Source organism: Rhodococcus sp. P4_E4 (genome assembly GCF_056401575.1).
Window position 1 is genome coordinate 114,544 of the sequence record NZ_JBFUJB010000020.1, and the last position, 56,865, is coordinate 171,408.

Here is a 56,865-nt window from a genome sequence, read left to right on the forward strand (position 1 = left end):
GCTCTTCTTCGGGCGTCATCTCGTCGAGAGCCGTCATGCCGGCGATGTCGCAGAATCCACCGAGCGGCAGCGCCTTGAGGCCGTACTCGGTCTCACCTCGACGGAACGAGAAGATCTTCGGTCCGAAGCCGATGTAGTAGCGGCGAACCTTCATTCCCAAAGCCTTGGCCGTCCACATGTGGCCGGCTTCGTGCAGGGCGATGGACACGCCGATGCCGAGGGCAAACAGCACTACGCCCAGTGCAAAAACCATGAAAGCTCTAGCCCTCCTGCTTCACGAGCTGACGCGCTCGTGTGCGTGCCCAGCCGTCTGCGGCCAGAACGTCGTCCACGGTAACCGGTTCCGCGGACCATTGACCTGCATCGTCGAGAACAGCGGCCACCGTGCGGACGATCGCCGGGAAGGAAATGACACCGTCGAGGAATGCCTGAGCCGCCACTTCGTTGGCCGCGTTGTAGATCGCGGTGAAGCAACCGCCGGATTTGCCCGCGCTTCGCGCCAGATCGACGGCGGGGAACACCGACGAATCGAGCGGCTCGAATTCCCAGGTGGAGGCGGTGGTGAAGTCGCATGCCGACGCAGCACCTTCGATGCGGTCCGGCCAGCCGAGAGCGAGAGCGATCGGGAGCTTCATGTCCGGCGGGCTTGCCTGTGCCAGCGTCGACCCGTCGAAGAAGGTCACCATGGAATGCACGATCGACTGCGGGTGCACGGTGACGTCGATGCGGTCGTAGTCGATCCCGAACAGCAGGTTCGTCTCGATCAGCTCGAGGCCCTTGTTGACCAGAGTTGCCGAATTGAGGGTGTTCATGGGCCCCATCGACCAGGTGGGGTGCGCTTTTGCCTGAGCTGGATTCACACTTTCGAGATCCTCGGCGCTCCAGCCACGGAACGGCCCACCCGAAGCGGTGAGAACCAACCGAGCCACTTCGTCGCCTGTTCCACCACGTAGACACTGGGCAAGCGCCGAATGCTCCGAGTCGACCGGCACGATCTGACCGGGTGCAGCGGCTTTGGTCACCAGCGCTCCGCCGGCGACAAGCGATTCCTTGTTCGCCAGCGCAAGGCGCGCTCCCGAGTTCAGCGCCGCCAGAGTCGGTTCGAGTCCCAACGAACCGACGAGTGCATTGAGGACAACGTCGGCACCGCTGTCCCGAACCAGTTCCGTCACGGCGCTCGGTCCCGAACGGGCGGTTACCGATTCCAGCGCCGATGCCGCTGCAGGATCGGCGACGGCGACGTCCGTGACGCCGGTTGCACGAATCTGTTCGCCCAACAACTCGACGTTGTTGCCGCCCGCTGCGAGACCGACTACTTCGAAACGATCGGGGTTGGCTGCAATGACCTCCAGCGCTTGGGTACCGATCGAACCGGTACTGCCGAGGAGGAGGACGCGGGTACGTGTGGTTTCCTGCACTCGCCCATTGTTCCTGATAACACCTGAGAACAACCTTATCGACGCCCAACTACGTACGACAGGCAGTCGTATGTCACCATATTGGGCAGTAGTGCAACCGAATGAGCAGGAGGATCGACCGTGGCCGATACCCAGTTGGACGTCAAGTCCAGCGCCCCCGTCGTGGTCTCGCACGTCGATGAGGCCGAGGTTCCCTCTGCCGCATGGGGGTGGAGTGGTGAAGGACTCAAGTTTTTCCGTTTCCTCGGATGGTTCTTCGCAATATTCCTGCTTCTGATGATGATCGGAAACCATCACGGCAAGGTCGAGGATCTGTGGCTCATCGGCACTGCCGGATTGATGATCTTCGTTCTGGTCCGCGACATCGTCATCCGTCGCCGCCCGCGCTAGAGACCTGACAAAGAGAAGGGGGCGCCGCACTGGCCACAGGCTGCGGCGATTTCCTGACCGCGCGTATCGCGCACGGTGCACGAGACGCCCTGGGCGATGACCCGACGCACGAACTCACGCTCGACGTCCTTGGGGCTCGCGTCCCACTCGCTACCCGGAGTCGGGTTGAGCGGAATCAGGTTGACGTGCACCAACCCGCCGAGTGCTTTCTTCAGCTTCTTGCCCAGCATGTCCGCGCGCCACGGCTGATCGTTGACGTTCTTGATCATCGCGTACTCGATGGACACACGCCGACCGGTCTTGTCTGCGTAGTACCGGGCAGCCTGAAGTACCTCCGACACTGACCAGCGATTGTTGACCGGCACAAGTGTGTCGCGCAGTTCGTCGTCCGGTGTGTGTAGCGATACCGCCAGCGTGACGCTCAGGCCTTCGTCAGCGAGCTTGCGGATAGCGGGAGCGAGGCCGACGGTCGAGACCGTCACGGACCGCTGAGACAGGCCGAGCCCGTCGGGTGCGGGCGAAGTGATGCGTCGTACCGCTGCCACCACGCGCTTGTAGTTCGCCAAAGGCTCGCCCATACCCATGAACACGACGTTCGAGAGGCGTCCGGGTCCGCCGGCAACATCACCGTCGCGCATTGCGGCCGCTGCCTCGCGAACCTGATCGACGATCTCGGCGGTCGAAAGGTTGCGGTCGAGGCCGCCCTGACCCGTCGCACAGAACGGGCAGGCCATTCCGCAGCCTGCCTGACTCGAGATACAGAGCGTCGCCCGATCGGGATAGCGCATCAGGACGCTTTCGAGCAGCGTTCCGTCATGCGCCTTCCACAGGGTCTTGCGAGTGTCGCCCGAATCGCACGCGAGGTGCTTGATCGGGGTCAGCAAGGTCGGGAACAGCGACTCCCCCACCTTCTCGCGCACCGATGCGGGGAGATCGGTCATCTTCTCCGGATCGGCTTCGAGACGCGCGTAGTACTGACGCGCGAGCTGATCGGCCCGGAAAGCCGGAAGGCCGAGCTCTTTCACCGCTTCTTTGCGCTCGGCGGAATCGAGATCGGCGAGGTGCCGTGGAGGCATTCCGCGCTTGGGTGCAGTGAAAACGAGGGGAAGAGAGGCAGCCATAGTTACACCATTGTCCCATTGTTTTGGGGTGCTACCCCACTGCCACCCGATTGTGGCCGGATTACCCGTGCAACTTTGCGCAGGTTGCGTGATGATCATGTCATGTCAACCACACCAGAGGATCCGTCGAACTCCCCCGTGTACGGCCCTGCCGACGGTTTCGGTCCCGACCCGGAACTTCCGAAGGTGGGCGAGGACAAGGCAGTCGAAAAACACGATCCCGAACCGAACCCGACGCCTGAACCGGTGCCGACCGGAACCGCGGTAACCGACCGAACCAGGGCTGCGACGACGTGGGTTGGCCTGGTCATCGGCGCAATCGTGCTGATCATGCTGCTGGTGTTCATCCTGCAGAACCTCGAGAGCGTCTCCGTCAAGATCCTGGCCTGGCAAATCGACTTTCCGCTCGGAATCACGATCCTGCTCTCCGCGATCGCGGGCGCATTGATCATGGCGTTGGCAGGCGGGGTTCGCATCATTCAGATCCGGCGCGCAGCGAAGCGGCAGATGTGACTGAAATCTAGTTACGCAATTGGGTCTACCCGCGAGTAAGCAGGCATCATTGTTGTCGTGGAAATCACCCGAAAGGCCCCGATGTGACTACTCACATGGAGAGACCTGTGACCTCGCGTATTGCCCCGCAACAGGCAAGATCCTGGCTCCTCGTCCCCGCGTCCAAACCGGACACCTTCGACGCCGCACTCGCGAGTGCGGCCGACGCCGTCATTCTCGACCTCGAGGATGCCGTCACCGCACCCAACAAACCGGCGGCCCGCCGCGATGTCGCCGCATTCCTGAGCGAACACAATCACGCCTGGGTTCGGATCAACGACGCCACGACACCGTTCTGGGAAGAGGATCTGGCCGCACTCGCGGGCCTCCCCGGACTCGAGGGTGTCATGCTCGCAAAGACCGAAAGCGGTCAGCAGGCCGACGCCACGGCCGAGCGACTTCCCGAAGGCACCAAGATTCTTGCTCTCGTCGAATCCGCGGTAGGACTCGAGGCTGCGCCCGAGATCGCACGCACTGACGGCATCTTCCGTCTCGCATTCGGCAGCGGCGACTTCCGGCGCGACACTGGGATGGACGACTCCCCCACGTCGATGTCGTACCCGCGTTCGCGGCTCACCATCGCCAGCCGCGCGGCACGCATCGCTCCGCCGATCGACGGTCCCACGCTCGGCCCCGATCTGGATCTGCTCGCCCGAGACTGTGCGATCACCTTGTCACTCGGTATGGCCGGCAAACTCTGCATGACCACCGCGCAGACTGCCCCCGTCAACGCGGGACTGAGTCCCTCCGTGGCCGACGCGATCTGGGCTCAGAATGTCATCGACGATCTCGGCGAAGACGGCTCACGCGTGCGCGATGGCAGCGACCTGCCCAAGCTCGCCAAGGCGAAGAAGATTCACAAGCTCGCCACCCTGTTCCACATCCCCACCGATCACTGATTTTTTTACTACTGAATCGGTGCAGAAAACGTCAGGCGCTCAAGTCGGAGCGCCTGACGTTCGTCTTTCGAGCCCGCTTTCACGCAAGTTCGAGTGATCGTGGTTTGGACCGAACATGGATCCGGTATCGCACCGTGAAGCCCAATCCCGTTACTTGCGAGAACGCACGCTCGGCAGTCTTCTCGGTGAACTCGATTCCGAGTACCCGCCGCAAGTCGTCTCGATTCTCGAACTCCCACCGGGCGTCGACACGCGTGAGCGAGAACCCTTGAGCCTCGAAGAATCCTTCGACCGCCGCGGGATCGTATTTGGGCAGATCCGCCCTCATCCACTCTCCGTACGGGCCGGCGCTCACATCGAGATCCACGATCAGCAGGGCTCCCCCGGGCCTCAGGATGCGCATGGCTTCACGAATTCCCGGGCCGCAGCCTTTGCCGAAAAAGTACGCCGTACGGGCATGAACGAGATCGACTGAAGCATCCACCAGACCCGTGGACTCTGCTGAACCCTGGACTACGTCGATCGACGCCGAATCGCGGGTTCGTTCCCGCGCGGCCTTCACCAGCGGTGCGTGCGGCTCCACTCCGACAACACGACGGGCAGCACGAGCGAACTCCGGTAGATGGAACCCCGCCCCACAGCCGACGTCGACGACGTCGCGTCCAGACCAGTCGACCTGGGCTCGCATCGCGGCCCAGATGGAACCGTCGACGTCCTGCGCGCGGTTCTCGATTTCGTACACGCCCGGCCAGTGCCAGATGTTCGGGCTGGGGATCGGCTTGGAACGGCCGGAGAAGAAATCACGCACGCGAAATCAGACGAGTGCGTACAGAATCAGCCAGGTGACAAATGCCGACGGCAGGAGTGAATCCAGGCGATCCATGATTCCGCCGTGGCCGGGAAGCAGGGTTCCCATGTCCTTGATGCCGAGTTCACGCTTGATCTGCGATTCGATCAGGTCTCCGACCGTCGCGACGACTACCAGGACGACACCGAGCAGGACGCCGATCATCGAGTTCGCGTCGAGGATCAACGTCACCGAAAGCAGGCTGCCGATGACGCAGAAAATGAGGGAGCCGACAAATCCTTCCCAGGACTTCTTCGGGCTCACAGCCGGCACCATCGGGTGCTTCCCGAACAGCACTCCGGCCGCGTAACCGCCGATGTCGGAGCACACGACACCGATCATCAGGACGAAGACGCGACCCGGGCCGTCGTCTTCGAGCACCATCAATGCACCGAATGACGCCAACAGCGGGATCCACGCCAGAACGAACACCGTGATGGAGGTGTCTCTCAGGAAGTTCTTCGGGGTCGCCTTGAGCCCGTGGTCGAACAACCGCCACACCATGCACACCAGGACGGTTGCGGTGAATCCGCTGAGCACCCCGACCGGTCCCCACGGCCAGCCGAGCCAGATCGTGGCTTGCCCTCCGACGAGAAGGGGAATTCGCGGCACCTCGATGTCGGCTTCACGAAGCCGCGTTGTGACCTCCCACGTCGCGATGAACATCGCGATCGCGACGACAGCGATCCATCCCGGGGGCAGGAAGATCAAAGTGCCGATGACCAAGGCTCCGAGACCAGCTCCGACGCCGATGGCGGCAGGTAGGTTCCTGCCCGCCTTCGACTTCGGCGGTTGCGCGCCCTCAGCGCCGCCCGTAGGCCCGTCCGTGACGGGACCACCGGCGGTTCCCTCTTGTGCGTGCACCCAAACTCCCTGATCTACTCCCGACGACAAACACTGCAAATGAGGAGGCTATACCTCCATCAACTCTGCTTCCTTGTGCTTGACGAGTTCCTCGACCGTGTGCACGTACTTCGCCGTGGTCTTGTCGAGTTCTTTCTCTGCGCGACCGACCTCGTCCTCGCCGGCTTCACCGTCCTTCTGGATCCGGCCGAGTTCGTCCATCGCCTTGCGGCGGATGTTGCGCAGCGTGACCTTCGAATCCTCGCCCTTGGACTTGGCCTGCTTCACCAGTTCACGACGACGCTCTTCAGTGAGCTGCGGAACCGAGATGCGGATGATGCTGCCGTCGTTGGACGGGTTCACACCGAGATCCGAGTTGCGGATCGCCGTCTCGATCGCGTTGAGCTGCGAAGCCTCGTACGGCTTGACGATGACCATGCGGGCCTCGGGGACGTTGATGCTCGCGAGCTGCGTGATCGGCGTGATCGAACCGTAGTAGTCGATCACGATGCGCGAGAACATACCGGGGTTCGCGCGTCCGGTGCGAACCGAGCCGAGATCGTCCTTGGCTACCGTGACAGCCTTTTCCATCTTCTCTTCTGCCTCGAAGAGCGCTTCATCGATCACGGCTGTTCCTCCATGTTGTTCTGCATCATTTTTTGGGTGTCACTCACGACTTGATCAGGGTGCCGATCTTCTCACCGGACACCGCGCGAGCGATGTTTCCTTCGGTGAGGAGGTTGAACACCATCATCGGCATCGAGTTGTCCATGCACAGGCTGAACGCCGTCGCGTCCGCGACCTTGAGCTCACGTTCGATGACCTCGCGGTGCGTGATCTGTTCGTACATCGTCGCGTCCGGGTCGATACGCGGGTCGGCCGAGTAGACGCCGTCGACGGCCTTGGCCATCAGCACTACCTCGGCACCGATCTCCAGCGCGCGCTGCGCAGCAGTGGTGTCGGTGGAGAAGTAGGGCATACCCATCCCGGCACCGAAGATGACTACGCGCCCCTTCTCGAGGTGCCTACGTGCGCGAAGCGGAAGGTACGGCTCGGCGACCTGTCCCATGGTGATTGCCGTCTGCACTCGAGAATCGACGCCGGCCTTCTCCAGGAAATCCTGCAGAGCGAGGCAGTTCATGACGGTGCCGAGCATGCCCATGTAGTCGGAGCGCGCGCGATCGAGGCCACGCTGCTGCAGTTCCGCTCCGCGGAAGAAGTTTCCGCCGCCGATGACCACTGCAACCTGTACGCCCGATCGAACGACCTCTGCGATCTGCTCAGCCACCTTGGTGACCACGTCGGGATCGAGACCGACTTTGCCGCCTCCGAACATTTCGCCGCCGAGTTTGAGCAGGACCCGCTTGAATCCTGGACGTTCGTTGGCTGGTTCGGACATTGTTCTCCTCAGTTCGATACAAGACCTTGTAGGTCCTTCATTCTTCTTCTGCCGCCGAATCGGACACCGCGACATAGGAAAGCCCCCGGGACTCGTCCCGAAGCACTCTTATCCTGCCTCATCGGAGGCCCCAGGTACACGTAGACCCCGCCGGTAGAGCAAATGCTCTTCAGGCGGGGTCCATGTGTACGGGCTCCGAATTAAGCGGAGGCGCCGACCTCGAAACGCACGAAGCGCTTGATGGTCACGCCTGCCTCGTCGAGGATCGCCTTGACGGTCTTCTTGGAGTCCGTGACCGAAGACTGCTCGGTCAGAACGACGTCCTTGAAGAAACCGTTGACGCGGCCTTCGATGATCTTCGGCAGAGCCTGCTCGGGCTTGCCTTCTGCGCGGGCGGTCTCCTCGGCGATGTGACGCTCGGAAGCGACGATTTCAGCGGGAACCTCGTCACGCGTGACGTACTTTGCCTTGAGTGCTGCGACCTGCATTGCAGCGCCGCGAGCGGCCTCAGCAGCAGCATCGCCTTCGCCGGTGTACTCGATGAGAACGCCGACAGCGGGCGGCAAGTCGGAGCTGCGCTTGTGCAGGTAAACGGCAACGGGGCCGTCGAAGGAAGCGACGCGGCTCAGTTCGAGCTTCTCGCCGATCTTCGCGGACTGCTCCGCAATGACGGTGTCGATGGTCTTGCCGTCGAGCTCGAGCGCCTTGAGAGCGTCGAGGTCCGCAGGCTTGCCAGCAGCAGCGACGGTCACGATCTCGTCGGCCAGCTTGATGAACTCGTCGTTCTTGGCGACGAAGTCGGTCTCGCAGTTGATCTCGATCATGACGCCGTCCTTGGCGACGACGAGACCCTCAGCGGTGGTGCGCTCTGCGCGCTTTCCGACATCCTTCGCGCCCTTGATGCGCAGCTGCTCGACGGCCTTGTCGAAATCGCCGTCTGCATCTGCGAGTGCGTTCTTACATGCCATCATTCCGGAGCCGGTGAGCTCACGGAGCCGCTTGACGTCAGCGGCGGTGTAGTTCGCCATGATTAGCGAGCCTCCTCATGTGTCTGTTTCGGACCTAGGACTAACGGTGAAGCACGGCCTAGCGGTGAAGCACGGCCTGACGGTGGTGCTCGGGCCTAACGGTGAAACGGCCCTGACCAAAAGAACTCTTGGTCAGGGCCGGTTTCAACGAATCAGGCCTCGGTGGCCGGTGCCTCTGCGGCGGGGGCTGCCTCAGCCTCTGCAGCCGGAGCTGCCTCAGCCTCTGCAGCCGGAGCTGCCTGCGAGAGCAGTTCCTGCTCCCACTCGGCGAGGGGCTCGCCTGCGCCGGCTTCGGGCTTCGCGTCCTTGTCGGCGCTCAGTCCTGCACGTGCCTGCACACCTTCGGCAACCGCGGAAGCGACAACCTTGGTCAGCAGTGCTGCGGAACGGATGGCGTCGTCGTTGCCCGGGATCGGGTAGTCGACGAGGTCGGGGTCGCAGTTGGTGTCCAGGATCGCGATGACCGGGATGTTCAGCTTGCGAGCCTCGGCAACTGCCAGGTGCTCCTTGTTGGTGTCGACGATCCACACCGCGGAAGGAACCTTGGCCATGTCGCGGATACCACCGAGGGTGCGATCCAGCTTGGTCATCTCACGCGTGAGCATGAGGATTTCCTTCTTGGTGCGACCTTCGAATCCACCGGTCTGCTCCATTGCCTCGAGCTCCTTGAGGCGAAGCAGACGCTTGTGAACGGTGGTGAAGTTGGTGAGCATGCCGCCGAGCCAACGCTGGTTGACGTAGGGCATTCCGACGCGAGTCGCTTCGGAAGCGATGGACTCCTGCGCCTGCTTCTTGGTGCCGACGAAGAGGACGGTGCCGCCGTGGGCAACGGTCTCCTTGACGAACTCGTACGCCTTGTCGATGTACGTCAGCGTCTGCTGGAGGTCGATGATGTAGATGCCGTTGCGGTCGGTCAAGATGAATCGCTTCATCTTCGGGTTCCAGCGACGGGTCTGATGTCCGAAGTGGGTTCCACTATCGAGCATCTGCTTCATGGTTACGACAGCCATGGCTGTGTACCTCAAACTTTCAATCCGGTTGATGCAGGCGATCGGGTGATCCCTGCCCTGGCACCCGCACGGCCGTCGGACCTGTTTCGTGAGAACCAGGACCAGCCGAGGCCGGAAAACGTGCGCGGGCGCGCGAAGTCGGACTGTGCGAGCACAGACCGCTCGACAAGTGTACGTCCTCGTCCGCCGATGCCATAACCACCCCGGAAGCAACAGACCGAACCGGCGGTTGTGGATCGGCGATCATCTTGTGGATTACCCGTCTGATCTGCATTGAAGCGCGTGCGACTCCACGCAAGATCAAGGAATGACGATGTTTCGCGGAGCTCGACGAGGAGTGGTCGTTGCCGTGATCTCCTGCTGTGTCGCCGTAGGCACGGCGTCGGCAGACACGCGTTTCGACTGGCCGCTCGCTCCCCGGCCGCACGTGGAACGCGCTTTCGACAAACCGGCCAAGAATTGGCTGCCGGGTCATCGCGGGGTCGATCTCGGCGGCAGTGCCGGCCAATCCGTCCTCGCGGCCGGCGACGGCATTGTGGTGTTCGCGGGAGTGGTCGCCGGAAAGCCGACGGTGTCGATAGATCACTCCGGCGGCCTACGCACGACCTACGAACCCGTCGTAGCAGTCGTTCGCGCAGGTGAACGCGTCGCCGCCAGGTCCGTGATCGGAACCCTCGAAACCGGGCACGAAGGGTGTGCTGTCGAAGCATGTCTGCACTGGGGCTTGCGCCGTGGACGCGAGTATCTCGATCCACTCGGACTCGTTCGGACGCAACCGCTCAGGCTCAAGCCATTGAAAGGAGGCTGATCGGTCGCAGAAATCGGTCGCAGAATCAGTGCCACTCGGAAACGGCGTGCCGACCCACAGCGTCCGCGAAGTCGTCGGCCACCATCGCTGCCAGTTCCATGAACGCTCGTCTGGTGGCCGGTCGCATCAACTCGAGGTCCATCACCGACCCCTCCGCGAGATGCTCGTCGAAAGGAATGACCTCGACGGCGCGGCATCGACGCATGAAATAGTCCACCAAAGCGTCCATGTCGATCACGCTCGACCCTGGTCGGGCGGCGCTGATGACGACGACGGTCCGTTCGACCAGATGGCCGTATCCGTGCAACTGAAGCCAATCGAGCGTTGCCGCTGCGCTGCGCGCTCCGTCGATTGCCGGCGAACTGACGAGAACCAACGAATTGGCAAGATCGAGAACGCCGTTCATCGCCGAGTGCATGATCCCGGTACCGCAATCGGTGAGGATGATGTTGTAGTAGACCTGCAAGATGTCGATGACCTGGCGATAGTCCGCCTCGCTGAATGCCTCCGAAATCGCCGGATCCTGCTCACTCGCCAGGACCTCGAGACGACTCGACGACTGGGATGTGTGCACTCGAACGTCCGAATAGCTTTTTATGTCCGGTCTAGCAGCAATCAGATCGCGCACCGTCGAATTGGTCTGCAGCGGAACACGTTGCGCCAAAGTTCCGAAATCGGGATTGGCGTCAACCGCCACGACGCAGTCACCACGAAGCGAAGCAAATGTCGCACCGAGTCCGACCGTGACCGTCGTCTTGCCCACGCCCCCTTTGAGCGAGAGCAAAGCGACTCGATAGTCGTTACGGATCGGCTGCTCGATTCGGGCGGCCAGTGCACGGTTGCGCTGTTCGTTGGTCGAATCCCCCAGATTGACCACACCTCCGGTCGCACGATGCAATCCCCTACGCCATCCGCCACGCGGCGTCCGTTTAGGGCGTTTCAGTAAAGCTTCGGCAACCAGATCCTGGTTTGTCACCTGCTGTTGGCTCGACGGTGGCGGTGGCGTGGTCCAGACCTCTTGCAGTCGTGCCACAGGCTCCGGCGTCGGCGCCGGCTCGGGAGCCGGTTGTGGCGCTTCGGACAGCCAGGCCGGTTGGCCGCTGTTCGGCAGGTGCTTCACATCTTGGCGGTTCACGAATCCCCCGGATTTCGCATGTCATCGAGTGTCTCGACACGACGATCGAACTTGCCGATTGTTCACTCTTCTGAGCTGCGACGCTACCAAATACCGGCCGAGAACTCGCGTCGCTTCACAATCTAGGCGCGTGGATGGGCCTGATCGTGGACGGATCGAAGGCGTTCGACCGACACGTGCGTGTACAGCTGAGTGGTCGCCAAACTCGCATGCCCGAGGAGTTCTTGGACCACACGAAGGTCTGCACCACCCTCCAGCAAATGCGTCGCAGCCGAGTGCCGAAGCCCGTGCGGACCCATGTCGGGAGCCCCTGGAATTGCAGCCATGGTTTCGTGGACCACCGAACGCGCCTGACGCTGATCGAGCCGGCCGCCTCGAACTCCGAGGAGCAATGCTCGCCCGGACCTATCCGAACTCAGCGCGGGTCGCCCGTGCTCCAGCCACCCGTTCAGTGCCGATTCTGCAGGCAGGCCGTATGGCACCGATCGCTCCTTGTTCCCCTTGCCGAGGACACGAAGCAAACGTCGATCAGCATCGACGGACTCGACGTCCAGTCCACACAACTCGCCGACGCGAATTCCGGTGGAGTACAACAATTCCACGATGAGTCGGTCTCGCAGGGCGAGCGGCTCTTGTTGCTGCGCACCGCTTTCCGCTGCATCCATTGCGTCGAGGGCCTGGCTCTGACGCAGCACCGTCGGCAGCGTGCGACGAGCAGGTGGAGCCGCCAGACGTGTGCCCGGGTCGACGGAAATACGTCCGGTCTGCGCGAGCCACGCAGTGAAACCACGCGCCGAAGAAGCCCGTCGAGCTACCGTCGTACGGGCTGTTCCTACGGCATTCTGGGCGGCCAACCACGAACGCATGACACCTAGGTCGAGGCGGTCGAGATCTGCATTCTCCGAACCCGCGGAGAAATGGGTCAGCAATGCCCGCGCGTCACCGACGTAGGCGCGGATCGTGTGTTCCGACCGGCCTCGGCTCAGTCGGAGTTGCTCGGCATACGCATCGAGGTGAACGCTCAAGCTCGCCGGCAATGCGTCAGTCATGAACACACGCTCGCTCGCCGCGATTGAAACTGCAAGCTCCCTCGCCGATAGGGTTGATCGGTGAATCGAGCAATTCCTCTGAAGATGTTGTGTGTACTGGCACTGATTTCCGCAATCGCTCCACTGTCCATCGACATGTACCTGCCCGGCCTACCTTTGATGGCGGATGCACTCGACACTACTGCGGCCAGCGTTCAACTCACGCTGACCACCTTCATGGCAGGCCTCGGAATCGGCCAGCTGATCATCGGTCCCATCTCCGACGGACTTGGCAGGCGACGAATACTGCTGGCCGCGACAATCGTCACGGCACTGAGCGGCGCGGCATGCGCGGTGGCGCCGAACATCGAGTTTCTCATCGGTGCACGACTCGTCCAGGGCTTGAGTGGAGGCGCTGCCATCGTTCTCGCCCGCGCTTGTATTGCCGACCGAGCGCGTGGCGACGACGCAGCGAAGCTCTTCAGCATCATGATGATCATCGGCGGTATCGCTCCCGTGGTCGCGCCACTGATCGGCGGCGCACTTCTCGGCCCCGTCGGATGGCGCGGGATCTTCTGGGTCCTGGCTGTCGCGGGCGCTGTGATGGTGGCTGGTGTCGTTTTGCTCGTTCCCGAGACACTTCCACCCGAGCGACGCCATGGCGGTGGTTTGAAGGCCCTGATCTCGAATCTGCAGTACGTGGTCCGGAACCGGCACTACCTCGGATATGCGCTCGCATTCGTCTTCGGATTCGGCGCCTTGTTCGCGTACATCTCCGCGTCACCGTTCGTCGTTCAGAATGTTCTCGGGCTGAGTCCGTCACAATTCTCGATCGTGTTCGCAGTGAACGCCACCGGAATGGTCACGGCAGCGATGATCACCACTCGCCTGCTCGGTCTCGTCGGAGCTCGCACGCTGCTGCGTTTCGGGGTTTGCCTGCTCCTCATTGGTGGCGCCGTATTGTTCTGTACCAGCGTGGTTTTCAGTTCCACGAATACATGGCTGATCTTGGTCCCGCTGTTCGTGGCGATTTCGAGCATCGGGTTCATCATGGGCAATGCAACCGCTCTCGCCCAAGGAGAGGTCACCAACGCGGCCGGAACTGGTTCAGCCCTGATGGGAGCGGGCCAGTTCGGCTTGGCAGCGCTGGTTTCGCCGTTGGTGGGAATTGCGGGAGAAGACACTGCCGTGCCGATGGCAATCGCAATTCCCACCTTCGGAGTTCTCGCGGCCGTTGCGCTCGTGTTGCTGACTCGCGGCAAGGCCGCCGCGAGTTAGTTTTCGGCCGCGGCGAGTTCGGACTTCCAGACCCGGAAGCCTTCTTCGGTGCGACCACGACGCCAATAGCCGGAAATAGAAGCAGCCGCCGCCGGGACATTTCGTTCCTTGCGAATGTACGGCCGGAGGTTGTGCATGACGGCTTGTGCTTCACCGTGAATGAACACGTGCGGTTCGCCCGGCAACCATTCGAGTGCCTTGACCGCGGCGACAACCGGAGCGTTGTCGCCAGCTAATTCTTCGCCGACAGCATCGGACGATGCTCCGCGATGCAGCCAGGTCACGGCAATACCTTCTGGGGCATCGAGCGCGATTTCGTCTTCCGGCCCCCCGACTTCGACGACGGCGTAGCCGACCGCATCCGGCGCCAATCTCGCTATCGAAGCAGTAATAGCAGGTATTGCGGTCTCGTCTCCGACGAAGAGATACCAATCAGCGGATGGTGACGGCGAAAACGCGCCACCCGGTCCACGCAGGGTAATCTCAGCGCCCGGCTGAACGGACGCGGCCCACGGACCTGCGACTCCCATGTCGCCGTGGACGACAAAATCGATTGCAATCTCTTTGGCATCAAGATCGTACGAACGAATCGTGTAGGTGCGCAGTATCGGCTGATCAGGAGTGCCGAATTCGATCTTTACATAGGAATCGCTGTATTCGCTGGGAGTGAAGGACTCGAAGCCCGGTCCCCCGAGAAACACTCGCACCATATGGGGAGTCAATTGTTCGGTCCGCAGAACCGTCAATGCAGTTGTCGGCTTGGCCACAGAAAGATCCTTCCAAAAGTTAGTGTTACCTAACTAAGGTACACGACAATTGCAGCGCATGGACAAAATGCCTCCCCCGGCACATCCGCCCCGCGCGCGACAGACCACGGTGCGCAACGAAATAAACCGACCACTCTGCCGGGTAAATTCGTCGGTGGCAGCCAAATTTCCGAATCAGGACTCGTGCATGATCAGGCAGCACATCGCTATCGGAGAAATTCAGCAAAGCAATAGTAAAATACGCCTCTGGCCCCCGGCGAGGTTCGCCAGGGGCCAGAGGAGATATTAATTCAACCTAGTGTGCAGCGTCGAAAGCGTCGATGATTTCCGCTTTGATACGCCCGCGCGGAGCAACTTCGTAACCGTTCTTACCCGCCCAATCACGAATGGCCTGGAGCGTCTCCTTGGAGCGGCCAGAACCCGACGTGGCCTGCGGAGATGCAGCCTGCGCCTTCTTGCCACGCTTCCCGCTCACCTTCGCCGCCGCCTCGACGAACGGCTTCACCGCAGCGTCGAACTTCTCTGCATTGGTGGCGCGCAGATCGATCACGTAATCCGTTCCCTGGTAAGAGAACTCAATTCGATCACCGAATCCATCGTCAATCGGCTTGCCGTCAAGGTCGTCGATGAGTTGCCGAATCAGCTTCTCAGCCATTGCACTCCTCTTTCAATGATCGATTCAATTCTCCTTCACAATACACAGATAGAGCGTTGATGAACAAAAGAAGTCCGGAAACCTGTGCCATTTCCGAACAGACTCAATGGTCCGAATTAGCAGCGGGTTAACGACGCACCAATCAATACCCGCACTCAGGGGATCCAGACTAATCAGACTTCAAAGCACATTGACCTGAGACTTTCCTGAGGCCCGTTAAATTCACGGCCAGGTCTGCAAAGCTGGGTCGAGAATAACGCTGCACACAGGCCGATCGAGTTCACGAAAAGCAGTCCTGACGTGCAATTACCAGCATCGCGAGGGTATTCGAGTTTCGTTCTCGCCGAAACGGTTAGTGGGCATCGCCACCCGCCCACCGGACGAGCACAATCAAGTTCACGCGCTACCGTGTCCGAAACCATCCACTCGAATCCGAACTCGCAAACCCCTCGAGTTCGAGCAGAGGAAGAGTTGCACGAACCTGCGTTATGAGCAATCCCGATTCCTCGGACAGCTCACGCGTACTACGTGAACCTGTTCCCGGCAATGCTTCGTATACCAACCGAGAATTGCCCCGCAATGCGTCGATGTCACGTGTAGCGGCTGCATCCTCCGCGGAATCCCCGACACCAAATGGACCTGACGCTTCGACTACATCCACGGCATTGGAAACGAGTTGCGCTTCACCTTCGCGGATCATCCGGTGACATCCGGTCGACGATGCCGAAGTAACCGGCCCGGGCACCGCCATTACCGGGCGGCCCAATTTCCGGGCCCAATTGGCGGTATTGCGTGCACCACTGCGCCAACCCGCCTCGACCACCACTACTCCGTCCGACAACGCAGCTACCAGTCGATTCCTTGCCAGAAACCGGAACTTTGCAGGTGTTGTGCCCGGTGGATACTCACTTATCACTGCACCCGAACTCGCTATCTGTTTGAGTAGTCGCGCATGCCCTGACGGATACGCTCGATCGACCCCACAGGCCAAGACAGCCAGTGTGTTTCCACCTACGCCCAATGCAGCGCGGTGCGCGGCCCCGTCGATACCGAAGGCCGCCCCGGAAATCACGGTCCATCCGTCGACAGCGAGGTCACCGGCAATCTCTGCCGTCACGTGTTCGCCGTACGCAGTAGATGCTCGCGTGCCGACAATCCCAACCGATCTCTCGGTCAGATCAACCAAATCCCCGGACCCCAACACCCACAGCACAAATGGCGCCGTCTCACCCCCGGAGGCATCGAGTCCGTCGAAGGAAAGCATTCGCCACGCCGGCCAATCGGCGCAGTTCGGTGTTACAAGTCTGCCACCCATCGCCTCCATCAGGTCGAGGTCTCGTTGGGCTGTGTCGATGTGAGCGCGGGCTCGCGTCTTCTCCTCGATCGCGGGTGGCAGATCGCCGTTGCGGACCGCCCTCGCAGTTTCTTCGACCCCGAGCTCGTCGATCAACATGGACATATACGCGCTTGGGCCCTGCACGACGCGGGACAGATATGCCCAAGCGAGTAGTCGCGGATCGTGTGCAGTCATTGGAATCCCCTGTCTCGGAAGTCGAGTGCGGTGACAACTTGGTCTGGTCCGGGCATCGCCTCACCTGCCAGATCGGCGACACTCCAGGCAACCCGCAACGCTCGGTCCGCACCACGAGCAGTGATCACACCTTTGCGCAGCGCCCGTTCCACCGGCGCCAGCGCCGCACGCGAGAGTCTGAACTTCTGTCTCAACGCCGGCCCTGGTACTTCCGCGTTGGTCCGCCACCCGTACTCACTCCACCGCTGGGCTGCAGTGTCTCGAGCCGCCGCCACGCGCGCACGGACATCGCCGGTACTTTCCCCTACTTCGTCGATCAGCGCTCCGGTTGCAACGGCCTGCATCCGAACCCTGATGTCGACTCGGTCCAAGAGTGGACCGGACAATTTCCCCAGGTAACGGCGACGCGCCGCGGGTGCGCAGACGCAGTCCGCGTCTCGCGGCGGCGCGCATGGGCAGGGATTGGCGGCCAGGATCAGCTGGAACCGCGCCGGGTACCGCGCAACTCCGTCCCGCCGGGCGATTCGCACTTCCCCGTCTTCGAGTGGCGTGCGTAGCGCTTCGAGCACCTTCACCCCGATCTCGGCACATTCGTCGAGAAACAGCACGCCGCGATGGGCGCGGCTGACCGCACCAGGACGAGCCATCCCACTACCACCACCCACCAGCGAACTGACCGACGAACTATGATGCGGCGCAATGAAAGGCGGCATATCGATCAACGGCCGATCCTCCGGCAACACCCCCGCCACCGAATGAATCGCCGTCACCTCCAACGACTCCCCCTCCGTCAACGGCGGAAGAATCCCCGGAAGCCTCTGCGCCAACATCGTTTTCCCGATCCCCGGCGGACCCGTCAACATCAAATGATGCGCACCCGCCGCAGCAACCTCGATCGCCCACCGAGCATCCGTCTGCCCGACAACCTCACTCAGATCCCGCACCGTCACCACATCCGCACGCTCGAAAACATCAGGAACAGCCAGCGCCAACTCACCACGCAACCACCCGATCACCGCAGACAGATCGTCAGCGCCCAGCACTTCGATCCCCTTCACCAGGCCCGCCTCAGCCAACGCCCGAGCTGGAACCACCACAGTCCCCCATCCCGCCCGCTTCGCCGCAAGCACCGCAGGCAACACACCACGCACCGTCCGCAGTCGACCGTCGAGTGCCAACTCCCCCAAAAAGACAGTCTCCCGCAACAACTTCCGCGGCAACTTCTTCGCCGCATCGAGAACCGACAACGACAGAGCCAAATCGTAAACGCTGCCCACCTTCGGCAACGTCGCCGGCGACAACGCCAAAATCACCTTGCTGTCCGGCCACTCCTCACCAGAATTGGTCACCGCGGCGCGAATCCGATCACGCGACTCGTGCAACGCCGTATCAGGCAGCCCCACCAAATGCACCGCAGGCAACCCGCGCCCGATATCCGCCTCGATCTCCACGATCTGCCCGTCCACGCCACTGACCGCAACAGAATGCGCCCGCCCCAACGCCATCAGAACGCATCCACAAAATGCTCGACCGAAGGCACACCGTCGCGGCCGATCAACACCGCCACCACATCGAAACGCACCCTCGACCACGACCGACCCGAATCAGTGAGCCACTGCATCGCCAACACCCGAATCCGACGCTGCTTCGCGAACGTCACCGACTCCGCCGGACTCCCGTACCCGACACCCGACCGAGTCTTCACCTCCACGAACACAATCCGATCACCGGACGTCGCAACAACATCCAACTCGCCGTACCGACAACGCCAATTACGCTCGACAATCTCCAAACCAGAATCGATCAGGAACTCGACAGCCACATCCTCGCCCCGAGCACCCAACGCCATATTCCTCGCCATCGCAGCCCCCACCACTCACACGACCCCGCGCCCGCCCTATACGAACCGCGTCCCAACCACCACCCTCGACCCGCCACCACAAAACCAAGCCATCCGAAAACAACCTGTTGACAACTCAGAACCTGTGGAATTCGGCAGCGCAACACACCAACGGCGACCCGAACCGTGACAATTTTCTGAAATCCCCACAATTTGGACGAAAGTCCAGTAGAACTAGTTACAGTTTTGCTCAAACCGTCACGCACCCCGCTGAATGGAGTTCTACATGGCCCGCCGCTCACTTCGCCACGCAGTAGCAACCACTACATCCCTCGTTCTCATCGCCGCCGGCGTCACTGTTGGACTTGGAGCCTCGGTGGCGCAAGCAGCACCGGCATGCGCGCTCAACCAGTCGGTCACCGACAGTTGGGCCGGTTCCCTCGGGACGCCGTACACCGTCAGCAAGGAGGTTGTCGGCGATGGCAAGGTCGCCGCGGGTCAGACGGTCACCTACATCACCAAGGTTTCCGGTTCCGGAGCCCTCGTCAATCAGATCCGCGATTTCCACCCGGCAGGATTCCAGCTGGTCAAGGCTCGCCTGAACGTCAAATGGCTTATCGGCGACCAGAAGTGGGACGACGTCACCAAGACCGTCGTTGTCGGCAACAACTCCGTGGTGGCAAAGGGCGGCGGATGGACCACTGCGGGCGGCGGCGTCATCGCTTTGGAAACCACCTACAAAGTTCCCGATAACGCAGTTGTAGGCACGCAGCTCGACAGCGGCGCCGGCACCAACATTGTGCTGGCGGCGGGCGACTGGAACATCAATCCGATGGGCGTCTGCGTCACCATCCGGCAGCCGAACCCCGTCGAGGCGGGCGCCGGAAGCCTCGAGGACATGGGCTTCGGCTCACTCAACTCCGGATCAGGCCAGGTATTCGGCTCCCTGACCGACCCGCAGGGGTCGATGACCAATGTCATCAGCGGTGTCTTGGGCAATGTGCTCGGCAACATGAGCTGACTCAGTTCAGATTAGTAAATCGGCCGAGCTACCAGCAGATGCTGGTAGCTCGGCCCATTTCTACGTTGCCGAACAAAGCTTTGCCGTCAACCGAGTTCAAGAAATCATCAGCAAATCACCGCATCAGCTTTCCGCCATACCGGGCCGGCGTCGTACCGAAGGTTTCCCGAAATGCGGCTATGAACCCACTGCTGGTGCGGTAACCAACCTGCGGGGCAACGTCATTGACACCCTCACCCCGCGCGAGCATCTCGAGTGATGCGTACATGCGTGCTCGAGTTCTCCACTGCCCGAAGGTAATCCCGGTATCGGCGACAAAGGCACGCATCAAGGTCTTGGAACTGACCCCGAGTTCGCCCGCCCACTCCCCCAGCGTCCGTGAGTCTGCCGGATCGGCAAGGATGCGGGCAGAAACCGAACTCGCCGCAGCATTGCGAGGAACCGCGAGGACGTCGTGCCGTTCGGGCGCGGCAGCAAGAATGTCGTAGAGCAACTCCTGACTCATCAACCGCCGAGCGTCGTCGATGGTCCGATCTACGAGATGACGCAGCAATTGAGCGGACAGAGCATCGACTTCGAGAACAAGTGGCTGAGTCCACCGCGGCCCGGCAGGGCGTAGATCCGGACGCGCATAGGCCGCAATCATGCACCCCTCCGTCAGAAGTGTCATGTCGTGGAGAACGGTGCCCGGCAACCAGACCAAGTGCTCGCTGTGCAGGTGCCACACATTGCCTCCGGCAGCGATCTGCATCGTCCCTTCACTCATCCAGGCGATCTGATGCTCGGGGTGTCGATGAGCTCCGTACGCAGTCACTCCGTCGACGACGTTGGTGTAGACCTGAAAATCTTTGAATGTCCGTCCGCGACTATCGGGTAGCGCTAGCAAGGACTTTGGACGAGTCGAGTACTCGATAGTGGACATTTTGCGTCTTTCTGGGCGTATCCGAGTCCATCCTGAAGGATGGACCGACGATCTTGCAAAGGTTAGCCTCACTTTATTGCTGACGCGACCAGTTCAGCACTTCACGCGGAACTCAGATCACTTCGCCCACCACTTCGAAGGAGCATGCACGTGCCCTCACGTAGCACCCGAATCCTCGCCGCCCTACTCACTGCGGCCGCGATCATCGGGTTCTCGACCGCCTGTGGAACCTCACAAGGCGTCGACACCGCATCAGCGACCCAGAGCAACGACGCATTCCCCGTGACGATCGAGCACGCACAGGGTTCGACGACCATCGATGCCGAACCGCAGCGGGTAGTGACACTCGGATACACCGATCACGAACCACTGCTCGCCTTGGGAGTCGAACCCGTAGGCATGGCCGAATGGTGGGGGTCCGGCATGGATGAAAGCTGGCCGTGGACGAAGAATTACTGGAAGGGGAAAACTCCGACCTACATCAACAGCGGCGGAGACTTCAACTTCGAGCAAATCGCCTCCCTCGCACCAGATCTGATCCTAGCGCTGTACGCCGACATCGACACGGAGACCTACGAGAAGCTGACCTCGATTGCGCCGACTGTCGCGCAGAGCAAGGACTACGACGCATACACAACGCCGTGGACCGACATGACGCTCACCGCCGGGCGCGCCCTCGGCAAAGAACCACAAGCTCAGCAACTGATCACGGATACCGAAAACGCGTTTGCCACCGCTCGCGCTGCACACCCGGAGTTTTCCGGGCAAACCGCAACGATCGTCAACCTCGACACTCCCGAGGGATACGTGTTCTCGTCGCACGACCCACGCGGCATCTTCCTCTCGTCACTCGGATTCACCCTCCCCCCGACGGTCGACGCATTCGTCGGCGACCAGTTCGGCGACTGGCTGCCGAACGAGCGATACGACATCCTCGAACCCGTTGATCGTTTGATCGTGATGGCCGATCCGGAGGGAGAGAAGGCCCTCCCCGGCAACACTCTCTACCAGCGGCTACCCGCTGTGAATAACGGAAATGCGATAGTCGTGCGATACACCGCAGATCCACCCGTCGGCGCGGCGATGTCCGGCAATACCGTCCTGAGCATTCCGTACGCCATAGACCAACTGTCCGCCACATTGTCGAAGTAACCAACAATTCCAGGTATCGAAAATATGTTCGAATGATGCTAGCCTCAAACTCAGGAAGCACTCACGGACATCGAGGATCACCATGGACGAGGTACCGGAGACAGCGCTAGATCTTGCACGACTCGATCTGGCTCGGCTGGTCGACGAGTTGACGGTTCTCGACCAGCGACGCGTCGACATCGGCGAAAGCTTGGTTCAACTCGAGTACCTCTACGCCAGGATGGGCGCACGGCAACAGGCAGATGCTGCCCGAAAAGCCTTCCAGGAGAAGTACGTCGGACGAATCTACGAACTCGCAGACGGTCTGCGCACCTGAAAAGAGGTTGCACACAACCACTGACGGAGCGCATGGTCATTCCTGCACGACACACCGGACCGATCGGTTCGGCTGTGAACTATGTGGGAGAAATCTGATGGAGAAGATCACCAAGAGGCTGTGGAACTGGGCATCGATACTCGACGAGAACACTCGCGAGCAAGCGCTGCGTACGTCCCAGATGCCTTTTGTCCGTCCACATCTGGCACTTATGCCGGATGCGCACCTCGGTGCGGGAGCGACGGTGGGTTCGGTCATTCCGACGGAAGGCGCAATCATGCCCGCCGCCGTCGGAGTCGATATCGGCTGCGGAATGATCGCGGTCAAAACCCAGTTCAGTGCACGCGACCTTCAAGGCCGCGACCTGAGCGTTCTTCGCCACAGCATCGAACGCTCCGTTCCGCTCTCGGCAGGTGTCTACAACAAGACGCTGAGCGACACGGCGCAAATCCGCATCGCAGAACTCGAGGCAATTGCGGGCGATCGCCTGGCCTTCTACGACAAGTTCAAGAACAACTGGAGGTTTCAGCTCGGAACGCTGGGTTCTGGCAACCACTTCATCGAGGTGACGCTCGACGAGAGCGACGGCGTCTGGCTGTTCCTGCACTCGGGCAGCCGCGGTATCGGAAACAAGCTCGCACAGCATCACATCAAGATCGCCAAGGACTTGTGCGAGCGGTGGTACATCAACCTTCCCGATCCGGATCTTGCCTACCTGGTCGAGAGGACGCCCGAATTCGACTCGTACATCACCGATCTCAACTGGGCTCAGCACTTCGCTCTGCTCAACCGCGAAGAGATGATGGACCGCGTGGTGAAGGACTTCGCGCACTTCATGGGTGACGGCAAGCCCGCGATCATCGACGAGGTCGAGCGGATCAACTGCCACCACAACTTCACCCAGAAGGAGTTCCATATGGGCCGGGGTGTGTGGCTGAGCCGTAAGGGTGCGATCAAGGCAGACGAGGGCACGCCCGGGCTCATCCCCGGTTCGATGGGGACGGCGAGTTACGTCGTCGTCGGGAAGGGAAACGTGCCGTCGTTCAAGTCCAGCCCCCACGGCGCGGGTCGGGTGTACGGACGTAACCAGGCACGCAAGACCTTTACGATCGAAGATCTCGACAAGGCGATGGTCGGCATCGAATACAAGCGTTCCGCGGCGTTCCTCGACGAGATCCCGGGCGCGTACAAGGACATCGACGTCGTGATGGACGACGCGAAGGACTTGGTCGAGATTCGACACACGCTGCGTCAGATCGTGAATGTCAAGGGCAACTGACCCCGCGCAACTCCGCGAAATGCGAAGTGCCCCACCGATATCGGCGGGGCACTTCGTTGTCAAGATCAGTCAGGAAGGCGCAGATCCGGCTTGTCCAGCTCTTCGATGTTGACGTCCTTGAACGTCACGACGCGCACGTACTTCACGAATCGCGCCGGGCGGTACATGTCCCACACCCAGGCGTCGGACATCCGCAGTTCGAAGTAGATCTCCCCGTCTGAATTGTGGGGCAGCAACTCGACCGTGTTGGCCAGGTAGAAACGTCGTTCGGTCTCCACGACGTAGGAGAACTGTCCGACGATGTCCCGGTATTCACGGTAGAGCGACAGCTCCATCTCGGTTTCGTACTTCTCGAGATCCTCGGCACTCATCGGTTTAGCCAGTCCTCCCAGTTCGTCTGAACGTCCATCATCCCGTACGGCCCGCGCGTTGTTCCAACCGGACTCCCGCAGCCACCACGTTTGCGTACGTCATGCGATGCTCGGGGCACGGCCCCAGCTCGTCGAGAGCGTCCATGTGCAGTGGCGTGCTGTATCCCTTGTGAATCGCGAAGCCGTATCCGGGATGAGTGTCGTCCATCTCGGTCATCACACGATCTCGGGTCACCTTCGCGAGAACGCTCGCCGCGGCGATGCATGCAGCGGCGCCGTCACCGCCGATAACTGGTAGCGACGGAGCCGTCAGACCCGGAACCCGGAACCCGTCGGTGAGGACGTAGCCCGGTTCGAGATCGAGGCCCGCAACTGCTCGTCGCATCCCCTCGATGTTGGCAACGTGGATACCGATCTGATCGACTTCCGCAGCGGGTACCGAAATAACACTCCACGCCAACGCCAAACGCTTGATGGCCGGGAAAAGCTCCTCGCGCGCGCGTTCGGTCAACTTCTTCGAATCGTCGAGCCGCGCCAGTGCCGCTTGCGGTTTCGGCGCCAGGACACACGCGGCAATGACGAGTGGACCAGCGCACGCTCCGCGCCCGGCTTCGTCGACGCCGGCGACCGGACCGAGTCCGGTTCGCGCCAACGCAGACTCCATCGTCCGCAGACCTGCCGATCTGCGAATGACAACGCGAGGGGGCCAACTACTCACTGTCTCTGCCTACTCGGAACTACGCGAATCCATGTGTGCGGTCCGACAACTCAATTGCCCTGAATATCAGGCGCATCGATGCCGCCCATTCGCGACGGGGGAAGAACGATGAATCGAGCTTGACCGATGATGTTGTCGATCGGGACGGTTCCCTGGAACTCGTCGTCGATGTGGTAGCGCGAGTCGGCGGAATTGCTGCGGTTGTCACCCATGACCCACACGTGGCCCTCGGGAACGGTGATCGGTCCGAAGCAGCGGCCCGACTTCAATTCGGTGTCACACGTTTGCGTTCCCGGAGTGAACGGGAAATCCATCTTGATGTACGGCTCGTCGAGTGGTTTGCCGTCGACCAGGACTCGGCCCTGATCGTCGCAGCATTCGACGGTTTGGCCGCCGGTGGCGATCACTCGCTTGACCAAGTCGTTCTCGTCCGGCGGAACGAGGCCGACCCACGAACCGACCTCTTGAATGCCGCGGACGACAACGTTGTCGGACCGATTGGACACATATTTCGTGTTCCACGAATCGGGCCCCTTGAAGACGACGACGTCGCCGGGTTCCGGATCGCCGAAGCGGTATCCGATCTTCTCCACCACGATGCGGTCACCGGTACATCCTGCACAGCCGTGCAGTGTCGGTTCCATCGACTCGGATGGGATGAGAAAAACTCTGAAGACAAATGCCTGAAGGACGATGCTGAGTACCAGCGCTACGCCGATCAGAACAGGGAGTTCTCGCAGGAACGATCGCTGTTTCTTCTGCGGCCGATGTGAGGTCGGTTCCGCGGAACCGCTTGATCCCTCGTGATTCTCGGGTCCGGACGACAATGCCTGCTCCTTCGAAGAATCTGCCACAGAAACCAGATTAGCCCGACACCGCGCGTACGCGGTGCCGGGCTCATCGGAAAGATCAGCGCTTTTCCTTGATCTTCGCCTTCTTGCCACGAAGCTCACGGAGGTAGTACAGCTTGGCGCGACGGACGTCACCGCGGGTCAGAACCTCGATGGAGGCCAGCGTGGGGCTGTGAACCGGGAAGGTGCGCTCGACGCCGACGCCGAAGGAGACCTTACGGACGGTGAAGGTCTCGCGAACGCCGCCGCCCTGGCGACGAATAACGACGCCCTTGAAGACCTGCACGCGCTCCTTGGAGCCTTCGATAACCTTGACGTTCACGTTGAGCGTGTCGCCGGGACGGAACTCGGGGATGTCGTCGCGGAGCGACTTTTTGTCCAGGAAGTCCAGGGTGTTCATATGTCATCCTTGTATTTCGCAGGAGCAGAGGAACCGAGCGGCACGCGTTTCGGTCTCCCGAAACGGCGCTCGTCTGGTTCGTGCCCAGATCAAGTGCTGCTGCCTGGTCCAGGCAACCCGTCCATTGTGCCAGACGCGGACACCAGCGGGGAAATCGGTGGTGGCGGGGCCGCGTGGATGGTGTGGTCCAATTCCTGCTCGGCCGCGGTCATCGCATGCTCGACGCTCGGTGATCCGGCAATCAGATCCTGGACGTAGATCTTGGCCCTGATGACCGGTCGCCGCCACTTCCGCTCACGCTCGAGCGCGCGGTTCATCCGTTTCGGCTTACGCGTGTACCGCCAACGTGCCCACGGCGCACCCGGCCGGCTCAGGCGAACCGCACCGATTACCAGCAACGGGAAAACGAACAGGCCGACGAGCCCCGTCCAGATCTTCCCTTTGAGAATCACGATGGCTGCCAAGGCGAAGTTGATCAACGCGACAAAAACGAACACCAACTTGATCCACGGATCCCGTTCTTCACGGAACCCGGCGACGTCGAGAAGTTCGAGCGGGCGGAAACCCAACAGCACCAGACCGGTCACGGCGATCGCGACGAAGACCGCATCCACCGAGGTCCGACCTTGCTCGGACCAGTACACATCCTTCAGATAGAAGATCAGTGCGAACTCGTCGAGCACCAACGCCGCACCCATACCGAAGATCGCCGCCAGGACGGCACCGGTGGTCTGCGAACCATCGACGTAGACCGCGATCAGCGCACCACCGGAGATCATCATGGCGATCACACCGAACACGACGTGATGCACGTGCTGACCTCCGGGCGCGATGTTGCCCGGCCACCATTTCACCTGCGCACGGATCATCCGGACGCTGAGACGGATGAAGAGGAAGGCAGAGAGGAATCCGAGCAGGAAGAACAGCAATGGCAATCGGCCATGGGCGATGATCTCGCGCTCGAGCCACTCCCGCATCACTGTCCTCCCTTCACCGAATTTCAGATCCGATCATTCTTCCGATTGATACCGCCAACCGACTCGAATGAGACGATACGGACTCCGAAAACCCGGCGGACGGAATTACTTGCCGAAGCCCGCCTTGCGCAGAGCCTCAGCCATCGACCCGGCAGCAGGCGCGCGGTTGTCCGGACGCGACTCGCGTCCACCCTGACGTCCGCCACTACCTCGTTGCTGCCCCTGACGCTGACCCTGTGGCTGGCCCTGACGCTGTGGTTGCCCACCTCGCGGGCCTTCGGACTTGCGGGGTGCGCCCACCTCGTCGTCGAGACGAAGCGTCAGCCCGATGCGTTGGCGTGCCTCGTCCACTTCGAGGACCTTCACCTTGACGACGTCACCTGACTTGACGACCTCGCGTGGGTCCTTGACGAAGTTGTGTGACATCGCCGAGACGTGAACCAGACCGTCCTGATGAACTCCGATGTCGACGAAGGCACCGAAGGCTGCGACGTTGGTGACCACACCTTCGAGAGTCATACCGGGCTTGAGATGCGCGACTTTCTCGATGCCTGCGGCAAAGGTCGCGGTCTTGAATTCGGGTCGTGGATCTCGTCCCGGCTTCTCCAACTCGGAGATGATGTCGGTGACGGTCGGTAGACCGAATCGCTCGTCGACGTAGTCGGACGCCGTGACCGATCGAAGTGCCTGCGAGTTTCCGATCACGGTGCGCACGTCCCCGCCGGCACTGGCAACGATCTTGCGAACCACCGGATATGCCTCCGGGTGGACGCTCGACGCGKCGAGCGGGTCGTCGCCGTCGGTGATCCGCAAGAAGCCTGCGCACTGCTCGAAAGCCTTGGGTCCCAGTCGGGAGACGTCCTTGAGTCCCTTGCGGGACTTGAACGGACCGTTCTGGTCCCGATGGGCGACGATGCTCTCCGCTAGGGAACCTGCGATTCCGGACACCCGAGCGAGCAGCGGCACGGACGCGGTGTTGACGTCGACGCCGACCGAGTTGACGGCATCCTCGACGACGGCGTCGAGGGAACGTGAGAGCAGCGATTCGGTGATGTCGTGCTGGTACTGACCGACACCGATGGACTTGGGATCGATCTTGACCAACTCCGCCAACGGATCCTGCAGGCGACGCGCAATGGACACCGCACCGCGAATCGAGACGTCGAGGTCGGGAAGTTCCTGCGACGCGTAGGCCGAAGCCGAGTACACCGATGCGCCTGCCTCGGAGACGACGATCTTGGTCAGGTTGGGCGCGCCGGTCTTCTTGATCAGTTCGGTAGCGAGCGTGTCGGTCTCGCGTGAGGCCGTGCCGTTGCCGATGGCGATCAGTTCGACGCCGTGCTTGGCGACCAGCCCGGCAAGCGTCGCAAGAGCCGCATCCCACTTGTTCTGCGGCTGGTGCGGGTAAATCGTCTCGTATGCAACAACTTTGCCGGTTCCGTCGACGATGGCAACCTTAGTTCCGGTACGGAATCCGGGGTCGAGTCCCATGGTGGGTCGGGCGCCGGCGGGAGCCGCGAGGAGTAGATCCTTGAGGTTGGTGGCGAAGACGTCGACGGCGTCCTTTTCGGCCGACTGCCGCAGACGCATTCGAGTGTCGATACCGAGCGTGACGGCGAACTTCGTCTTCCACGCCCACTTGACGGTGTCGAGAAGCCACCCGTCGGCGGCCCGACCACGGTCGGCGATCTCGAACCGCGACGCGATGCGGCCTTCGTAGACCGTGCGCTCCCCCGGCGCGAGTTCTTCGGTGTCGGCCGCCATGTTGAGCGACAGCACCTCTTCCTTCTCTCCGCGCAAGACGGCGAGGATGCGGTGCGAGGGCAATTTGGAGAACGGTTCCGAGAACTCGAAGTAGTCAGCAAACTTCGAGCCATCGGTTTCCTTGCCCTTGCGGACCGATGAGACGATCTGGCCGCGACTCCACATCAGCTCGCGCAATTCACCGACCAGATCGGCGTCCTCGGCGAAGCGCTCCACGAGGATCGACCGGGCACCGTCGAGTTGCTCGTCCGAATACTGCGCGGGATCGGTGGTGGGATCTCCGATGAGAGCGTCCGCGACGGGCTCGTGGCCGGCCTCGCGGGCGATCTGCGCCTTGGTGCGCCGCTTCGGCTTGAAGGGGAGGTAGATGTCCTCCAGCCGCGCTTTTGTCTCGGCCAGCATGATCTGACCGCGCAGTTGATCGTCGAGTTTGCCCTGAGAGTCGATCTCCGTGAGCACGGCGTCACGACGGTCGTCGAGCTCGCGGAGATACCGCAGCCGCTCGTCCAGGAGTCGCAACTGGGCGTCGTCGAGCGTGCCGGTGACTTCCTTGCGGTACCGGGCGATGAAGGGCACCGTGGCTCCGCCGTCGAGAAGGTCGACTGCTGCTGCAACCTGGCCTTCGCGGACGTCGAGTTCCTCGGCAATGCGCTGGTTCACGGTCTTGAGAATCACGAGATCCGACCCTACCGCTATCCTGAGACAAGAAGATCGGCAACAGTGCCGTGTCAGGGCTACCGGGGGAAACAGATGAGTACGCGGTACGTCCGGATTGCCGCAATGGCGGCCGCAGTTACTTTTGCGGCTTCGTGCAGCGGTGGACAGAACCCGGATGATTCGATGCAGACCCCCGCCTTCCCCGACACCAATGTTCCGGTCGCGGAGACTCTCGACGGCCGACTGGCTCAAGCTCAGGTGGCGGCGCTCGGGCGTGGTGCGGACGTCTCCATCGCCGTCCTCGATCGATCCTCGGACAAGTACCTCGATGTCGCCGGCGACCAGCAAATCGAAACTGCCTCGGTGGCAAAACTTTTCATCGCCGAGGATCTCCTCCATCAGGACGCTCGCGGCGAGCGGCCCATCACGGACGACGATCGCACCCTCATGGCGGCAATGCTCGAATCCTCCGACGACACCGCAGCCAACCTTCTGTGGGACGAGGTCGGCGGACAAGAGGTGATCACCCGGGTTGCCGAGCGTTACGCACTGACCGCGACGACGCCGCCGTGGGACGGAATGTGGTGGAACACCGAGACCACGACGCACGACCTGGTCACTTTCTACAACGGCGTCCTCGACGACTCCGACCAGCTCGGACCTGAGCGGGTCGAGCAATTCGTCGAGTACCTGCGACAATCCACTCCCGAAGGAACCGACGGCTACGACCAGAGGTTCGGATTGCCCGAGGCCTTGTTCGGCGAGTCGGTCATCGGAGTCAAGCAAGGCTGGATGTGCTGTGTCGAGGACAAGTGGATCCATCTGTCCACCGGCATCGTCGGTGACGACAACCGATACATCATCGCAATCGGTTCGCGAGAAGACGTCCAGTACACGGACGAGGACAGCTTCTATCCCGACACCTCGTTCACCGACGCCGTCGACGACGAAAGCGCACTGCACGCACGTGACACGGTCACCGGCGTCACACAGATTCTCTTCCCGAGCGGAAGCATCGACGACTGGGCGGCGGCATCCACGACCGCGGATTCGGTGATGCCCGAAGCTTCCGGGCCCTGATTCGATCCACGCGGTCGTGTTCGTCCTCAAGCCTGCTTGTACTCGAGGACCGAACCGATGACCCGTTCCTGTTGTTCGGACGTGAGCATGGGCCACAGCGGCAGTCGAAGGATCGACGCGGAGAACTCGGCGCTACGCACACACGGCTCCGGTGTTCGTCCGTAGCGCACACCGGCCGCACTCGTATCGAGCGGAATGTAGTGGAACGGCGCCACGATTCCGTCGGCGGCAAGATGCCTAATCAAGCCGTCGCGGCTCTCTTCGGTAGGCATCTTGAGATAGAACAGGTGCGCGGTGTGCTCGCGATCATCGGGAACCGCCATGGGAACGACACCGTTCTCGGACGCCCACTCGCCCAGACTCACGCTGTAGGCATCCCAGACGCGATGCCTGGCCGCCTGAATCGCGTCGAACTCCGAGAGTTGTGCGTCGAGGACAGCGGCATTGAGTTCACTGGGCAGATAACTCGACCCGATGTCCTGCCACGAATACTTGTCGACCTGGCCGCGCAGGAAACGCGCACGGTCGGTCCCCTTCTCACGGATGATTTCGGCGCGGGTCATCAACTGATCGTCGGAGAGCAACAGCGCGCCACCCTCACCGCAGTGAACGTTCTTGGTGTCGTGAAAACTCTGCGTACCGATAGTTCCGATGGTGCCGAGCGCCCGCCCGCGCCACTTTCCGCCGAGCCCGTGAGCGTTGTCTTCGATCAACGCGACGCCGTGGAGTTCTGCGAGGTCGAGGAGAGGTTCCATGTCGGCGGCGACTCCGCCGTAATGCATGACCAGTACAGCTTTCGTGCGTTCCGTGATCGCCGCTGCGACGCAGTCGGGATCGATATTGCCGGTACTCGGATCGATGTCGACGAAAACAACAGTGGCACCGCGCAACGCGACGGCGGTTGCCGCCGAACTGAACGCGAAGCTCGGGACGATCACCTCGTCACCTGGGCCCAATTCGAGTAGCAGCGCACCCAATTCGAGTGCGTGCGTGCACGAGGTCGTCAGCAGAGCATGCGTGGATCCGGTGATCGCCTTGAGCGCTGCAGTCGCGGACTTGGTGAAACGTCCGTCACCGTGAATGTGATCGGACTCCAGAACCGTTGCCAGATTCGACAATTCGTTCGATGCCCGATAGGGGCGGGAGAAGATGATGCGATCAGTGCTCACGACTGCGCCGATCGATCGAGGTTCCGGGCCGCGGTGAATCGACAGTCAGATACAGAGGCTTTCCGACAAGGACGTGCAGTGCCACGCCAAGGTATTCGGCGATGAGACCGAGCGAGAACAGGATCGCACCCGAACAGACCAGCAGCGCCATGATGATCGACGCCCATCCTTCCGGGTCGTTGTTGTCACCGGTCATGGCTTGGACGAAGATCACCGCAGCCATGATCACACCGGCCGACGCCAGGGTGACCCCGAGCAGACTCACCAGTCGCAGACCGCGTGTTCCGCTACACAACACCATCTTCCAGAACAACGAGAACAAACGGCGATAGTTGTACCCCGATTCCTCGCGGCCTTCCGCTCGAAGTGTCACCGGCGCCGTGGCGGTATTGCCGACAACCCACGTCAGCGCGACGTCCAGATACACACCGTTGGCGGCGACGCCGGCCAACTGTCGGCCGATGTCACCTCGGATCAGGCGGTAACTTTCGAATCTCGTCGAATCAGGGAACGCGAATACCGTCGCCAAGACGATCTTTGCACCGCGCGAGGTCAGGTTCCGCAAGAATCCATGCGGGCGGGTGTTCGTGGGTTTGGAATACACGAGATCGGATCGCTCCGTCAGCGCGGTGTCGAGGAAAGCCCCGATGTGCACCGGGTCGTGCTGGCCGTCTTCGTCCATCGTCACGATCCACTGGCCACGTGCAACGGCCATACCGGCGATAGTCGCCGCGTCCTGGCCGTAGTTGCGACTGAGCCACACGACACGCACCTGATCGAAACGGCGCTCCAATTCGAGTAACACGACGTCGGAACGGTCCGGACCGTTGTCGTGAACCAGCACGATCTCGTCGACGGTGAACTGCGCTCCACCGGGCGTCGAACTCGGTACGCACAGGCCGTCCAACTCCTCGACGAGCGCCGTGATCGTCTTTTCGCCCTGATAAACGGGCACTACGACGGAAATCGAGTGCACTCGCTTCCACTCCCTTCAGGGGGCTCGACTGGCGCCGAGAGACAGGCACGATCGGGCCCACACCGTCGCGAACTTTAACACGCAGAGATGTCCGGACTTCGGATGCCGACGGCGCGTGATGCGCTCGCGTCTCCGCGCGCCCCACCTGCCCTGTTAAGGTCTGGAACTCGTGGTGGAAACTCGCACTCTCGCCCGGGCAGACGTGTACAAGTGGGGCGCCGTCACGGCGGTCGGTGTCATCGCCGGCTACCTGGCCGTGGTGCTCGCGAACGCTCGTCACTTCTACACCGACGACACCGAGTCCCAGTACGCGCCGCTGTGGGTCATGCTCGGCCGTAGCCTGCGAGAAGGACACCTGCCGGTACTCGTCCCCGAGAACTGGATGGCGGGCAACTACGCGATCGAGGAAGCGGGCCTTCTGAATCCGCCACAACTTCTGATCGACCTGATCGCACCGTCCTTCGACAACCTGGCGCTGTACGCGACGATCGTGAAGTTGATCTTCGCGATCATCCTTGCGCTGGGCGTCTATCGGATCTGCCTGGAGTACGGCTCGAAGCCCACGTGGGCTGCGGTCGCCGGAGTCTCGATTCCGTTCACCGGTTTCCTCCTCTTCTTCGACTCGGCCAGTTGGATGACAGCCTTCACCGGCACTGCCTGGATGGTTCAGGCGTGGGCCTCGGCAATCCGCTACGCCCGCGGTAAGAGCGGTCCGATCCCGACCTTCGTGTTCTTGTATCTCGCGATGTCGGTCCAATATGTTTTCCCCGCAGTCGAATCCGGCTTGATGATCGTCGCAGTCGCGATCGGCGAAGTTGTCTATCAGCGGCGTTGGCTACCGTCGCTGCGGCTATTGGCGGTGTCCGCGTGTGCCGCCCTCGCCGGTCTCGCGACGTATCTACCGAGCCTGCTCACCGCCGACGTCACCTGGCGCGGTGCATCCGAAGTCAAGAACGACGCTTTCCTCGCCGTTCCCTGGTCGGAATCGCTGAACGCGAGCCTGCCGAGCACGATGCCCGCGTTCTCCTCGTGGTGGGGATACATCCAGACCATGCCCATGGTCTACGTCGCGTGGTTCCTCATTCCGGCTCTGGCATTCATCGACTGGGGCAAGGCACGCGCCGCGGCACGTGAATTGACCGCCGTCGGGATCTTCACGGTCGCCGTCCTCATGTGGACTGCCGGGCCGAGCACGATCGGCCCACTGCGGTGGCCCGCGCGCGTGCTTCCGATGGTGGCCATCGGACTCCTGCTTCTGGTGTGCATCCTGCTCGGGCGTTACGCCACGACCGACAAGTTGCGCGGACGCTGCGTTGCAGCGGGAATCCTCGTGGGCCTGCTTTTGATCAGGTCCGCCTCGGCAGCTCCCGGGCTCGCGAAATGGCATGTGATCTCAGCCCTGGTCGTTGCCGCACTCGGCGCTGCGATGGTGTGGCTGGGCCGTACCAAGGGCACCGCGCTCGCATGCCTGTTGGCAATCGCCGCGGTCTCCCCCATCGCCTACGCCCAGGTTCGGGCCGCGCAACCAACCCCGATGAGCTGGGACCTGCCCGAATCCCGCTCGGAGATGAAAGAGGCCTTCCCCGACTTTGAAGGCACGACACTGCAACTGGGCGACCGTGCACTCATCGCACCCGGGGACAAAACCCTCGACGGAGCGTACGGTTCCCTGGCTTTCGGCAACTACCCCAAAGACCTCGAACTGACCTACACCAGCGGCTACACCCCCAACGGGCACTTCTACTTCGGCGATCTGCTCTGCATGCGCTGGGACATGAGCGTCTGCCCCGACGCCTTCCGACGGGCATTCACCGTCGAACCCACCACCGGCCGCACCATCGTCGACCTGATGAAGGTGGACCGCGTCGTACTGCAGAACGCCCTCTACCCCGATGCACGTAAGAGCCCGGCCCCCGACGGGTGGACATGGGTGGACTACCCCGGTCACGAGAACTACATCTCCGTGCTCGAACGCGTCGACGGCCCCGTCTCGACACGAAACGGCCGCATCGCCGATACCCGTGGCGTCGAAGCTGTTTCGACCGCGGAATCGAACATGTCGAGCACCCTTCGTGTCAGTTCGGAGACCGGCGGCAAGGTTGTGTTCGCACGGCTCGGCTGGCCCGGGTATCGAGCTAGCCTCGACGGTCAGCCTGTCCCGATCGACGTCGTCGCGAAGTCCTTTGTCACCGTGGACATCCCAGCCGGGACGAAGGACGCTGAACTTGTCCTCACGTGGCGACCCCCGGGATGGAAGGTCGGCGGCGCTTCGATGGTCGCCGGAATCCTCGGCCTCGGTGTGCTCGAGTGGATGTATCTGCGGACACGACGCAAGGACCGGATCAACATCGTGAAAACCGAGTCTTCATGACCGAAGACATCGCATCACCCGAGAACCCCGGCCCGCTGCTGCGGGTGGTCAAGCATCAACCCATCGCGTTTGCCATTGTCGGAGTGGCCAATACGGCGATCGGATACGGGCTCTTCGTGATCTGGTCACTGATCCTCGACAACAAGGATCTGTATCAAGTGGCTGTGATCGGTGCGTACTCCATCAGCGTGCTCATCGCTTTCGTTCTGCATCGGACGTTGGTTTTCCGCGTCCGCGGACATGTGGCACGCGACCTGGGCGCGTTCATCGTCGTCAATTCCGGTGGCCTCGTGCTGAATCTGATACTCGGAACAATCGCGGTGTCGATTCTGCATGCCCCGCCGCTTCCCGCCCAGGCGGTTGTCATGTTGATCGTTGCCGGTGTGAGTTTCTTCGGTCATCGATACTTCTCGTTCCGCCGCAAACCTGCCGAGCGGCACTGACCCTTCTACGATTCGCGGGGTAGCGCTCGATCCACCGCGGCCTCGACGATCGTACGAATATCTTCCTCCCCGAACAGGTTCGGCAATGTCAGTCGATCCAGTACGAGCCAGTTCAACGACAAATAGAGCAGGCGAACGGTCATCGCATCACCCGGCACGCCCGACGCCAGATGATTGGCTACGTTCAGATCGAAGTCTTCTCGGATGCGGACGGTCAGGACCGCTCGCAGGTCCGGACGACGTATCGCCTCCAGCCGCAACTCCATGAGCGCGAGGAAACCCGTTCCAAACGAGGTGACCCGCTCGACCACGTCGAGCATGAGCGTCACCAGTCGCTCACGATCGGTGCCGTTGACGGGATCGATCAATCCCTCGAGGTCGTCCGGAATCAGTCGCTCGTAGATCCGGCCACCGGCCTGCGTGAGTAGGTCGTCGCGATTGGAGAAGTAGTTCGACGCTGTCCCGTTCGGCACGGCTGCCTGGGTGTCGACGGCTCGAAAAGTCAAGCCTCGAGCACCCTCTCGGGCCAACACCTCGATTGCCGCGTCGATCAGGGCAAGCCGTCGTTCCGGGTTCTTTCGCACTTGACATCACTCCTGACACGACCCTAAGTTAAACCACTACGAACATAGTACTACGAACGGAGCGTTTGATGCGAAAGCTTGTGTACTACGTGGGAGCTTCCCTCGACGGCTACATCGCGGGACCAGACGGCGAATTCGATTTCTTCCCGGTTTCCGAACAGATCACGGCCTGGATATGCGATCGATATCCCGAGACCGTGCCAACGCATGTGCGGCCCGCTCTCGGAATCGAGGACGCACCCAACAGAACCTTCGACACGGTCGTCATGGGCCGCGGCTCTTACGAGCCCGGGCTGAGCCTCGGCGTGAACAGCCCTTTTGCGCACCTGCGCCAGTTCGTCGTCTCCAGCACCCTCCCTGACGCCGAGGATCCCGCGGTCACCATCGTTCGCACCGATCCACGTGCGGTCGTCAGATCCCTCAAAGAGGAAGAAGGACAAGATATCTGGCTGTGCGGCGGCGGAACTCTCGCCGGCGAACTACTACCGGAGATCGACGAGTTGATCGTCAAAAGGTATCCGGTTGTCGCCGGCGCGGGCATACCGCTGATCAGAGGTAACTTCGAGCCGACACTGTTCACACCGACTGCAACCGAATCGCTCGACGACGGCGCAAGCATCACCTGGTTGAAGAGAAATACCTAAGGAAGTAGATCCGGTCGACGCTCGGCCGTGCGCTGCAGCGACTGCTCATGGCGCCAGGCTTTGATCTTCGCGTGATCTCCGGAAAGCAGAACAGGCGGAACCTCGAGATCACGCCACACGGCGGGGCGAGTGTAACTGGGCCCTTCGAGGAGCCCGTCGGAGAACGAATCCTCTTGGTGTGACAGCTGATTGCCGAGAACACCGGGCATCAGTCGCACAACAGCCTCGACCATCACCAGCACGGCTGCTTCACCGCCGATCAGAACGTAATCGCCGATACTGACTTCTTCAACGCGAACCCGCTTGGCGGCGTCGTCGAAAACCCGTTGGTCGATACCTTCGTATCGGCCGCAGGCGAAGACAAGGTGCTTGGCGGTGGCCCAGCGATGTGCGGTCGCCTGAGTGAACGGGACGCCGGCGGGAGTCGGCACCACCAAGATCGTCTCGGCATCATCCGGGCCGGAAGAATCGGAGCGACCGATCACGTCGTCCAGCGCCGGGCCCCAGACGGTGGGTTTCATGACCATGCCGGGTCCGCCGCCGTACGGGGAATCGTCGACGGCTTTGTGTACGTCATGGGTCCACGACCGAAGATCGTGGACGTCGACCGAGATCAAGCCACGTTCGATTGCCTTGCCCAGCAAGGCAGCACGAAGCGGTTCGAGATACTCGGGAAAGATGGTGACGACGTCGAGACGCATGACAAACGATCAGTCGTTGTCTGAGTTCGAATTATCGCTGTTCGACTTGTCGCCGAAATCCGGGTCGAGCAGTCCCTCGGGAGGCTCGATCATCACGACGCCGTCGGCAATCGACACCGAGGTGACGATGGCGGCGACAAACGGGATCAGCAATTCACCGGACGTCTCGCCGGTACGACGAATCGAAAGCAATTCGCCTGCGGCGGAATGCAATACCTCGATGACCGAACCGACCTCGGTACCGTCCGTGAGGACGACCTTCAGTCCTTCGAGTTCGTGGTCGTAGAACTCGTCCGGATCATCCGAAGGCTCGAGTTCGGAACTGTCGATGACAAACAGTGTGCCGCGCAACGCATCTGCGTCGCCACGGTCACTGACGCCTTCGAGGCGCAGCAGAAGCCGCCCGGAATGATCCCGGGCGGCTTCCACTGTGTACGACTTCAGTGTGGACTCGCGCGGCTTGCGCCCACGCAGCACAGAACCTACGGCAAAACGATCTTCGGGCTCGTCTGTACGAACCTCGACTACCAATTCACCTTTGATGCCATGCGACTTCGCGACACGACCGACTACGAGTTCCACCTGTTTACTGCCGTCTACTGATCGGTGTCGACGACATCAACACGGATACCGCGGCCACCGATGCCGGAGACCAAGGTCCGCAGAGCGGTCGCCGTGCGACCACCCCGACCGATGACCTTGCCGAGATCGTCGGGGTGCACGTGCACCTCGACGGTCCGTCCCCGACGTCCGGTGATCAGCTCGACACGCACATCGTCGGGATTGGCGACGATGCCACGCACGAGATGCTCTACCGCATCAGCGACGACGGCACTCACTTGTCAGCAGCCTCGGCGTCTGCAGCGGGAGCCTCGGCGTCAGCCGCGGTGTCTTCTGCCTTGGCCTCGTCAGCCTTTGCAGCCTTCTTCTTCTTGGGGGTGATTGCTTCTGCAACCGGCTCGTTCTCGGCCTGCGCGAGTGCAGCCTGGAAGAGCTCGAGCTTGGTGGGCTTGGCTTCCTTGACGCGCAGGGTGCCTTCGGTGCCCGGCAGGCCCTTGAACTTCTGCCAGTCACCGGTGATCTTGAGGAGTGCCTCGACGGGCTCGGTGGGCTGTGCGCCCACGGACAGCCAGTACTGAGCGCGCTCGGAATCGATGTCGATCAGCGAGGGCTCTTCCTTGGGGTGGTACTTGCCGATGGTCTCGATCGCACGGCCGTCACGACGGGTGCGCGAGTCGGCGATGACAACGCGGTACTGAGCGTTGCGGATCTTGCCGAGGCGGGTGAGCTTGATTTTGACAGCCACAGCTGCAGTTCTCCTTCAGCGCGCACAACAGTGCTGCGCATGTCACGTGCAATTCAGCGACCCACACGATTTGTGAGCCCGGTTTTGCCTCTATCCTGTGACCGTCGCAGCGGTACGTAACCGGTTGCGACGAACAATGGTCCATTGTGCCAGATGGGTGGGCTCGTTCGGAAACCACCCTGTGCGCGCTTCGAGAGTGCAGGGACTCCCTAACCACTCACGGGGGTGCCGCGGAGGATCACACGCATCGGCTTCGCGAGCACATCGGGGTTTCCGCGCGGATCTTCGGAATAAACCACCAGGTCGGCGGGCGCTCCCTCTTCGATGCCCTGGGCACCCAACCAACTCCGCGCATCCCAGCTGGCTGCGCCCAACGCCTGGTGAGCTGTCAATCCGGCAACTTCGAGTTCGGCGATCTCGTCGGCGATCCGCCCGTGTCTGATCGATCCGCCGGCATCCGTTCCGGCATAGATTGGAATCCCGGCCTCGTGAGCGGCACCGATTGTCTGGTGCCGACGAGCGTGCAAATCGCGCATGTGCGCCGCGTAGATCGGATATCGCGTGGCGGAGTCCGCGATCTCGGGGAAAGTAGCGATGTTGATCAGCGTCGGAACCAGGGCCGTGCCGTGCGCGACCATCGACTCGATGGTCGCGTCCGTCAATCCGGTGCCGTGCTCGATGCAGTCGATACCGGCGTTGATCAGGCCGGGCAAAGCGTCTTCGGCAAAAACGTGAGCGGTGACCTTTGCGCCTTCGGCGTGGGCGGCAGCGATGGCCTCGACCAGGATCTCGTCGCTCCACAAGGGAGCCAGATCGCCGACGGAACGATCGATCCAGTCGCCGACGAGCTTGACCCAGCCGTCACCAGCGCGTGCCTGACGCACTACCTCGGCCGGCAACTGAGATTCGTCGTCCAGGTCGACCGGCAAGCCCGGGATGTACCGCTTGGGTGCCGCGATGTGCTGACCTGCGCGAATGATCCGCGGCAAATCGAGGCGCTCGTCGATGAACCTGGTGTCGACCGGTGATCCGGCGTCGCGGAGCAACAGCACGCCCGCGTCACGTTCGGTCTTCGCCTGCTCCAGCAAGCCGTCGACGGTTTCGCCGCCGCCACCGCCGTAGCGGATACCGACGTGACAATGCGCATCCACGAGACCCGGTGTGATCCAACCCGATTCGACGATCGTCTCCGCACCGGACACCGGCTCGAAGGAAATCAGCCCGTCGACGATCCACAATTCGATCGGCTCGGCATCGGGCAGACCGATACCCCGCAGATGAAGCGCAGCCACCGACTACTTCTTGGGCAGCTTGAGCTGGGAAAGATCGATGCCTTCCAGTCCGGGCGGCAACTGATCGAGACCCTTGGGCATGTTCGACAGGTCGGGCATCCCGGCCGGCATTCCGCCGGGCATACCCGGGAATCCGCCCATGCCGGGGAATCCTCCGCGCATCTTGGGCTGCGTCGGGCCCTTGCCGCCCTTCTTGCCCTTCTTGCCCTTCTTGCTGCGAACCTGCTTACGCGCGCCGGGCATGCCCATACGGCCGGCCATGGCAGCCATCATCTTGCGGGCTTCGAAGAAGCGATCCACCAACTGGTTGACGTCGGAAACCTTGACGCCCGAACCGTTCGCGATGCGCAGTCTGCGTGAGGCGTTGATGATCTTCGGATCGTCGCGCTCGGCCGGTGTCATACCGCGGATGATGGCCTGAATGCGATCGAGTTGCTTCTCGTCGACGTTGGCCAGCGCGTCCTTCATGCCGCCGGCACCCGGCAGCATGCCGAGGAGGTTGCCGATCGGGCCCATCTTGCGGACGGCCATCATCTGATCGAGGAAGTCTTCGAGGGTGAGCTGACCGGAACCGATCTTCGCTGCGGTCGCTTCGGCCTGATCGGCGTCGAAAACCTGCTCGGCCTGCTCGATGAGGCTCAGGACGTCGCCCATACCGAGGATCCGGCTGGCCATGCGATCGGGGTGGAAGACGTCGAAGTCTTCGAGCTTCTCGCCGGTGGACGCGAAGAGGATCGGCTGGCCGGTGACCTCGCGGACGCTCAGTGCGGCACCACCGCGGGCGTCGCCGTCGAGCTTGGTGAGGACGACACCGGTGATGCCGACTCCTTCACGGAACGCGTCGGCGGTACTGACCGCGTCCTGACCGATCATGGCGTCGAGGACGAAGATGGTCTCGTCCGGGTTGACGGCGTCACGGATACCGGCGGCCTGCGCCATCAGCTCCGAGTCGATACCGAGGCGACCGGCGGTGTCGACGATCACGACGTCGTAGTGCTTGTTGCGGGCTTCCTCGACTCCGGCGCGGGCGACCTCGACGGGGTCGGCTGCGGAAACGCCGAGGGCGTTCTCGCCACCGCCGATGGAGGTACCGGGGTGCGGCGCGAAGACTGCCGCGCCCGCACGCTCACCGACGATCTGAAGCTGAGTGACGGCGCCGGGACGCTGAAGGTCGCAGGCAACGAGGAGGGGCGTGTGCCCCTGGTCCTTGAGCCACTTGGCCAACTTTCCGGCCAGCGTGGTCTTACCGGAACCCTGCAGACCGGCCAACATGATGACCGTCGGCGGAGTCTTGGCGAACTGGAGTCGACGAGTTTCGCCGCCGAGAACCTCGACCAGCTCTTCGTTGACGATCTTGACGACCTGCTGAGCCGGGTTCAGTGCACCCGAGACCTCGGCGCCCTTGGCGCGTTCCTTGATCTTGGCGATGAAGCTGCGCACTACGGGAAGCGCGACGTCGGCCTCGAGCAGGGCAAGGCGGATCTCGCGGGCCGTAGCGTCGATGTCGGCGCCGGACAGACGACCCTTGCCACGCAGATCCTTGAGAGATCCGGTCAATCTGTCGGAAAGGGATTCGAACACCGAGTGCGCTCCTGAAGGTCGTGCGAGTTAGCCGTGGATATTCTCGGGCACCAGCCTAGCCGCTACGCCCGCACCGATCCCAGCCGATGCGGGCGTAACTGCCGAAACCGGTCCGTCAATCCTCTTTCTTCTTGGGTTGTGGCACCGGAACCACCGCCAGCACCGCCTCCTCGACGCGCTCTCGCGCCGCGCGGGTATCGGCCTCACCGAAGTCGAGGCAGAACGCGTCGACCACCGAGGAACCCAACGTGGCGACCTTCGCCCACCGGATGTCGGCACCACTGTGTTCGAGTGCTGCGGCCAGTCGGCAAAGCAGGCCGACGCGGTCTTCGGTACGCAATTCGAGGATCGCGTGACCGTCACCGGGCGCGTCGAACCAGATGACCCGCGGCGGTGCCTGCGAATAGAGCACCGGAACCGCCGAATCCTTGTTTGTCTGGATCGGGTCGTCCCACTGCTCTGCCCGTGCCTCCTCGTCCTTGGCGTCGAGAAGTTCGAGCAGATTCAGTTCACCGGCCGAAGCGCGGATCAATTCCTGCCTGAGCAGCACCGCCTGCGGCGGTGTGCCGAACCTCGGTGTGACGACAAACGAATTGACCGCCGAACCCGCATGCGACCCCAGCGAAGCGGAATGCACCCGCAACGACTGCAGCGCCAGAACTCCGGCAGCCCGAGACAGCAACCCGGGCGCGTCGGGCGCGATGACGGTCACGACGTAGGTGTGCGGATTCTCGGCCGGAACGAGCGAGACGTGAACCCCGCCATCCTCGGCAATGGCCAACTGCTCGGGAGCGAGTGGATCGGGTTGTGGGAGTTCCTCCCCCGCCATCAGCAAACGGCAACGACGCACGAGCTCACCGATCAGAGACGACTTCCAGTCGCCCCAGACGCCAGGCCCGGTGGCCAGCGAATCCGCCTCCGCCAACGAATGCAGGAGATCGAGAAGCGTCCCGTCCCCTTCGAGTGCGTCGACCACTCGCTGCACCGTTGCCGGATCGTCGAGGTCGCGACGGGTCGCCGTTTCCGGCAGCAGCAAGTGATAGCGCACCATCGCCGTCAACGTCGCGACGTCGGAAGGCCAGAGTCCCAAGCGATTTCCGATCGCGGTGGCCAATTCGGCACCGACGACGCTGTGGTCTCCCCCTCGCCCCTTCCCGATGTCGTGGATCAACGCACCGAGCATGAGCAGATCCGGCCTAGCGACGCGAGTGGTGAATCCGCTTGCATACGCGGCGGTTTCGACCAGGTGGCGATCCACCGTCCACGTATGGACGGCGTCGCGCGGCGGAAGATCGCGAATGGTCCCCCACTCCGGCAGGAGGCGACCCCAGAGCCCGGTCCGGTCCATCGCCTCGATCACCGGAACGGCACGCGATCCCGAACCGAGCACGACCAAGAGATCGTTGACCGCATTTTTCGGCCACGGCTCACGCAGTTCCGGGGCATTGTCGGCCAGTCGATTGAGCGTCGACGCGGAGATCGGCATGCCGTTGGTGGCCGCCGCTGCCGCGACCCGCATCACCAGACCGGGATCCTTCTTCGGCCTCGCATCGCGCGCCAGGACAACTTCGCCGGCATGCTCGACGACGCCCTCGTCCAGTGGTCGCCGCACCGGCGCGCGACGCAGCCGCGACAAACCACGCCGGGGCAAGGAGTTTCCGGCGGTACGGATACCGACGTCCACCGAATAGCTGATGGTGCGCGCCGATTCACTGAGAAGGCGGGCCAGATCGAATCGATCACCGATCCGCAGCGCCGCACCGATTTCGTCGGCGTCCTGCGCTCGCAGTTGATCGCGGGCGCGACCGGCAACGCGGTGAAGTTCGGTGCGCACGTCGAGCAACCGCCTGTGCGCGAGTGCCAGACCGCCGCCGGGCGAGTTGGGTCCCAGCCCTGGCATCCCGTCGGTCAATTGCGCGATGGACAGGGCGTTGAGCAGTTGGACGTCACGCAGCCCGCCACGGCCGCTCTTGAGATCCGGTTCGGCGCGATGGGCGATCTCGCCGCTGCGCTCCCACCTCGTACGGGTCTGGGTGATCAATTCGTCGAATCGGCTGCGGATGTCCATGCGCCACTGTCGACGGACACCACTGATCAACAGGTTGCTCAGCTCCACATCGCCGGCAATGTGGCGTGCTTCGAGCATTCCGAGTGCCGCCGTCATGTCGGTGGCCGCAACCTGAAGCGCCTGCGGAAGCGTCCGCACGCTGTGGTCGAGTTTGATGTGCGCGTCCCACAGCGGGTACCACAGGCTGTCCGCAACCTGGGCCACGACTGCTGGGTCCATGTCGTCGTGCAGCAGAATCAGATCGAGATCGGAATACGGCAACAGTTCGCGTCGGCCAAGACCACCCACGGCGACGATGGCAAACCCACAATCCGGTTTGATGCCCAGTTCGGTCCCCTTGGTGGTCAACCAGAACTCGTGCAGATCGACCAGTGCATGTCGCAGTGAGGGGGCGTCGAGCCTCCTGTTCTTGACGCCTCCGGTGAGTAGGGCCTTGCGTGCGCGGGCCAGGTCCGCAGCTTCGTCGGATCCCCCTGACGAGACCGGCCCTGGCCCCGTCGCTTTCGCGACGGAACCAGGGCCGAGGTTCTCGGACCCTTTCGGGTCAGAGTGCATCGCCACCGCGTTCCCCGGTGCGAACCCGGATGACCGACTCGACTGGCGAGACCCACACCTTGCCGTCACCGATCTTGCCGGTTCGAGCTGCCTCGACGATCACCTCGACGACCTTGTCCACGGCCGCGTCGTCGACGACGACCTCGACCCGGACCTTGGGTACGAAGTCCACGGAGTACTCCGCGCCTCGGTACACCTCGGTGTGGCCCTTCTGTCGGCCGTAGCCCTGAACTTCGCTGACTGTCATACCCAGCACTCCGGCCTGCTCGAGTCCGGTCTTGACGTCCTCGAGCGTGAACGGCTTGACGATTGCTGTGATCAGCTTCATGTGCTCATCCCTTTCCAAACTCTGAAGTGCCTGAATTCACTTTAATCACGTGCTGATCACGCGAGGTCGTATGCGGTCTCTGCGTGTTCGGTCTCATCGATGCCGCGTGCCTCGTCCTCGGCCGAGATTCGCCAGCCCAGGGGCTTGAGTGCGAAGCCGATGATCGTCGTCAGAACGCCGGTGAAGACGAGTGCTGCGAGTGCGATCACGATCTGAACCACCAGTTGCTTGTAGTCGCCGCCGTAGAAGAGGCCGGTTGCGGTGCCGAAGAATCCGATACCGATCGTGCCCCACAGGCCGGAGACAAGGTGCACGCCGACGACGTCGAGCGAGTCGTCGAAGCCGAAGCGGAACTTCAGGCCGACTGCGAGAGCGGACAGGATGCCGGCTACGGCGCCGAGGAAGATGGAACCGACCGGGTTGAGCGCACCGGCAGCAGGGGTGATGGCGACCAGACCGGCGACCGCACCGGAAGCTGCGCCGAGGCTGGTGGCGTGACCGTCACGAATACGCTCGGTGGCGAGCCAGGCCAGGACTGCGGCACACGTCGCGGTGGTCGTGTTGACCCAGGCGAGACCGGCGTTACCGTCGGCGGCGAATGCCGAGCCGGCGTTGAAGCCGAACCAACCGAACCAGAGAAGTGCTGCGCCGAGCATCACGAAGGGCAGGTTGTGCGGACGGAAGGCGGTCTTGCCGAAGCCGAGACGCTTGCCGACGATGAGGGCGAGGACCAGACCGGCCATACCCGCGTTGATGTGAACGACTGTGCCACCGGCGAAGTCGATCGGAGCGACGTTGGCGACGGTGACTCCGTCGTCGTTGACCGTGGTGCCGAAGAGCTTTGCCGCGATGCCGTCCTCGGAGCCCGAGAGGAGTCCGCCGCCCCAGACCATGTGTGCGAGGGGGAAGTAGACGACGGTGACCCAGATACCCGAGAACAGGAGCCAGGTGCCGAACTTGACCCGCTCGGCCAGGGCACCACTGATAAGGGCGGTGGTGATGATCGCGAATGTCACCTGGAACGCGATGTCGATGACGTTGGGGTAGCCCCACGCGCCGGCGATGAAGTTGCCGTCAGCATCGGTGATGCTGTTCTTGAGGCCGAAGAACTCGAACGGGTTGGCAAAAATGCCCCCGATGTTCTCGGTGCCGTAGGACATCGACCATCCCCACAGAACGTAAATGACGCCGATGACGGCCATGGCCCCGAAGGACATCATCATCATGTTCAGGACGGACTTGGACCGAGACATCCCGCCGTAGAAGAAAGCGAGGCCGGGTGTCATCAGCAAGACCAGAGATGCAGCCATCAGCATCCATGCGGCGTTACCGGAGTTCGCCAACAAATCGTCGGTACTCACTTACTACCTCCTAGTCGCACGTGCCGGGCAGCACGTCGTTAAGGAGAAGAGTGCTGGGCTGGTGTTTCGTCCATGGCGCTGTCGCGTTTCGCAGACGTGAACCAATTGCCCAACTTTGTTGCAAACAGGTTTCGCCAGGGGGTTCTACCGACCCTGTGCGCCTTTTCGGTAGTTCGCGCTACCAAAAAGGCGCACGGGGGCGTCAGCCCAGCAGGGCGTCGACGAACGCACCCGGCTCGAAGGGCGCCAGGTCGTCGGCACCTTCACCGAGACCGACCAACTTCACCGGCACACCCAGTTCATGCTGAACCTGGAAGACGATTCCGCCCTTGGCGGTTCCGTCCAGCTTGGTCAGTACGACGCCGGTGATGTCCACGACCTCCGCGAACACTCGAGCCTGCGCCAGTCCGTTCTGGCCGACCGTCGCATCGAGAACCAGCAGAACGTCGTCGACCGACGCCTTCTTCTCGATGACCCGCTTGACCTTGCCGAGCTCGTCCATCAGACCGGTCTTGGTGTGCAAACGGCCGGCGGTGTCGATGAGGACCACGTCGACGCCGTCCGCGATGCCGCGAGAGACCGCGTCGAAGGCAATCGCAGCGGGATCGCCACCCTCCTTGCCACGAACAACTTCAGCGCCGACACGCTCGGCCCACGTCTGGAGCTGATCGGCAGCGGCCGCGCGGAACGTGTCCGCGGCGCCGAGCACGACGCGACGACCGTCGGCGACGAGCACGCGAGCCAGCTTGCCGGTGGTGGTGGTCTTGCCGGTTCCGTTGACGCCGACGACGAGCAGAACAGCCGGGTGATCATCGTGCGGCAACGCGCGGATGGAGCGGTCCAGTTCGGGACGCAGCTCGGCGATCAACACCTCACGCAGGAGCGCGCGGGCGGCAGCCTCGGTCCGGACGCTGCGGGCCGCCATCTGCTCACGAAGCTTCGTGACGACCTTTTCCGTGGTCGCGGAGCCGAGGTCTGCGATGAGAAGGGTGTCCTCGACTTCTTCCCACGAGTCCTCGTCCAGATCGCCGCCACCGAGCAGACCGAGCAAGCTCTTGCCGACCGCTGACTGCGAGCGGGAGAGGCGCCCGCGCAGTCGGTCCAACCGACCCTCGGTCGGGTCGATCTCGTCCAGCACGCGCGGTGCAGGCTCGACGGGTTCGGGAACTACGACAGGTTCGGGAACTACGACGGGCTCGGGTACGACTACAGGTTCGGGAACGACAGGTTCTTCGACAACAGGTTCTGCTACCGGTGGTTCTTCTACGACCGGCTTTTCGATTACCGGCTCTTCGACAACCGGTTCCTCGACAACAGCGGGTTCATCGACAACCGGCTCCTCGACGACGGCCGGCTTCTCCGCAACAGGTTCTTCGACGACCGGTTTTTCGACGACAGGCGGCTTCTCCGCGACCGGCGGCGTCGGAACCACCGGAGGTGGCGCCGTTGCCGTCGAGCCTTGACTGAAGTTGAACCCGCCGCCGGCCTTGTAACCGCCTGACTTGTCCTTCTCGGGGGTGCCGAGCTCCGGCTTCGTCTCGGGCGCCTTCAGCGACACCTGCCCCTTGCGGTAGCGCAGGAATCCGGCAACGAGAACGACGAGTAGTACGGCCGCTACAGCCGCGATGATGATCCAAGCCTGGGTAGTCACCGGCCCATTGTTTCAGGCTCCGACCCGGAAAGTGAGCAGGGCTTACGTCGAGGCCATGTCTTGACCGCGAAGTCGCTGCGAAATCACGGTGGTGATGCCGTCGCCGCGCATGCTGACTCCGTACAACGCGTCGGCGATTTCCATCGTCGGTTTCTGGTGAGTGATCACGATCAACTGCGACTTCTCCCGCAATTGTTCGAAGAGTCCGATCAGCCGCCGCAGGTTGGTGTCGTCCAACGCCGCCTCGACCTCGTCCATCACGTAGAACGGGGACGGGCGTGCCCGGAAGATCGCGACCAGCATGGCCACCGCGGTCAAGGACTTCTCGCCGCCTGACAGCAACGACAACCGCTTGACCTTCTTACCGGGCGGACGCGCCTCGACTTCGATGCCTGTGGTCAGCATGTCCGACGGATCGGTGAGAACCAGTCGTCCTTCTCCCCCGGGGAACAATTTCTCGAACACGCCCACGAACTCACGCTCGACGTCGGCATAGGCCTCGGTGAACACCTGCAGAATTCGTGCGTCCACGTCTGCGACCACAGCAAGAAGGTCCTTGCGTGCGGTCTTGACGTCTTCGAGCTGAGTGGAGAGGAAGGTATACCGCTCCTCGAGAGCTGCGAATTCCTCGAGCGCCAGCGGATTGACCTTGCCGAGGGTGGCGAGGTCTTTCTCCGCCCGCTTCGCGCGCCGTTCCTGAGTCGCACGATCGTACGGAAGCGGAGCGGGGGCGGTTACCTGCTCGCCGCGCTCCTTGGCCTGCTCGTACTCCTCGATTTCGAGAGCGGTCGGCGGCAGTTCGACGTCGGGTCCGTACTCGGCGATCAGATCATCGAGGCCGATACCGTACTGATCGAGGATCGACTCCTCGAGTTGTTCGATGCGCAGCGCTGCCTGAGCCTTCGCAACCTCGTCGCGATGGACAGCGTCGGTGAGTGAAGCGAGCTGTCCGGCCAGTGCCCGGACGATCTCGCGGACCTGATCCAGCTTGGCCGTGCACTCGGAGCGGGCCCGAGCCAACTCGTCGCGATGAGCAAGAGCTGCAGCGACGACGGCCTCGAGTTCGGCCGCCACGCGCTGCCCCGACTCGGCGACGGCAGCTGCAACCTCCGCAGCGTGCGCTCTGGCGCGCAGAGCCCGCTCGGCGCGAATTCGTGCCTCTCGTTCGGCAGCAGCGGCGCGGCGAAGCGAATCAGCCTTTCCGCGTACGGATTCCGCACGTTCTTCGGCGGTGCGCACGGCAAGGCGAGCATCCATTTCGACTATGCGCACTTCGGCCAGCGCTGCTGCGGCCATTTCGCGATCGGCAGCGGTCGATTCCGCACCGTGTCCCGGTGCACTGCCGTCGGTTTCGGCCACACGCAGACGTTCTTCCAGGTCCGCCAGCTTTGTCAGCGACTCACCGCGGCCCTCCTCGGCACGCACTCGCTGGGCGGTCAACCGCTCGGATTCCGCGTGGGCGACTCGTGCTGCCTGCCCCAATCTGCCCAACTGCTCGTAAATGGCGGACATGGCGGCGTCCGACTCGTTGAGCGCCGCCAAAGTCTGCTCCGCGGTCTCGCGTCGAGCGGCCTGTTCGGCCAGAGCGCCGGACAGCGCCGCGTCGAGTTCCTCGGATCGGCTCTCCGTTGCCGCCAGTTCCGCTGCTGACGCGTCGATCGCCGCCTGTACCTCCAGCGTGCTGGGTTGCCGATCCGAGCCACCGATCATCCACCCCGAACCGTGCAGATCGCCGGAACGGGTCACTGCACGAATTCCCTTGTGGTCAGCAACAACTCGAATCGCGTCCTCGAGGGTCTCGACCAGGACAACGCCATCGAGTATTGCGGTCAACCCCGCACGCAACTCGTCAGGGCAGTCGATGACGTCGACGGCAGGACGACTGCCCGGTGCGATCTCGGCCTCGCGTTTGATCACCGGTTCACCGCTCACGATCAGCGACGCACGCCCACCGTCCTGATCGGCCAGCGCTGCAACAGCGGAGCGAGCAGAGTCCAGCGACTGCGCCACGACGGCGTCCGCCGCCGGCCCCATCGCGGCAGCGATGGCAGCTTCGTAGCCGGGTTCGACGTGAATCAATCCGACCAGCGAGGTGATGCCGTCGTCGCGCCGATGTTCGAGCAGCCAGCCGCCACCGTCCTTGCGCTGCAAGCCCATCGACAGCGCCTCGACGCGCGCACGGAGCGAAGCTATGCGTTGCCCGCTCGTCTTTTCTTCCTCACGAAGTTCTTCGACACGTGCGTCGATCATCTCGAGAGCTTCGACGGCGCGTTCATGATTGGTGTCGAGGCCTACTTCACCGGCGTCGAGGTCCCCGATGCTTTCCTGCACCGTGTCGAACTCGGCTTGTGCGGCATCCCCACGCAGACGAGCCTCGTCGATGGCCTCGGTCAGTCGCGAAACTTCCGCGTCGACGGATTCGACGCGGGTACGCAAAGTGTCGACCTGACCGGAGAGTCGAGCAAGACCTTCACGGCGGTCGGCGACGGCACGAACTTCCGCCATGTGCGCCCGTTCCGCTTCTGCTGCAGCATCTTCGGTGGCTGCCAGCTGGTCCCGAGCAGCTTCCGACGCCGCTCGCGCGATTTCGACGCCTTCGAGGAGTTCGGCCTCCTCGGCCGCAAGACGTTCGGCGCGCGCTTCCATCTCGTCCGGGTCCTGGCCGCGGTTGCCGACGGGTTCGGAGTCGAGATGTCGTGCACGCTCGCGGGCGATGCGCACGGTGGCGTTGACTCGTTCGGCAAGCGCGGAGAGCTGGAACCAACTCTGCGCTGCCGCTTCCGATCCCGGAGTCAGACGAGCGAGAGCTTGCTCCTGGCGCCCGAGTTCGAGGTTGGCCTCGTCGAGCGCGGACGCCACCTCGTTGTGCTGTTCGCGGGCCGCTTTCTCGTCCTGCGCCTGGTCGTTCAGTTGGGTTCGACGGGTCACCAGGTCGTCAGCGGCCAGCCGCATCTTGGCATCACGCAGGTCAGCCTGGACCGTCTGTGCTCGCCGAGCAACCTCGGCCTGGCGTCCCAGCGGTTTGAGTTGCCGACGCAGTTCCGCGGTGAGGTCACTGAGTCGAGCGAGATTGGCCTGCATGGAATCGAGCTTGCGTACCGCTTTTTCCTTGCGGCGGCGATGTTTGAGGACTCCCGCGGCTTCTTCGATGAAGGCGCGTCGATCCTCGGGGCGGGATTCGAGGATCGCGGCGAGCCGTCCCTGCCCGACGATGACATGCATTTCGCGGCCGATACCGGAGTCGCTGAGCAGTTCCTGGACGTCCATCAGACGGCAGGACGAGCCGTTGATCTCGTACTCCCCCGCGCCGTCGCGGAACATCCGGCGCGTGATCGACACCTCGGAGTACTCGATCGGGAGCGCGCCGTCGGCGTTGTCGATGGTCAAGGTCACCTCGGCGCGGCCCAGCGGCGCGCGGCCGGAGGTGCCGGCAAAGATGACGTCTTCCATCTTGCCGCCGCGCAGAGCCTTGGCGCCCTGCTCGCCCATCACCCAGGTCAACGCATCGACGACGTTGGATTTACCCGAGCCGTTCGGCCCGACGACACAGGTGATCCCCGGCTCGAACCGAAGAGTCGTTGCCGACGCAAAGGATTTGAATCCCTTGAGTGTCAGACTCTTGAGGTGCATGGGGGGAAACTTTACCGCCAAACCGGTCAGCGTTCGACGAACCCTGTCAGGTCGCCCCTGGCGGGGTCCCAGCTGTCGACCACGAGATCCACCGTGCCCGGTGTTGTTCCCGAGCGAAGCAACTCCAACAATTTCTCGAGCTGCGTGCGTTCGCCTTCCGCCACGACGAGCACTCGACCGTCACGCTGATTCGACGCATATCCGATCAACCCGAGTTCGAGGGCGCGGGCCCTGGTCCACCACCGGAACCCGACGCCCTGAACATATCCGTGAACCCACGCCGTCAACCGCACAGGCGGTGTCTCAGTCATGACGTTCAGCCCGCCACACGTTCGAGACGGTGGACGTCGCCGAGGAAACCGGTGGTGTAGAGCGAGTTGGGGTCCCAGCCCGGGCCGGCACCGAACTTCACCGCGGATGTGAACGGCAGACCCGAGGCGATCTCACACGAAGATCCCGAATCCGGATCGACGCGAACAACTTTGCCGCCGACATTGAATGCGACGTACAACGCGCCGTCCGGTCCGACGGTCAGATCGTCCGCCATGTTTGCCGGACCGAACCCGGGGAGCGTGATCGTTCGCACCGGCCCGCCCAGATCGTGTGCGTCGAGGACGTGGACCGCGGTCACCATGTCGAAAGTGGTCGTCACGTAGATCGTCGAACCGGAGCGTGCGAGGCCGTCGACGGTGCCGAGATCCTCACGAACGATCGAACTGGTTCCGTCACTGTCGATGACCGTGAGCCCCGGCCGGGTCAGGGTGCGAGCTGTGAGGAAACGGTTACCGTCCAGCGGCACAAGCCCGTTCGGCATCACCAGACCGTCGGCAATCGTTGTCACCGATCCGTCTGCGACGTCGACCTTACGAAGGCTGCCGTCGGCGATTCCGAACAGACCCGAGACAGTCGAGTTGCCCGTGGTGAAGTACACGGAACCGTCACGCGCGACCAGCCCTCCAGGTCCGGTGACATCACCGACCAAAGTTGTCCGTGTTCCGTCCGGCGCCACTTTCAGCAGTGCACCCGGCCCGATCAGAGCCGACTGCGACAACACCATCGATCCGCTGCCGTCGAATTCGAGATTCTCGAGCATTCCGGCACCAGTCGTCACGACGCTCGACGTCCATTTGCCGCAACCACCGTCCGAGCCGTCGGCCGGGACCGATGCCTGTGCCGGAGCACTCACCGCCACAACGGAACCCAGTGCGATCGCAGCGACAACACTGCCGGCGCGGGACATCAGGCTTCCGTGTCGAACGACAGCGTGACCTTGGTTCCGGCCTTGAGAGTGCGCCCCACCGTGCACACCTTGTCGACGGAACGCTCGACGAGAGTGATGAGGCGCTGCTGCGCTTCGGCATCCAACTCACTGAGGTCGAGTTCGAGAACCTCGTCGAGCTGCGGGTAGACCTCGTTTTCACGATCGGCGGCACCGGACACTCGAACCGTCGCGTCGTAGTTGTCACCGAGGCGGCGAGAGATCGGGAAGTCTGAGCTCATCCCGGTGCATGCAGCCAGTGCAATTTTGAGGAGTTCGCCGGGCGTGAAGACTCCTGGCACCGATTCGGAGCCGATGAGAACCTCTGCGCCACGCGAACTCTTGCCGGTGTAGAGGCGGGTTCCTGTGCGTTCCACCCAAAGCTCCGTGTGAGCTGGGGCGGTTGCAGTGTTGTCTGGAGTCTGTTCAGCCATGACGCAATCTTGCCACTCCGCCGAACCGAAGGGGCGGAGACCTAGGCGATTCGCCGTGCCCTCGGGGTCGGCTGACACCGCGGGCAACTGAACGACGATCGATTCATGAACTTCTCACGCTTGATCGGCGCGCCGCATCGCGGGCACGGAAGATTCTCCTGCCCGTACGCCGACAGCGACCGGTCGAAGTAGCCCGATTCCCCGTTGACGTTCACGTACAGCGCGTCGAAGGACGTACCGCCCTGATCGAGCGCCTCGCCCATCACCGAGTGCGCCGCGGTCAACAGTTCTCGAAGTTTGGGCCTGGTGAGCGATTCGGCGATTCGGTTGCCGTGAATCTTTGCACGCCACAATGATTCGTCGGCATAGATGTTTCCGATTCCGGAGACCACTGTCTGGTCGAGAATCGCCCGCTTGATCTCGGTGTGCTTGCCCCGCAGGACTTTCACGACGGATTCGAGATCGAACGCAGCATCCATGGGATCGCGAGCGATGTGCGCCACCGACTCGGGCAGCATCGTTCCGTCGACCTCGACGAGAGGTGAAATCGACCAGCCACCGAAGGTCCGCTGGTCGACGAATCGAAGATCAGCCCCGGAATCGAGGGCCAACCGAATGCGTAGGTGCTTTTCCCAGTCGACTGTCGGGGGTTGGACCAACATCTGTCCGCTCATCCCGAGATGAACCACCAGTCCGACACCGGCAGGCTCGAGAACCAGCCACAGATACTTGCCGCGACGCTCTGCCGAAGCGATGGTCTGCCCGGTGAGTTGGCCGATCAAGTCCTCGGAACCGAGAATGTGGCGCCTGATCGCGCGGGGATGGAGGACCTCGACGGCCTCGATCGCCGCACCTACAGCATGAGACTGTAGGCCGCGGCGAACGACTTCGACTTCGGGAAGCTCAGGCAAGAGTGAACTCAGCCGGCGAGATCAGACGGGTTGTCAGCAGCGACTGCGCTAGCAGCGGCATTCTCCGACATCGTCTTCCATGCCGAACTTGCTGCCTTCTGCTCGGCTTCCTTCTTGGAACGACCGACACCGACGCCCAAGGGCTTGCCACTGATGAGAACTGTGGCCGTGAATTCCTTGTCGTGATCGGGTCCGGTAGCGGTGATCTCGTAGACGGGAACTCCGGCACCGTGTTCTGCGGTCAGTTCCTGCAGACTCGTCTTCCAATCCAGACCCGCGCCGAGAAGCGGTGCGCGAGTGAGTAGATCGTCGAACAGATCGAGAACAACACGTCTCGCAGTATCGATGCCGTGCTGCAGGTGTATGGCGCCGAGAATCGACTCCATACCGTCGGCGAGGATGGACGGCTTGTCACGGCCGCCCGTCATTTCCTCGCCCTTACCCAGCAGCAGGTGAGCTCCGAGTCCACCTTCACCCAGAGTCCTGGCAACCTCGGCGAGTGCATGCATGTTGACCACGCTGGCACGAATCTTCGCCAGATCACCTTCGGATTTGTCAGGGTGGGACAGATAAAGATTTTCGGTCACCGTGACGCCGAGAACGGAATCCCCGAGAAATTCGAGGCGCTCGTTCGTGGGCAGACCGCCGTTCTCGTACGCGTACGAGCGGTGCGTGAGAGCCAGGGTCAGAAGACCGGGCTCTATATCTACGCCGACAGCGGCGAGGAGCTTGTCGTGATTGCCCTCGCCGCCGGCGGCTGAAACTGTATTTTCGCTCGTCATAGTCTTTCTCCGGGGAGAACTAGACAGCAGCGGTTACCTGGCGGCCCTTGTAAGTACCGCATGACGGGCATGCGATGTGGGGAAGGGTCTGCTCGCCACAGCCACGGTTGGGGCAGGTAACGAGGGTGGGCACAGTGGTCTTCCACTGGCTACGACGCGACCGCGTGTTGGATCGCGACATTTTGCGCTTGGGGACAGCCACTTCTACTTCTCCTCGGCTTCGGTGATCACAAGATTTTCGCTGGTGTTTGATTCCACGCCAAATTTGGCCGCGAGACCAGCCCAGCGAGGATCAAGTATGTCATGCCCATGCCCAGATTCCGCAATCGCCAGGCGAATGCCACATTCTGAGCACAATCCCAGGCAATCGTCACTGCACAGAGGCTGGAGCGGAAGCGCCAGACCGACTGCATCGACGATGACCGGTTCGAGGTCGATTTCGTCGTCTTCGACCGCGTAGACCTCTCCCTCTTCCGTCGTCTCCTCGGTGGTGCTGTCCGGGTAAGCGAACAACTCCGTGAGATAGATGTCCACGGTGTCGGTGAAAGGTTCAAGGCACCGCGAGCATTCACCCTTGGTGGGTGCGTGCACGTTTCCGGTGACGAGAACGCCTTCGGACACTGCTTCGAGACGAAGATCGAGATCTATGTCCGCGCCCGCTTCGATCGCGATCAGATCGAGACCGATACGGTTCGGGGACTGAATTGTTCTCTCGACGGTACGCATCGACCCTGGACGACGACCGAGCTTGACCGTGTCCAGCAAAAATCCCGCATCACTTGACTGATGCGACGAACTACGACGATGCGTTGACAAAGAGAACTCACCTAACTGTTGAAACTGGTATGGGCAACCACTCCACAATACGGCAGCTACAACGCAAATCCCAATTCCGTCCACGAAAAAGTGGGCCGCCCCATATCGGACGACCCACCCTCGACTGTCTCGTTCGCTCTAGCGACGACGCTCCGAACGACGATCGTCGTCCTGGTAGTCGGGGACTCCCGAACCTGTTCGAAGCTGTTGACGACCACGCCCGACCGATCGAACCGTTCCGGTGAGGAACTCTTCGAACTCGGCCAACTTGGTGTCCACGTACAGGTCACACTCCGAACGCATCCTGTCGGACTCGGCATGAGCGGCGTCGATCACTCGCGCGGATTCCGCGTGAGCTGACTGGACAACCTCGGTCTGCGACACCAGACGAGCCTGCTCCGCCGTTCCCTCCGCCACTGAATGTTCGTACGAGGCCTGGCCGGACTCGATCATCCGATCGGCCTCGGCACGCGCCCGTCCGGTGACGGCCTCGTACTCACGACGGCCGTCGGTGACGGTCCGTTCCGCTTCTGCTTCGGCGTCCTCGACCAACTGATCGGCGTGCGCGCGTGCTTCGGCAACCATGCGATCGGCCTGAGCCTTGGCATCGGACAGAATCCGGTCGGCGTCGTCGCGTGCGTTCTCGACAGTCGAGGTTGCCTCGGCATTGGCGCTGCTGACTGTCTTCTCGGCGTTTGCTCGCGCGTCACCGACCAATTTGTCGCGATGATCGAGGACGTCCTGAGCGTCGTCCAGCTCACTCGGAATTGCGTCCCGGACGTCGTCGAGTAGCTCGAGTACGTCACCGCGAGGCACAACACACCCTGCGGTCATGGGAACACCGCGCGCCTCTTCGACAATTGCGACCAGTTCGTCCAGTGCCTCGAATACGCGGTACACAAGCAACCCCAATCTCTACCGGCCGAAATCGGCCCACATCGTCACCGGTCCACTCGGACCTGTGCCCGTTCCTGTCCAAGTTTGCCGGAAGAACGGCCAACGGGGTGTCGTCGTGGTCGGTGTGTCGGGGATCAGCTGTTTTCGGCTGCTCGTTCGGCGATACGCGCGAGTAGCCGAGAATGCACCTTGGCCGGGAGCATGTCGGAGACGTCGCCGCCGAAGGTCGCAACTTCCTTCACCAGAGAACTCGACAGGTAGCTGTAGGTCGGGTTCGTGGCAACGAAGAGCGTGTCGACGCCCGTGAGCTTCTGATTCATCTGAGCCATCTGCAGCTCGTAATCAAAGTCGTTCGCGCCGCGCAGACCCTTGACGATCGCGCTGAGTCCTTCTTGTTTCGCGTAGTCGACCAACAATCCGTGCCACGACGTGACGCGAACGTTGGGCAGGTGGCTCGTCGCGTCTTCGAGCATCTCGATCCGCTCGTCGATCGTGAACATGCCACGCTTGCTCTTGTTGATCAGCACGGTGACCACGACCTCGTCGAATTGCGCAGCAACTCTTCCGATTACGTCGAGGTGACCGTTGGTCACAGGGTCGAAGGATCCGGGGCAGACGGCGCCAGTCATGAGTCCAGACCGTAGCAGGTGGCCAGCTCGATGCGGGCTTCACCGTAGTTCTTGGCCTTGATCGGCTCGTAGCCCTGAGGCCACACGGTCTCCGGGGAGCGCGACGATCGTTCGAGTACCACGATCGTGCCCTCCCCCACCCATTTGTTGGCCTGCAGATCAGCGAGCATGGACACGACGGCCTCGTCGGTTACCGCATACGGTGGGTCCGCGATCACGATGTCGTATTCACGCGCACTCGGACCCGAGACCACGGCCGCAACCGGAGCGGCGCGAACCGTCGCCCCCGGCAACGCGACAGTGCCGATGTTCGCCTTGATGACGGCAGCAGCCTTGGCATCGGATTCCACGAGAACAACGTGCTCGGCTCCCCGCGAGAGCGCCTCGAGGCCGAGAGCACCCGAACCCGCAAAGAGGTCGA

Annotated in this window: 60 protein-coding genes (2 of these 60 cut by a window edge); 13 read left to right on the forward strand and 47 right to left on the reverse strand. The window is 62.3% G+C overall.

From position 1 onward, the window contains the following. On the reverse strand, positions 1-253 hold the start of the coding sequence (locus AC1DVN_RS22565; RefSeq protein WP_021333037.1) for a M50 family metallopeptidase. 959 nt of this gene lie to the left of the window's left edge; only the first 253 of its 1,212 coding nucleotides appear in the window; the start codon lies at positions 251-253; the stop codon falls past the left edge of the window. A gap of 7 nt (positions 254-260) precedes the next feature. Next, complete coding sequence (gene dxr / locus AC1DVN_RS22570; protein WP_020969350.1) at positions 261-1,418, reverse strand: 1-deoxy-D-xylulose-5-phosphate reductoisomerase; 1,158 nt, start codon at positions 1,416-1,418, stop codon at positions 261-263. A gap of 120 nt (positions 1,419-1,538) precedes the next feature. Between dxr and AC1DVN_RS22575 the strand changes: the two genes are divergently transcribed. Beyond that, a complete protein-coding gene (locus tag AC1DVN_RS22575; protein WP_019747993.1) occupies positions 1,539-1,808 on the forward strand; it encodes a DUF2631 domain-containing protein in 270 nt (89 codons plus the stop codon). On the opposite strand, the gene rlmN is transcribed toward AC1DVN_RS22575, so the two are convergent. Further along, positions 1,805-2,929, reverse strand: coding sequence for a dual-specificity RNA methyltransferase RlmN (rlmN, locus tag AC1DVN_RS22580; RefSeq protein WP_477994241.1), 1,125 nt, complete (start codon positions 2,927-2,929; stop codon positions 1,805-1,807). The genes AC1DVN_RS22575 and rlmN overlap by 4 nt on opposite strands. 102 nt (positions 2,930-3,031) lie before the next feature. Here rlmN and AC1DVN_RS22585 point away from each other — a divergent pair, with 102 nt between their 5' ends. Next, a complete protein-coding gene (locus AC1DVN_RS22585) occupies positions 3,032-3,442 on the forward strand; it encodes a LapA family protein (RefSeq protein WP_180279630.1) in 411 nt (136 codons plus the stop codon). A gap of 95 nt (positions 3,443-3,537) precedes the next feature. Then, on the forward strand, positions 3,538-4,380 hold the full coding sequence (locus AC1DVN_RS22590) for an HpcH/HpaI aldolase/citrate lyase family protein (protein ID WP_030244636.1): 843 nt from the start codon (positions 3,538-3,540) through the stop codon (positions 4,378-4,380). A gap of 79 nt (positions 4,381-4,459) precedes the next feature. Here the strand turns inward: AC1DVN_RS22590 and AC1DVN_RS22595 are convergent, their stop codons facing one another. The 6 genes from AC1DVN_RS22595 to rpsB form a co-directional block, all read right to left on the reverse strand. Beyond that, a complete protein-coding gene (locus tag AC1DVN_RS22595; protein WP_477845904.1) occupies positions 4,460-5,188 on the reverse strand; it encodes a class I SAM-dependent methyltransferase in 729 nt (242 codons plus the stop codon). A 6-nt stretch (positions 5,189-5,194) separates the two neighbouring features. Beyond that, positions 5,195-6,091, reverse strand: a complete 897-nt coding sequence (locus AC1DVN_RS22600; RefSeq protein ID WP_003942673.1) for a phosphatidate cytidylyltransferase — start codon at positions 6,089-6,091, stop codon at positions 5,195-5,197. A gap of 48 nt (positions 6,092-6,139) precedes the next feature. Further along, on the reverse strand, positions 6,140-6,697 hold the full coding sequence (gene frr / locus AC1DVN_RS22605) for a ribosome recycling factor (protein ID WP_003942777.1): 558 nt from the start codon (positions 6,695-6,697) through the stop codon (positions 6,140-6,142). A gap of 43 nt (positions 6,698-6,740) precedes the next feature. After that, complete coding sequence (gene pyrH / locus AC1DVN_RS22610; protein WP_019747988.1) at positions 6,741-7,469, reverse strand: UMP kinase; 729 nt, start codon at positions 7,467-7,469, stop codon at positions 6,741-6,743. Positions 7,470-7,669: 200 nt separating this feature from the next. After that, complete coding sequence (gene tsf, locus AC1DVN_RS22615) at positions 7,670-8,497, reverse strand: translation elongation factor Ts (RefSeq protein WP_019747987.1); 828 nt, start codon at positions 8,495-8,497, stop codon at positions 7,670-7,672. Positions 8,498-8,649: 152 nt separating this feature from the next. Then, the gene (rpsB, locus tag AC1DVN_RS22620; RefSeq protein ID WP_003942709.1) at positions 8,650-9,507 is read right to left on the reverse strand and encodes a 30S ribosomal protein S2; all 858 of its coding nucleotides are present in this window, start codon (positions 9,505-9,507) and stop codon (positions 8,650-8,652) included. Positions 9,508-9,814: 307 nt separating this feature from the next. Here rpsB and AC1DVN_RS22625 point away from each other — a divergent pair, with 307 nt between their 5' ends. Continuing rightward, positions 9,815-10,315, forward strand: coding sequence for a M23 family metallopeptidase (locus AC1DVN_RS22625; RefSeq protein WP_024487342.1), 501 nt, complete (start codon positions 9,815-9,817; stop codon positions 10,313-10,315). A 25-nt stretch (positions 10,316-10,340) separates the two neighbouring features. On the opposite strand, the gene AC1DVN_RS22630 is transcribed toward AC1DVN_RS22625, so the two are convergent. Beyond that, positions 10,341-11,450: a MinD/ParA family ATP-binding protein gene (locus AC1DVN_RS22630; protein ID WP_019747985.1), complete on the reverse strand. Its 1,110-nt coding sequence runs from the start codon at positions 11,448-11,450 to the stop codon at positions 10,341-10,343. A gap of 122 nt (positions 11,451-11,572) precedes the next feature. Continuing rightward, positions 11,573-12,499, reverse strand: coding sequence for a tyrosine recombinase XerC (locus AC1DVN_RS22635; RefSeq protein ID WP_037134373.1), 927 nt, complete (start codon positions 12,497-12,499; stop codon positions 11,573-11,575). A gap of 84 nt (positions 12,500-12,583) precedes the next feature. Between AC1DVN_RS22635 and AC1DVN_RS22640 the strand changes: the two genes are divergently transcribed. Further along, entirely contained in the window at positions 12,584-13,756 is a 1,173-nt protein-coding gene (locus AC1DVN_RS22640; protein ID WP_477845985.1) for a multidrug effflux MFS transporter, read from the forward strand. On the opposite strand, the gene AC1DVN_RS22645 is transcribed toward AC1DVN_RS22640, so the two are convergent. The 5 genes from AC1DVN_RS22645 to AC1DVN_RS22665 all read right to left on the reverse strand — a co-directional run bounded on the left by AC1DVN_RS22645 (position 13,753) and on the right by AC1DVN_RS22665 (position 18,570). Beyond that, positions 13,753-14,523 carry a siderophore-interacting protein gene (locus AC1DVN_RS22645; RefSeq protein WP_019747982.1) on the reverse strand — a complete coding sequence of 257 codons (771 nt, stop codon included), beginning with the start codon at positions 14,521-14,523 and terminating at the stop codon, positions 13,753-13,755. The two genes, AC1DVN_RS22640 and AC1DVN_RS22645, sit on opposite strands and share 4 nt — an antisense overlap. A 295-nt stretch (positions 14,524-14,818) precedes the next feature. Then, positions 14,819-15,178 (reverse strand): histone-like nucleoid-structuring protein Lsr2, encoded by a 360-nt coding sequence (locus tag AC1DVN_RS22650; RefSeq protein WP_003942721.1) that lies wholly within the window; start codon positions 15,176-15,178, stop codon positions 14,819-14,821. 403 nt (positions 15,179-15,581) lie between these two features. After that, complete coding sequence (gene dprA, locus AC1DVN_RS22655) at positions 15,582-16,709, reverse strand: DNA-processing protein DprA (protein WP_020907367.1); 1,128 nt, start codon at positions 16,707-16,709, stop codon at positions 15,582-15,584. Continuing rightward, positions 16,706-18,214, reverse strand: coding sequence for a YifB family Mg chelatase-like AAA ATPase (locus AC1DVN_RS22660; protein ID WP_021333044.1), 1,509 nt, complete (start codon positions 18,212-18,214; stop codon positions 16,706-16,708). The genes dprA and AC1DVN_RS22660 overlap by 4 nt, the downstream gene beginning before the upstream one ends. Next, on the reverse strand, positions 18,214-18,570 hold the full coding sequence (locus AC1DVN_RS22665) for a YraN family protein (RefSeq protein WP_029255132.1): 357 nt from the start codon (positions 18,568-18,570) through the stop codon (positions 18,214-18,216). The genes AC1DVN_RS22660 and AC1DVN_RS22665 overlap by 1 nt, the downstream gene beginning before the upstream one ends. Before the next feature lie 265 nt (positions 18,571-18,835). On the opposite strand from AC1DVN_RS22665, the gene AC1DVN_RS22670 reads away from it, so the two are divergent. Next, positions 18,836-19,570, forward strand: coding sequence for a hypothetical protein (locus tag AC1DVN_RS22670; protein ID WP_003942731.1), 735 nt, complete (start codon positions 18,836-18,838; stop codon positions 19,568-19,570). A 115-nt stretch (positions 19,571-19,685) separates the two neighbouring features. Here the strand turns inward: AC1DVN_RS22670 and AC1DVN_RS22675 are convergent, their stop codons facing one another. Next, the gene (locus tag AC1DVN_RS22675) at positions 19,686-20,492 is read right to left on the reverse strand and encodes a helix-turn-helix transcriptional regulator (protein WP_477845828.1); all 807 of its coding nucleotides are present in this window, start codon (positions 20,490-20,492) and stop codon (positions 19,686-19,688) included. Between the two features lie 144 nt (positions 20,493-20,636). Between AC1DVN_RS22675 and AC1DVN_RS22680 the strand changes: the two genes are divergently transcribed. The 3 genes from AC1DVN_RS22680 to AC1DVN_RS22690 all read left to right on the forward strand — a co-directional run bounded on the left by AC1DVN_RS22680 (position 20,637) and on the right by AC1DVN_RS22690 (position 23,239). After that, entirely contained in the window at positions 20,637-21,644 is a 1,008-nt protein-coding gene (locus AC1DVN_RS22680) for an iron-siderophore ABC transporter substrate-binding protein (protein ID WP_477845827.1), read from the forward strand. Positions 21,645-21,726: 82 nt separating this feature from the next. Then, a complete protein-coding gene (locus tag AC1DVN_RS22685; RefSeq protein ID WP_019747974.1) occupies positions 21,727-21,960 on the forward strand; it encodes a hypothetical protein in 234 nt (77 codons plus the stop codon). A 97-nt stretch (positions 21,961-22,057) separates the two neighbouring features. Continuing rightward, positions 22,058-23,239 carry an RtcB family protein gene (locus AC1DVN_RS22690; RefSeq protein WP_477916742.1) on the forward strand — a complete coding sequence of 394 codons (1,182 nt, stop codon included), beginning with the start codon at positions 22,058-22,060 and terminating at the stop codon, positions 23,237-23,239. 65 nt (positions 23,240-23,304) lie between these two features. On the opposite strand, the gene AC1DVN_RS22695 is transcribed toward AC1DVN_RS22690, so the two are convergent. From AC1DVN_RS22695 to AC1DVN_RS22720, 6 genes are all read right to left on the reverse strand, one after another. Next, positions 23,305-23,610, reverse strand: coding sequence for a DUF2469 domain-containing protein (locus AC1DVN_RS22695; RefSeq protein ID WP_003942715.1), 306 nt, complete (start codon positions 23,608-23,610; stop codon positions 23,305-23,307). A gap of 37 nt (positions 23,611-23,647) precedes the next feature. Then, positions 23,648-24,328, reverse strand: a complete 681-nt coding sequence (locus AC1DVN_RS22700; protein WP_024487346.1) for a ribonuclease HII — start codon at positions 24,326-24,328, stop codon at positions 23,648-23,650. A 50-nt stretch (positions 24,329-24,378) separates the two neighbouring features. Further along, the gene (lepB, locus tag AC1DVN_RS22705) at positions 24,379-25,182 is read right to left on the reverse strand and encodes a signal peptidase I (RefSeq protein WP_477845826.1); all 804 of its coding nucleotides are present in this window, start codon (positions 25,180-25,182) and stop codon (positions 24,379-24,381) included. Positions 25,183-25,237: 55 nt separating this feature from the next. Next, complete coding sequence (rplS, locus tag AC1DVN_RS22710; RefSeq protein WP_003942791.1) at positions 25,238-25,579, reverse strand: 50S ribosomal protein L19; 342 nt, start codon at positions 25,577-25,579, stop codon at positions 25,238-25,240. 89 nt (positions 25,580-25,668) lie between these two features. Continuing rightward, on the reverse strand, positions 25,669-26,556 hold the full coding sequence (locus tag AC1DVN_RS22715) for a hypothetical protein (RefSeq protein WP_003942742.1): 888 nt from the start codon (positions 26,554-26,556) through the stop codon (positions 25,669-25,671). Positions 26,557-26,661: 105 nt separating this feature from the next. Further along, positions 26,662-28,995: a Tex family protein gene (locus tag AC1DVN_RS22720; protein WP_477994242.1), complete on the reverse strand. Its 2,334-nt coding sequence runs from the start codon at positions 28,993-28,995 to the stop codon at positions 26,662-26,664. Between the two features lie 75 nt (positions 28,996-29,070). On the opposite strand from AC1DVN_RS22720, the gene AC1DVN_RS22725 reads away from it, so the two are divergent. After that, positions 29,071-30,057 (forward strand): serine hydrolase, encoded by a 987-nt coding sequence (locus tag AC1DVN_RS22725; protein ID WP_029255127.1) that lies wholly within the window; start codon positions 29,071-29,073, stop codon positions 30,055-30,057. 26 nt (positions 30,058-30,083) lie between these two features. Here the strand turns inward: AC1DVN_RS22725 and rffA are convergent, their stop codons facing one another. Next, on the reverse strand, positions 30,084-31,226 hold the full coding sequence (gene rffA / locus AC1DVN_RS22730) for a dTDP-4-amino-4,6-dideoxygalactose transaminase (protein ID WP_021343913.1): 1,143 nt from the start codon (positions 31,224-31,226) through the stop codon (positions 30,084-30,086). Further along, positions 31,216-32,202, reverse strand: a complete 987-nt coding sequence (locus tag AC1DVN_RS22735; protein ID WP_477994243.1) for a glycosyltransferase — start codon at positions 32,200-32,202, stop codon at positions 31,216-31,218. Before AC1DVN_RS22735 ends, rffA begins: the two co-directional genes overlap by 11 nt. A gap of 172 nt (positions 32,203-32,374) precedes the next feature. Here AC1DVN_RS22735 and AC1DVN_RS22740 point away from each other — a divergent pair, with 172 nt between their 5' ends. Beyond that, positions 32,375-34,573, forward strand: coding sequence for a hypothetical protein (locus AC1DVN_RS22740; protein ID WP_477845823.1), 2,199 nt, complete (start codon positions 32,375-32,377; stop codon positions 34,571-34,573). Further along, a complete protein-coding gene (locus AC1DVN_RS22745; protein ID WP_020969332.1) occupies positions 34,570-35,016 on the forward strand; it encodes a GtrA family protein in 447 nt (148 codons plus the stop codon). Before AC1DVN_RS22740 ends, AC1DVN_RS22745 begins: the two co-directional genes overlap by 4 nt. A 5-nt stretch (positions 35,017-35,021) precedes the next feature. Here the strand turns inward: AC1DVN_RS22745 and AC1DVN_RS22750 are convergent, their stop codons facing one another. Next, positions 35,022-35,600: a TetR/AcrR family transcriptional regulator gene (locus AC1DVN_RS22750; RefSeq protein WP_020969331.1), complete on the reverse strand. Its 579-nt coding sequence runs from the start codon at positions 35,598-35,600 to the stop codon at positions 35,022-35,024. Between the two features lie 68 nt (positions 35,601-35,668). Between AC1DVN_RS22750 and AC1DVN_RS22755 the strand changes: the two genes are divergently transcribed. After that, the gene (locus tag AC1DVN_RS22755) at positions 35,669-36,244 is read left to right on the forward strand and encodes a dihydrofolate reductase family protein (RefSeq protein ID WP_408989200.1); all 576 of its coding nucleotides are present in this window, start codon (positions 35,669-35,671) and stop codon (positions 36,242-36,244) included. Here the strand turns inward: AC1DVN_RS22755 and trmD are convergent. The 21 genes from trmD to rsmD form a co-directional block, all read right to left on the reverse strand. Beyond that, positions 36,241-36,945, reverse strand: coding sequence for a tRNA (guanosine(37)-N1)-methyltransferase TrmD (gene trmD / locus AC1DVN_RS22760; RefSeq protein ID WP_019747962.1), 705 nt, complete (start codon positions 36,943-36,945; stop codon positions 36,241-36,243). The two genes, AC1DVN_RS22755 and trmD, sit on opposite strands and share 4 nt — an antisense overlap. A 9-nt stretch (positions 36,946-36,954) precedes the next feature. Beyond that, positions 36,955-37,527 carry a ribosome maturation factor RimM gene (gene rimM / locus AC1DVN_RS22765; RefSeq protein WP_020907286.1) on the reverse strand — a complete coding sequence of 191 codons (573 nt, stop codon included), beginning with the start codon at positions 37,525-37,527 and terminating at the stop codon, positions 36,955-36,957. A 14-nt stretch (positions 37,528-37,541) separates the two neighbouring features. Next, positions 37,542-37,784: an RNA-binding protein gene (locus AC1DVN_RS22770; RefSeq protein ID WP_003939023.1), complete on the reverse strand. Its 243-nt coding sequence runs from the start codon at positions 37,782-37,784 to the stop codon at positions 37,542-37,544. Continuing rightward, positions 37,781-38,251 carry a 30S ribosomal protein S16 gene (rpsP, locus tag AC1DVN_RS22775; protein WP_003942818.1) on the reverse strand — a complete coding sequence of 157 codons (471 nt, stop codon included), beginning with the start codon at positions 38,249-38,251 and terminating at the stop codon, positions 37,781-37,783. Before rpsP ends, AC1DVN_RS22770 begins: the two co-directional genes overlap by 4 nt. 209 nt (positions 38,252-38,460) lie before the next feature. Then, the gene (locus AC1DVN_RS22780) at positions 38,461-39,543 is read right to left on the reverse strand and encodes an amidohydrolase family protein (RefSeq protein ID WP_060938667.1); all 1,083 of its coding nucleotides are present in this window, start codon (positions 39,541-39,543) and stop codon (positions 38,461-38,463) included. A gap of 3 nt (positions 39,544-39,546) precedes the next feature. Then, positions 39,547-41,124, reverse strand: coding sequence for a signal recognition particle protein (gene ffh / locus AC1DVN_RS22785; RefSeq protein ID WP_003942713.1), 1,578 nt, complete (start codon positions 41,122-41,124; stop codon positions 39,547-39,549). Between the two features lie 115 nt (positions 41,125-41,239). Further along, on the reverse strand, positions 41,240-43,747 hold the full coding sequence (locus tag AC1DVN_RS22790; protein WP_020907284.1) for a [protein-PII] uridylyltransferase: 2,508 nt from the start codon (positions 43,745-43,747) through the stop codon (positions 41,240-41,242). Beyond that, positions 43,737-44,075 carry a P-II family nitrogen regulator gene (locus tag AC1DVN_RS22795; protein WP_003942772.1) on the reverse strand — a complete coding sequence of 113 codons (339 nt, stop codon included), beginning with the start codon at positions 44,073-44,075 and terminating at the stop codon, positions 43,737-43,739. The genes AC1DVN_RS22790 and AC1DVN_RS22795 overlap by 11 nt, the downstream gene beginning before the upstream one ends. A gap of 56 nt (positions 44,076-44,131) precedes the next feature. Next, a complete protein-coding gene (locus AC1DVN_RS22800; protein WP_042450902.1) occupies positions 44,132-45,391 on the reverse strand; it encodes an ammonium transporter in 1,260 nt (419 codons plus the stop codon). A gap of 247 nt (positions 45,392-45,638) precedes the next feature. Next, positions 45,639-47,087 (reverse strand): signal recognition particle-docking protein FtsY, encoded by a 1,449-nt coding sequence (ftsY, locus tag AC1DVN_RS22805; RefSeq protein ID WP_195791162.1) that lies wholly within the window; start codon positions 47,085-47,087, stop codon positions 45,639-45,641. 42 nt (positions 47,088-47,129) lie between these two features. After that, positions 47,130-50,717, reverse strand: a complete 3,588-nt coding sequence (gene smc, locus AC1DVN_RS22810; RefSeq protein WP_092763629.1) for a chromosome segregation protein SMC — start codon at positions 50,715-50,717, stop codon at positions 47,130-47,132. Between the two features lie 26 nt (positions 50,718-50,743). Further along, a complete protein-coding gene (locus tag AC1DVN_RS22815) occupies positions 50,744-51,028 on the reverse strand; it encodes an acylphosphatase (protein ID WP_020907281.1) in 285 nt (94 codons plus the stop codon). Positions 51,029-51,033: 5 nt separating this feature from the next. Beyond that, on the reverse strand, positions 51,034-51,957 hold the full coding sequence (locus AC1DVN_RS22820; RefSeq protein WP_092763631.1) for an SMP-30/gluconolactonase/LRE family protein: 924 nt from the start codon (positions 51,955-51,957) through the stop codon (positions 51,034-51,036). Next, positions 51,957-52,409, reverse strand: coding sequence for an OsmC family protein (locus AC1DVN_RS22825; protein WP_020907278.1), 453 nt, complete (start codon positions 52,407-52,409; stop codon positions 51,957-51,959). Before AC1DVN_RS22825 ends, AC1DVN_RS22820 begins: the two co-directional genes overlap by 1 nt. Before the next feature lie 41 nt (positions 52,410-52,450). Beyond that, a complete protein-coding gene (gene mutM, locus AC1DVN_RS22830) occupies positions 52,451-53,320 on the reverse strand; it encodes a bifunctional DNA-formamidopyrimidine glycosylase/DNA-(apurinic or apyrimidinic site) lyase (RefSeq protein WP_019747953.1) in 870 nt (289 codons plus the stop codon). Between the two features lie 8 nt (positions 53,321-53,328). Continuing rightward, a complete protein-coding gene (gene rnc / locus AC1DVN_RS22835) occupies positions 53,329-54,102 on the reverse strand; it encodes a ribonuclease III (protein WP_019747952.1) in 774 nt (257 codons plus the stop codon). A gap of 19 nt (positions 54,103-54,121) precedes the next feature. Beyond that, positions 54,122-54,304 (reverse strand): 50S ribosomal protein L32, encoded by a 183-nt coding sequence (gene rpmF, locus AC1DVN_RS22840; RefSeq protein ID WP_007729318.1) that lies wholly within the window; start codon positions 54,302-54,304, stop codon positions 54,122-54,124. 2 nt (positions 54,305-54,306) lie between these two features. Further along, positions 54,307-54,867: a YceD family protein gene (locus tag AC1DVN_RS22845; protein WP_007729319.1), complete on the reverse strand. Its 561-nt coding sequence runs from the start codon at positions 54,865-54,867 to the stop codon at positions 54,307-54,309. 189 nt (positions 54,868-55,056) lie between these two features. Next, positions 55,057-55,818, reverse strand: a complete 762-nt coding sequence (locus AC1DVN_RS22850) for a DivIVA domain-containing protein (RefSeq protein ID WP_003942696.1) — start codon at positions 55,816-55,818, stop codon at positions 55,057-55,059. A gap of 131 nt (positions 55,819-55,949) precedes the next feature. After that, complete coding sequence (gene coaD, locus AC1DVN_RS22855; protein ID WP_003942776.1) at positions 55,950-56,444, reverse strand: pantetheine-phosphate adenylyltransferase; 495 nt, start codon at positions 56,442-56,444, stop codon at positions 55,950-55,952. Then, positions 56,441-56,865: the 3' portion of a 16S rRNA (guanine(966)-N(2))-methyltransferase RsmD gene (gene rsmD, locus AC1DVN_RS22860; RefSeq protein ID WP_003942746.1), read on the reverse strand. It continues 142 nt past the right edge of the window; 425 of the gene's 567 nt are visible here — the last part of the coding sequence; the start codon falls outside the window, past its right edge; it ends in the stop codon at positions 56,441-56,443. The genes coaD and rsmD overlap by 4 nt, the downstream gene beginning before the upstream one ends.

What these genes read in the sequence shown, in the direction of transcription:
- rlmN (WP_477994241.1), bottom strand. Translation starts at nt 2,929, where the DNA reads ATGGCTGCCTCTCTTCCCCTCGTTTTCACTGCACCCAAGCGCGGAATG.
- AC1DVN_RS22585 (WP_180279630.1), top strand. Translation starts at nt 3,032, where the DNA reads ATGTCAACCACACCAGAGGATCCGTCGAACTCCCCCGTGTACGGCCCT.
- AC1DVN_RS22590 (WP_030244636.1), top strand. Translation starts at nt 3,538, where the DNA reads ATGGAGAGACCTGTGACCTCGCGTATTGCCCCGCAACAGGCAAGATCC.
- pyrH (WP_019747988.1), bottom strand. Translation starts at nt 7,469, where the DNA reads ATGTCCGAACCAGCCAACGAACGTCCAGGATTCAAGCGGGTCCTGCTC.
- tsf (WP_019747987.1), bottom strand. Translation starts at nt 8,497, where the DNA reads ATGGCGAACTACACCGCCGCTGACGTCAAGCGGCTCCGTGAGCTCACC.
- rpsB (WP_003942709.1), bottom strand. Translation starts at nt 9,507, where the DNA reads ATGGCTGTCGTAACCATGAAGCAGATGCTCGATAGTGGAACCCACTTC.
- AC1DVN_RS22625 (WP_024487342.1), top strand. Translation starts at nt 9,815, where the DNA reads ATGACGATGTTTCGCGGAGCTCGACGAGGAGTGGTCGTTGCCGTGATC.
- AC1DVN_RS22635 (WP_037134373.1), bottom strand. Translation starts at nt 12,499, where the DNA reads ATGACTGACGCATTGCCGGCGAGCTTGAGCGTTCACCTCGATGCGTAT.
- AC1DVN_RS22640 (WP_477845985.1), top strand. Translation starts at nt 12,584, where the DNA reads ATGTTGTGTGTACTGGCACTGATTTCCGCAATCGCTCCACTGTCCATC.
- AC1DVN_RS22650 (WP_003942721.1), bottom strand. Translation starts at nt 15,178, where the DNA reads ATGGCTGAGAAGCTGATTCGGCAACTCATCGACGACCTTGACGGCAAG.
- dprA (WP_020907367.1), bottom strand. Translation starts at nt 16,709, where the DNA reads ATGACTGCACACGATCCGCGACTACTCGCTTGGGCATATCTGTCCCGC.
- AC1DVN_RS22660 (WP_021333044.1), bottom strand. Translation starts at nt 18,214, where the DNA reads ATGGCGTTGGGGCGGGCGCATTCTGTTGCGGTCAGTGGCGTGGACGGG.
- AC1DVN_RS22665 (WP_029255132.1), bottom strand. Translation starts at nt 18,570, where the DNA reads ATGGCGAGGAATATGGCGTTGGGTGCTCGGGGCGAGGATGTGGCTGTC.
- AC1DVN_RS22670 (WP_003942731.1), top strand. Translation starts at nt 18,836, where the DNA reads ATGGCCCGCCGCTCACTTCGCCACGCAGTAGCAACCACTACATCCCTC.
- AC1DVN_RS22675 (WP_477845828.1), bottom strand. Translation starts at nt 20,492, where the DNA reads ATGTCCACTATCGAGTACTCGACTCGTCCAAAGTCCTTGCTAGCGCTA.
- AC1DVN_RS22680 (WP_477845827.1), top strand. Translation starts at nt 20,637, where the DNA reads ATGCACGTGCCCTCACGTAGCACCCGAATCCTCGCCGCCCTACTCACT.
- AC1DVN_RS22685 (WP_019747974.1), top strand. Translation starts at nt 21,727, where the DNA reads ATGGACGAGGTACCGGAGACAGCGCTAGATCTTGCACGACTCGATCTG.
- AC1DVN_RS22690 (WP_477916742.1), top strand. Translation starts at nt 22,058, where the DNA reads ATGGAGAAGATCACCAAGAGGCTGTGGAACTGGGCATCGATACTCGAC.
- AC1DVN_RS22695 (WP_003942715.1), bottom strand. Translation starts at nt 23,610, where the DNA reads ATGAGTGCCGAGGATCTCGAGAAGTACGAAACCGAGATGGAGCTGTCG.
- rplS (WP_003942791.1), bottom strand. Translation starts at nt 25,579, where the DNA reads ATGAACACCCTGGACTTCCTGGACAAAAAGTCGCTCCGCGACGACATC.
- AC1DVN_RS22715 (WP_003942742.1), bottom strand. Translation starts at nt 26,556, where the DNA reads ATGCGGGAGTGGCTCGAGCGCGAGATCATCGCCCATGGCCGATTGCCA.
- AC1DVN_RS22725 (WP_029255127.1), top strand. Translation starts at nt 29,071, where the DNA reads ATGAGTACGCGGTACGTCCGGATTGCCGCAATGGCGGCCGCAGTTACT.
- AC1DVN_RS22745 (WP_020969332.1), top strand. Translation starts at nt 34,570, where the DNA reads ATGACCGAAGACATCGCATCACCCGAGAACCCCGGCCCGCTGCTGCGG.
- AC1DVN_RS22755 (WP_408989200.1), top strand. Translation starts at nt 35,669, where the DNA reads ATGCGAAAGCTTGTGTACTACGTGGGAGCTTCCCTCGACGGCTACATC.
- trmD (WP_019747962.1), bottom strand. Translation starts at nt 36,945, where the DNA reads ATGCGTCTCGACGTCGTCACCATCTTTCCCGAGTATCTCGAACCGCTT.
- AC1DVN_RS22790 (WP_020907284.1), bottom strand. Translation starts at nt 43,747, where the DNA reads ATGCACTCTGACCCGAAAGGGTCCGAGAACCTCGGCCCTGGTTCCGTC.
- AC1DVN_RS22795 (WP_003942772.1), bottom strand. Translation starts at nt 44,075, where the DNA reads ATGAAGCTGATCACAGCAATCGTCAAGCCGTTCACGCTCGAGGACGTC.
- AC1DVN_RS22800 (WP_042450902.1), bottom strand. Translation starts at nt 45,391, where the DNA reads ATGCTGATGGCTGCATCTCTGGTCTTGCTGATGACACCCGGCCTCGCT.
- smc (WP_092763629.1), bottom strand. Translation starts at nt 50,717, where the DNA reads ATGCACCTCAAGAGTCTGACACTCAAGGGATTCAAATCCTTTGCGTCG.
- AC1DVN_RS22815 (WP_020907281.1), bottom strand. Translation starts at nt 51,028, where the DNA reads ATGACTGAGACACCGCCTGTGCGGTTGACGGCGTGGGTTCACGGATAT.
- AC1DVN_RS22820 (WP_092763631.1), bottom strand. Translation starts at nt 51,957, where the DNA reads ATGTCCCGCGCCGGCAGTGTTGTCGCTGCGATCGCACTGGGTTCCGTT.
- AC1DVN_RS22825 (WP_020907278.1), bottom strand. Translation starts at nt 52,409, where the DNA reads ATGGCTGAACAGACTCCAGACAACACTGCAACCGCCCCAGCTCACACG.
- rnc (WP_019747952.1), bottom strand. Translation starts at nt 54,102, where the DNA reads ATGACGAGCGAAAATACAGTTTCAGCCGCCGGCGGCGAGGGCAATCAC.
- coaD (WP_003942776.1), bottom strand. Translation starts at nt 56,444, where the DNA reads ATGACTGGCGCCGTCTGCCCCGGATCCTTCGACCCTGTGACCAACGGT.